Annotated in this window: 34 protein-coding genes, 1 pseudogene and 1 riboswitch (2 of these 36 cut by a window edge); of the genes and pseudogenes, 19 read left to right on the forward strand and 16 right to left on the reverse strand. The window is 65.2% G+C overall.

Annotated features, from left to right (window positions below; translation table 11 throughout):
* The 7 genes from Q5H92_RS15715 to Q5H92_RS15745 all read right to left on the reverse strand — a co-directional run.
* Window positions 1–1,167: the 5' portion of a glycoside hydrolase family 127 protein gene (locus Q5H92_RS15715; protein ID WP_305012495.1), read on the reverse strand. It extends 882 nt beyond the left edge of the window; the window shows 1,167 of its 2,049 coding nt (coding positions 1–1,167); it begins with the start codon at window positions 1,165–1,167; its stop codon lies beyond the left edge, outside the window.
* Window positions 1,168–1,271: 104 nt separating this feature from the next.
* Window positions 1,272–3,101: an NPCBM/NEW2 domain-containing protein gene (locus tag Q5H92_RS15720; RefSeq protein WP_305012496.1), complete on the reverse strand. Its 1,830-nt coding sequence runs from the start codon at window positions 3,099–3,101 to the stop codon at window positions 1,272–1,274.
* Window positions 3,102–3,244: 143 nt separating this feature from the next.
* Window positions 3,245–5,293, reverse strand: a complete 2,049-nt coding sequence (locus Q5H92_RS15725) for an alpha-L-arabinofuranosidase family protein (protein WP_305012497.1) — start codon at window positions 5,291–5,293, stop codon at window positions 3,245–3,247.
* A 152-nt stretch (window positions 5,294–5,445) separates the two neighbouring features.
* Window positions 5,446–6,933 (reverse strand): L-arabinose isomerase, encoded by a 1,488-nt coding sequence (araA, locus tag Q5H92_RS15730; protein WP_305012498.1) that lies wholly within the window; start codon window positions 6,931–6,933, stop codon window positions 5,446–5,448.
* Between the two features lie 94 nt (window positions 6,934–7,027).
* Window positions 7,028–7,729 (reverse strand): L-ribulose-5-phosphate 4-epimerase, encoded by a 702-nt coding sequence (locus Q5H92_RS15735; RefSeq protein ID WP_305012499.1) that lies wholly within the window; start codon window positions 7,727–7,729, stop codon window positions 7,028–7,030.
* Window positions 7,726–9,477, reverse strand: a complete 1,752-nt coding sequence (locus Q5H92_RS15740; RefSeq protein ID WP_305012500.1) for a ribulokinase — start codon at window positions 9,475–9,477, stop codon at window positions 7,726–7,728. The genes Q5H92_RS15735 and Q5H92_RS15740 overlap by 4 nt, the downstream gene beginning before the upstream one ends.
* Before the next feature lie 147 nt (window positions 9,478–9,624).
* Window positions 9,625–10,827: an aldose epimerase family protein gene (locus Q5H92_RS15745; RefSeq protein WP_305012501.1), complete on the reverse strand. Its 1,203-nt coding sequence runs from the start codon at window positions 10,825–10,827 to the stop codon at window positions 9,625–9,627.
* 318 nt (window positions 10,828–11,145) lie between these two features.
* Here Q5H92_RS15745 and Q5H92_RS15750 point away from each other — a divergent pair, with 318 nt between their 5' ends.
* Together Q5H92_RS15750 and Q5H92_RS15755 are read left to right on the forward strand one after the other, a co-directional pair.
* Window positions 11,146–12,336: an AAA family ATPase gene (locus tag Q5H92_RS15750; protein WP_305012502.1), complete on the forward strand. Its 1,191-nt coding sequence runs from the start codon at window positions 11,146–11,148 to the stop codon at window positions 12,334–12,336.
* Between the two features lie 3 nt (window positions 12,337–12,339).
* Window positions 12,340–12,906: a hypothetical protein gene (locus Q5H92_RS15755; RefSeq protein WP_305012503.1), complete on the forward strand. Its 567-nt coding sequence runs from the start codon at window positions 12,340–12,342 to the stop codon at window positions 12,904–12,906.
* A gap of 62 nt (window positions 12,907–12,968) precedes the next feature.
* Here the strand turns inward: Q5H92_RS15755 and dxs are convergent, their stop codons facing one another.
* Window positions 12,969–14,915: a 1-deoxy-D-xylulose-5-phosphate synthase gene (gene dxs / locus Q5H92_RS15760; RefSeq protein WP_305012504.1), complete on the reverse strand. Its 1,947-nt coding sequence runs from the start codon at window positions 14,913–14,915 to the stop codon at window positions 12,969–12,971.
* A gap of 497 nt (window positions 14,916–15,412) precedes the next feature.
* Here dxs and Q5H92_RS15765 point away from each other — a divergent pair, with 497 nt between their 5' ends.
* Together Q5H92_RS15765 and Q5H92_RS15770 are read left to right on the forward strand one after the other, a co-directional pair.
* Complete coding sequence (locus Q5H92_RS15765) at window positions 15,413–18,298, forward strand: TonB-dependent receptor domain-containing protein (RefSeq protein WP_305012505.1); 2,886 nt, start codon at window positions 15,413–15,415, stop codon at window positions 18,296–18,298.
* 198 nt (window positions 18,299–18,496) lie between these two features.
* The gene (locus Q5H92_RS15770; protein ID WP_305012506.1) at window positions 18,497–19,576 is read left to right on the forward strand and encodes a lysylphosphatidylglycerol synthase transmembrane domain-containing protein; all 1,080 of its coding nucleotides are present in this window, start codon (window positions 18,497–18,499) and stop codon (window positions 19,574–19,576) included.
* Window positions 19,577–19,731: 155 nt separating this feature from the next.
* On the opposite strand, the gene Q5H92_RS15775 is transcribed toward Q5H92_RS15770, so the two are convergent.
* The gene (locus Q5H92_RS15775) at window positions 19,732–20,154 is read right to left on the reverse strand and encodes a hypothetical protein (protein ID WP_305012507.1); all 423 of its coding nucleotides are present in this window, start codon (window positions 20,152–20,154) and stop codon (window positions 19,732–19,734) included.
* A 180-nt stretch (window positions 20,155–20,334) separates the two neighbouring features.
* On the opposite strand from Q5H92_RS15775, the gene Q5H92_RS15780 reads away from it, so the two are divergent.
* The 4 genes from Q5H92_RS15780 to Q5H92_RS15795 all read left to right on the forward strand — a co-directional run bounded on the left by Q5H92_RS15780 (window position 20,335) and on the right by Q5H92_RS15795 (window position 25,631).
* Window positions 20,335–20,625: a LysM peptidoglycan-binding domain-containing protein gene (locus tag Q5H92_RS15780; protein ID WP_305012508.1), complete on the forward strand. Its 291-nt coding sequence runs from the start codon at window positions 20,335–20,337 to the stop codon at window positions 20,623–20,625.
* Window positions 20,626–20,946: 321 nt separating this feature from the next.
* A riboswitch (SAM riboswitch) is annotated at window positions 20,947–21,062 on the forward strand.
* A gap of 388 nt (window positions 21,063–21,450) precedes the next feature.
* Window positions 21,451–22,830 (forward strand): O-acetylhomoserine aminocarboxypropyltransferase/cysteine synthase family protein, encoded by a 1,380-nt coding sequence (locus Q5H92_RS15785; RefSeq protein WP_305012509.1) that lies wholly within the window; start codon window positions 21,451–21,453, stop codon window positions 22,828–22,830.
* A gap of 298 nt (window positions 22,831–23,128) precedes the next feature.
* Window positions 23,129–24,157, forward strand: a complete 1,029-nt coding sequence (locus Q5H92_RS15790; RefSeq protein WP_305012510.1) for a homoserine O-acetyltransferase family protein — start codon at window positions 23,129–23,131, stop codon at window positions 24,155–24,157.
* A gap of 211 nt (window positions 24,158–24,368) precedes the next feature.
* Entirely contained in the window at window positions 24,369–25,631 is a 1,263-nt protein-coding gene (locus Q5H92_RS15795; RefSeq protein ID WP_305012511.1) for a homoserine dehydrogenase, read from the forward strand.
* Window positions 25,632–25,891: 260 nt separating this feature from the next.
* Here Q5H92_RS15795 and Q5H92_RS15800 read toward each other — a convergent pair whose 3' ends face one another.
* Entirely contained in the window at window positions 25,892–27,121 is a 1,230-nt protein-coding gene (locus Q5H92_RS15800; protein ID WP_305012512.1) for an alpha/beta hydrolase, read from the reverse strand.
* 170 nt (window positions 27,122–27,291) lie between these two features.
* On the reverse strand, window positions 27,292–30,240 hold the full coding sequence (locus tag Q5H92_RS15805) for a DUF8693 domain-containing protein (protein WP_305012513.1): 2,949 nt from the start codon (window positions 30,238–30,240) through the stop codon (window positions 27,292–27,294).
* Window positions 30,241–30,491: 251 nt separating this feature from the next.
* Between Q5H92_RS15805 and Q5H92_RS15810 the strand changes: the two genes are divergently transcribed.
* From Q5H92_RS15810 to Q5H92_RS15835, 7 genes and pseudogenes are all read left to right on the forward strand, one after another.
* Complete coding sequence (locus Q5H92_RS15810) at window positions 30,492–31,397, forward strand: S66 peptidase family protein (RefSeq protein WP_305012514.1); 906 nt, start codon at window positions 30,492–30,494, stop codon at window positions 31,395–31,397.
* Window positions 31,398–32,169: 772 nt separating this feature from the next.
* Window positions 32,170–32,796 carry a hypothetical protein gene (locus Q5H92_RS15815; RefSeq protein WP_305012515.1) on the forward strand — a complete coding sequence of 209 codons (627 nt, stop codon included), beginning with the start codon at window positions 32,170–32,172 and terminating at the stop codon, window positions 32,794–32,796.
* A pseudogene (locus Q5H92_RS26685) lies at window positions 32,697–32,963 on the forward strand (NHL repeat-containing protein); the annotation flags it as partial. The gene Q5H92_RS15815 and the pseudogene Q5H92_RS26685, both read left to right, overlap by 100 nt.
* A gap of 12 nt (window positions 32,964–32,975) precedes the next feature.
* Complete coding sequence (locus Q5H92_RS15820; protein WP_305012516.1) at window positions 32,976–34,883, forward strand: hypothetical protein; 1,908 nt, start codon at window positions 32,976–32,978, stop codon at window positions 34,881–34,883.
* 278 nt (window positions 34,884–35,161) lie between these two features.
* Entirely contained in the window at window positions 35,162–37,687 is a 2,526-nt protein-coding gene (locus Q5H92_RS15825) for a T9SS type A sorting domain-containing protein (protein WP_305012517.1), read from the forward strand.
* Between the two features lie 231 nt (window positions 37,688–37,918).
* Window positions 37,919–38,203 carry a hypothetical protein gene (locus Q5H92_RS15830; RefSeq protein WP_305012518.1) on the forward strand — a complete coding sequence of 95 codons (285 nt, stop codon included), beginning with the start codon at window positions 37,919–37,921 and terminating at the stop codon, window positions 38,201–38,203.
* A 477-nt stretch (window positions 38,204–38,680) separates the two neighbouring features.
* The gene (locus tag Q5H92_RS15835; protein ID WP_305012519.1) at window positions 38,681–42,259 is read left to right on the forward strand and encodes a CUB domain-containing protein; all 3,579 of its coding nucleotides are present in this window, start codon (window positions 38,681–38,683) and stop codon (window positions 42,257–42,259) included.
* 81 nt (window positions 42,260–42,340) lie between these two features.
* On the opposite strand, the gene Q5H92_RS15840 is transcribed toward Q5H92_RS15835, so the two are convergent.
* A complete protein-coding gene (locus Q5H92_RS15840; protein ID WP_305012520.1) occupies window positions 42,341–42,472 on the reverse strand; it encodes a hypothetical protein in 132 nt (43 codons plus the stop codon).
* A 112-nt stretch (window positions 42,473–42,584) separates the two neighbouring features.
* Here Q5H92_RS15840 and Q5H92_RS15845 point away from each other — a divergent pair, with 112 nt between their 5' ends.
* Window positions 42,585–43,955, forward strand: coding sequence for a peptide-N-glycosidase F-related protein (locus Q5H92_RS15845; RefSeq protein ID WP_305012521.1), 1,371 nt, complete (start codon window positions 42,585–42,587; stop codon window positions 43,953–43,955).
* 135 nt (window positions 43,956–44,090) lie between these two features.
* Here the strand turns inward: Q5H92_RS15845 and Q5H92_RS15850 are convergent, their stop codons facing one another.
* The 3 genes from Q5H92_RS15850 to cysS all read right to left on the reverse strand — a co-directional run bounded on the left by Q5H92_RS15850 (window position 44,091) and on the right by cysS (window position 48,338).
* Window positions 44,091–45,413 carry an alpha/beta fold hydrolase gene (locus tag Q5H92_RS15850; RefSeq protein WP_305012522.1) on the reverse strand — a complete coding sequence of 441 codons (1,323 nt, stop codon included), beginning with the start codon at window positions 45,411–45,413 and terminating at the stop codon, window positions 44,091–44,093.
* Between the two features lie 228 nt (window positions 45,414–45,641).
* Window positions 45,642–46,676, reverse strand: coding sequence for a M28 family peptidase (locus Q5H92_RS15855; RefSeq protein ID WP_305012523.1), 1,035 nt, complete (start codon window positions 46,674–46,676; stop codon window positions 45,642–45,644).
* A 120-nt stretch (window positions 46,677–46,796) separates the two neighbouring features.
* Entirely contained in the window at window positions 46,797–48,338 is a 1,542-nt protein-coding gene (gene cysS / locus Q5H92_RS15860; RefSeq protein ID WP_305012524.1) for a cysteine--tRNA ligase, read from the reverse strand.
* A gap of 212 nt (window positions 48,339–48,550) precedes the next feature.
* Here cysS and Q5H92_RS15865 point away from each other — a divergent pair, with 212 nt between their 5' ends.
* On the forward strand, window positions 48,551–49,180 hold the full coding sequence (locus Q5H92_RS15865) for a DUF6624 domain-containing protein (RefSeq protein WP_305012525.1): 630 nt from the start codon (window positions 48,551–48,553) through the stop codon (window positions 49,178–49,180).
* A 93-nt stretch (window positions 49,181–49,273) separates the two neighbouring features.
* Here the strand turns inward: Q5H92_RS15865 and Q5H92_RS15870 are convergent, their stop codons facing one another.
* A complete protein-coding gene (locus Q5H92_RS15870) occupies window positions 49,274–50,479 on the reverse strand; it encodes an endonuclease/exonuclease/phosphatase family protein (protein ID WP_305012526.1) in 1,206 nt (401 codons plus the stop codon).
* Window positions 50,480–50,846: 367 nt separating this feature from the next.
* On the opposite strand from Q5H92_RS15870, the gene Q5H92_RS15875 reads away from it, so the two are divergent.
* Window positions 50,847–54,353, forward strand: coding sequence for a DUF7948 domain-containing protein (locus Q5H92_RS15875; protein WP_305012527.1), 3,507 nt, complete (start codon window positions 50,847–50,849; stop codon window positions 54,351–54,353).
* Between the two features lie 267 nt (window positions 54,354–54,620).
* Window positions 54,621–57,671, forward strand: the 5' portion of a protein-coding gene (locus Q5H92_RS15880; protein ID WP_305012528.1) for a DUF7948 domain-containing protein. It continues 1,047 nt past the right edge of the window; 3,051 of the gene's 4,098 nt are visible here — the first part of the coding sequence; the start codon lies at window positions 54,621–54,623; its stop codon lies off the right edge, out of view.

A 57,671-nucleotide genomic window follows, 5' to 3' on the forward strand; every position in this document is an offset into this window, starting at 1 on the left:
CGACTTGCCATCGAGCCCCACGCCCGAAATCAGGCCGTTGTAGAGCACCTTCTCCATGATGTCGGCGTACTTGGCGTCGCCGTGCAGCTGGAACATGCGCTGGTTCCAGTAGATATCGGCCACTGAGGCGCAGGTTTCGTTGTAGGCCGTGGCGTTGGGCAGCTCGTAGTTGTCGCCAAACCGCTCGCCGCCGCCCACCGCGCCGGTGCCGCCGGTCACGTACATCTTCTTGGCCACCATATTGTTCCAGATGGTATCCACGGCTGCCAGCAGCGCCTTGTCGCCGGTGAGGGCGGCCACGTCGGCCATGGCCGAGTAGAGGTATTCGGCGCGCACGGCGTGGCCCACGGCCTCGGTTTGGGCCACCACGGGCTTGTCGTCCTGCCAGTACTGGCCGCTGCGCCACACGTCGGTGCTCTTGGCGTCGTAGCCCTTGTAGTGCCCGCGCTGCTCGATGAAAAACTTAGCGGTGCTCAGGTATTCCGGCTTGCCGGTGGCGCGGTAGAGCTTCACCAGGCCCATTTCCACGATTTCGTGGCCCGGCGCCACGGCCCGCTTGCCGGGCCCAAAGGTGGCGCACACCAAATCAGCATTTTTCAGGGCGATATTGAGCAGGTTTTTCTTACCCGTGGCCTGGTAGTAAGCCACGGCCGCCTCGTAGAGATGGCCGGAGTTATACAGCTCGTGGCTAAGCTCCCGCTCCTTTTCCCAGCGCTCCTTCCCCGCCCAGGCGTGTGGGTGGGCCGGGTCGATGGTGCGGGCGGTGTAGAGGTAGCCGTCGGGCTCCTGAGCCGCGCCCACCTTGGCAATCAGCTCATCCAGGTAAGCTTCCAGCTTCTTGTCCGGCTCCAGGCTGAGCGAGTACGAGGCGCCCTCCAGCGTCTTGTAAATATCGGTATCGTCGAAGGGGTAGGTGGTGGCAAACTTGCCCGAATGCGCTGCCGCCATCTCAAAATTCTTCACCCGGTTCGTGGCCTCGCAGCGCTGAAACGAAGCCGGAATGGTTACGCTGGTGTTGGTCTGGAGGCGCGGCTGCCAGAAGTTATCCGTCAGCTTCACCTTAGTGAATGGCACGGCCTGAATGGGGTAGTCGGCCCGCTGCTGGGCGGCGAGCGGCAGGGTGCCGGTCAGGCCGAGGAGAAAGAGGAATGATTTAGAAGTAAGCATGATTGATTCGATGTAGAGACGCAATATTTTGCGTCTCGTCGTTGAACGATGATGTGTGGATGCGTCCAAGCGGTGCGGACGACGAGACGCAAAATATTGCGTCTCTACTTCGGTTTTGAAATGCGGTACAGCCGCGCGCCGTGCCGCCGCACGTAAGGCGCAAACTCGCCCGTAACCGGCCCCAGCTGCCGGCCCGTCCACAGGTCCTGCACGCGGGCGCCGGCGGGCAGCCCCAGCTCCCGCAGCGCCACGGGCACGCGCACCGAATCGGCCGGGGCGGGCCGGTAGGGACTGGTGGTGAAGAGGAGGCCGCCGATGGTACCGCCGGTGTTCTGCCGGGCCGCGGCCTGGTCGAGCCCCAGCGTGGTGCGGAAGCGCGTGTAGCCGGCCGGCAGGTCGTACTCGATGATGGAATTGGCGTGGGTGCCGATGCCGGTTTCGGCCGTTTGGCCCACCACCAGCAGCGGCGCGCCCGACACGCTCTTGCCCACCGTGGCCTGGCCCCAGCCGGCCGTGGCACTACGCCAGGGCAGCGAGTTGAGGGGCAAGGTTTTGCCGTCGGCGTTGCTCAGGGTGGGATTCAGCCAGTCGGCGTGGTCCCAGGCGGTGCCGTCGCCGCCGTCGCGCACGTTGAGGTAAAGCTTGGTGGCGCCGGTGATGTCGATGTCGGCTGCCTGGCTGGGCGTCTGGCGGTTGAGGGGGCCGCTGGCCCAGGCGGCGGCGTTGGCAGGGGCCAGCTCTTGGTCCTGGGCGTTGAAGAGGGCCAGGAACTTGTCGCCGGTGGCGGGGTCGTCGGCCGTCCAGGCCACGAGGTCGCCGCGACGGAACAGCTGGCGGTTGTGGGTGCTGCTGCGGTTCACGGCCAGCACGCGCGGGTTGGTAAGCAGGCCGAGGGTGAAGGCGTCGTTGCTGGGCAGGTCACCGCCGAACATCAGGGGCGAGCGGAAGATGCTCCACAGCGTCATCAGCGTGGTTTGCTCGTCGCGGGTGAAGCGGGTCATGCGGTCGTTGCCCCGCTCGGCCCGGATGCCCAGGCGGCCCAGCGGCAGCATGTCGGCATCCGGAAAAGCACCGGGCTGAATGTGCGGCGCCCACCGTTCGCACACCTCAAAATGCTCCTTGAGCTGCTCCCAGCTGTCCCAGAAGTCACCCACGGTGCGCCACATGTTGGCATTCGCGGCCACATGCTTGGCCTCCGCAATCGGCGTTTCGCCGGGCGAGGTGCTGAACACGATTTTGCGCCCGGTCTTGTCAATGGCCCGCCGAATCATCGCCACTTCCGGCTTGTGGTAGGGCTCCGACAGGTCGTCAACTTTCACAAAATCCAGCCCCCACGAGGCGTAGAGCTTAAATAGCGAATCGTAGTATTCCTGCGCGCCCGGCCCCTCCTTCACGGTGTACATGTCGCGCAGCCAACGCGCCTGCCCCTCCTTGCTGTAGATGTCGGCCGCCGTGAGCTTGGTGCCGAGGATGGGCAGCCGGCGCTGCACCGCCACCACCGGCACGCCGCGCATGATGTGAATGCCGAATTTTAGCCCCTTGCCGTGCAGGTAGTCGGCCAGCGGCTTAAACCCTTTGCCGCCCGCGGCCGAAGGAAACCGGTTCGGGGCGGGCACGAAGCGGCCGTACTCGTCAATGTTCCAGTCCGGGTTTTTCTCGTTGTAGCCGTGGGCCGTGTCGTTGCCCACGTACCAGCGGATGTCCACCACCACGTATTCCCAGCCGCTGCTTTTGAGGTTTTTCGCCATGTAATCGGCGTTGGCTTTCACCTCGGCTTCGGTCACGGTGGGGCCGTAGCAGTCCCAGCTGTTCCAGCCCCTGGGCGGCGTGGGCGCCCACTGGTGGAAGTCGGTTTTGGGCGCTGCTTTTTGGGCGTGGCCGGGAAGGGTGGCCGCCAGCAAGCCGGCCGCCAACAGCGGTTTCAGGTTTTTCATGGGTGGGATTGGGGCGGCTTTTGGGGCGTGGCGCCCGGCTCAAACGGTTGCCGTTCTGGCGGACGCCTCACCCCCCGGCCCCCTCTCCCGAAGGAGAGGGGGAGCCAGACGGTTCGGACGATAGTCGGGGGCAGGCCCCGCCCCTACCGCCGGCCCGGCACACGCAGCACCGTGAGAGAGTTCGGAGCCAGGGTGTAGCTCACCGTGCTGCCTTTCACTACAAAGTTGGCCTCTTGGGGCACCAGCTTGCGGGGTTCTTTTAGGCTGTTTTGGGTGTTTAAATCGTCAGCCGCCATTACCAGGGCGCGGCCGGACTTGCCCAGCTTTTTGGCGCCGGCCAGGCTCACCTGCACGGCGCGCGGGGCGCTGGAATAATTCACCAGCTTCACCACGAGGTCGCCAGCCGCGTCGTCGGCCACGGCGCTGGCGAAGAGGTTGTCGGTGCCATTTTTGGCGCCGCCGGGCAGCTGCACGGGCAGCACGGTGGTGCCCTTGTTCTGGCTGAAAAGTTGCTGCACGTAGTAGTTCACCGTGCCGTAGGCATTCAGGTTGTCGAACCAAATCAGGTTGGGCGTCCACTGCCAGGCGTCGACGTGGGCCAGCATGGGGGCGTAGGAGGCCATGGCCACCACGTCGGCATTGCGCTCCAGGCCGGTCATGAAGGCAGCTTCGGAGAGGGCACAATCCCAGTTGTTCTTGTTTTCCTGGCTGGCGATGCCCGCGCTCTGGGCCGCGTACTCGCCGGCAAAGATTTTGGAGCCGGTGCGCGGGTAGTTGTCGTAGCGCCCCACGTTCTGGCGAAACCACTCGGGCTTGGCGTAGTAGTGCTCGTCGATGTATTCGGCGTTCAGCTCGCGCATGCGCTTGGTGGCCAGGTCGAAGTTGGCGCCGTCGGGGCTGGGCCCCGCGCTGCTCACCAGCTGGATGTTTGGGTACTTGGCCTTCAACGCCCTGGCAAACGGCTCGTAGCGTTCCAGGTACTGCGGCCCCCATTGCTCGTTGCCGATACCAATCATCTTCAGGTTGAAGGGCGTGGGGTGGCCCATGGCCACACGCTTGGCGCCCCAGGTGGAAGTGGCTGGGCCGTTGGCGAATTCCACCAAATCCAGCGCGTCCTGAATGAAGGTATCCAGCGTCGGCTCGTCGGCCAGAGCGGGCGCGTTCGGGCCCTTGGAGGCGCTGCTCACCGGGGCCAGCTCGGCCGAGTTATACTGGCAGGCCATGCCCACGTTCAGAATGGGCAGCGGCTCGGCCCCAATATCTTCGGAAAGCTGGAAATACTCGAAAAAGCCCAGCCCGAACGACTGGTAATAATCCGGCGTGTAGCGGTGCTTGAACTCTTTGTTCCACCGGTTTATCATCGGCTGGCGCGAGGCCACGTCGCCGATGGTTTCCTTCCATTGGTAGCGGTTATCCAGCGTCATGCCCTCTACGATGCAGCCGCCGGGGAAGCGTAGGAAACCCGGCTTCATGTCCTTGAGCAGCTGTACGATGTCAGGCCGCAGACCATTCTCCCGCTTCAGCCAGGTGTCTTTCGGGAAGAGCGACACTACGTCGAGGTCCACCGCGCCGGCGCCATCCATCGTCAGCTTGAGGCGTGCTTTCGCCGCCGTGGCCGAGGGTTTCATCACCACCGTGTACTTCTTCCACTCGCCGGTAAGGCCCATGATTTGGCCCTGCGCCAGGGCGCGGCCGCCGTCTTCCAGCGTCACGGTCAGGCCGCTCACGCCGCCCCCGCCCTTGCGGGCGTAAATCGAAAATATGTATTCGGCGCCTTCCTTCACGCCCATGCCCCGGAAGCCCTCGTTCACGAAGCCGGCATCCGAGCCGGCGGTTTTGGCACTCAGGCGCAGGAAGTGGCTGTTGGCGTTGCTGATGGGCCGGTCGTTCGACACGAGGTAGCTTTCCAGCCCCGCCGCGCCTTTAATTGCCTTCCAGCCGATGAGGTGGTCGTCGTATTCAAACGACTTGTTCTTCACCAGCTCGGGGTACAGCCCGCCATCAGCCGCAAAGTTGATGTCCTCGAAAAACAGACCGTACATTTTTTTGGGCACGGCCGCACCGGGTTTGTTCACCTGCACCATGATGGTGGCCGGGGCCGGGCTTTGGGCGCGGGCGACGGGGCTGGTCAGGATGCTGGTCAGGGCCAAGGCGGCCGCTCCCAGTAGGCGCTGGGCTGGGGAGAAGGTCATGGGTGGTGGGATTTTGTGCAAGGCGATTGGCTGGGAACGATGTAGAGACGCGACACTTCGCGTCTCGGCGTTGGACGGACGCGCCCGAACGAATCGAACCGCGAACGAGCAGACGCCGAGACGCGAAGTGTCGCGTCTCTACATCGTTCTGTCTAGGCTCGGAATGCTACTTCGTTATACCGCAGTTCGTTTTTGAACGTCCGCAGCTTGGTATCGGCGTCAATTACCACGAACTCGATGCCAGCCATTTCGGCGAAATCTTCCAGGTATTCAGCCGTCAGGTTCTGGCTGTAGCCGGTGTGGTGGGCGCCGCCGGCCAGAATCCAGGCGGCGGCCCCGACGGCCAGGCTGGGCTGCACTTTCCAGAGCACGCGGGCCACGGGCAGCTTGGGCAGGTCGGCGGCGGGCAGCACGGCTTCTACTTCGTTCACAATCAGGCGGAAGCGGTTGCCGAGGTCCACGATGGTGGCGTTCAGGGCGGGGCCGGCGGGGCAGTTGAACACCAGGCGAGCCGGGTCGGCCTTGCCGCCGATGCCCAGCGGATGCACTTCCACTTTCACCTTGCCTTCGGCAATGCTCGGGCAGATTTCCAGCATGTGCGAGCCGAGCACCTGCTCGTTGCCGGGCTCGAAGTGGTAGGTGTAGTCCTCCATGAAGGAGTTGCCGCCGGGCAGGCCGGCGCCCATCACCTTCATGGCGCGCACCAGCGCCGAGGTTTTCCAGTCGCCCTCGCCGCCGAAGCCGTATCCCTCGGCCATAAGCCGCTGCGTGGCGATGCCGGGCAGCTGGGCCATGCCGTGCAGGTCCTCGAAGGTATCGGTGAAGCCCTTGGCGCCCTTGTCCTGCAGGAACTTGCGCATCCCGGCCTCGATGCGGGCGGCTTCGCGCAGGCTCTCGCGCTGGGCGCCGCCAGCTTTCAGGTCGGCGGCCAGCTCGTATTCTTTTTCATACGTGGCCAGTAGCTCGTCAATCTGGCTGTCGCTCACCTCGTTCACCACGGCCACCAGGTCGCCGATGCCGTAGGTGTTCACCTCGTAGCCGAACTTGATTTCGGCTTCCACCTTGTCGCCCTCGGTCACGGCCACGTAGCGCATGTTGTCGCCGAAACGGATGAACTTGGCCGATTGCCAGTCGGCCCAGGCGCAGGCCACGCGGCTCCAGATGCTCAGGCTCTCGTGTACCGCCGCGCTCTGCCAGTGGCCCACAATCACCTTGCGCTTCAGCCGCATGCGGGCGCCGATGAAGCCAAACTCCCGGTCGCCGTGCGCCGATTGGTTGGTGTTCATGAAGTCCATGTCGATGTCGGCCCACGGAATGTCGCGGTTGAACTGGGTGTGCAGGTGCGCCAGCGGCTTTTGCAGGATTTTCAACCCGTTTATCCACATTTTGGCGGGAGAAAACGTGTGCATCCAGGCAATCAGACCCACGCAGTTTTCGGCCTGGTTGGCTTCCTGCATGAGCTGGTAAATCTCCTGCGGCGTTTTCAGTATGGGCTTGTAAACGATTTTAACGGGCAGCTTACTGCCCAGCGCCGCTGCAATTTCCTGCGAGTGGCGGGCCACTTCTTCCAGGGTTTCGGGGCCGTAGAGGTGCTGGGTGCCGGTGATGAACCAGGCTTCGTAATGCGAAATGTCAATCATGAATTTTTGCTTGTAGCGTGGACTCTGCGAGTCCGCGCATGAATGTTAATTAAGTAGGCCAGGTGATGCGCGGACTCGCAGAGTCCACGCTACATCACGACTGTCCGTAGTAGGAATTCGCGCCGTGCTTGCGCTCGTAGTGCTTGCGAATGAGGGCATCCTTGAGGCGCGGCACCTCCGGACGCAGGGTGCAGCTGAGGTAGGCCATGCGGGCCACTTCTTCCAGCACGGCGCTGTTGTACACGGCCTTATCTACCGTCTTGCCCCAGGTGAAAGGGGCGTGGTTGGCCAGCAGCACCATTTCTACCTCGCTAGGCGAGAGGCCGCGCCGCTGGAACTCATTGAGAATCTGCCAGCCGGTCTGGTGCTCGTAGTCGCCCGCAATCATGGCATCCTCCATGGGCGGGGCGCAAGGAATGTCCACGGTGAGGTGGTCGGCGTGGGTGGTGCCGAGGATGGGGATGTCGCGCTGCGCCTGGGCCCAGGCCGTGGCGTAAGTACTGTGCGTGTGCACGATGCCGCCGATGTGCTCCCAATGCGTGTAGAGCACGGCGTGGGTTTTGGTATCGGAACTCGGTCGCTTCTCCCCTTCCAGCACGTTGTTGGCAAAATCGAGGATAACAATGTCCTCCGGTTTCAGCAGTTCGTAGGGCACGCCGCTGGGCTTGATGGCAAACACACGCTTCTCCCGGTCAACCATGCTGGCATTGCCGAAGGTGAAGAGCACCAGCCCGAGCTTGGGCAGCTGCATGTTGGCGTTGTAGCACGCCTGTTTTAGGTCCTGGTATTGGCTCATGCGGTGGGTTGTAGCGTGGACTCTGCGAGTCCGCGCGTGGCGGAAGTTATTTGTCCGTCGTTCGGGCGCGGACTCGCAGAGTCCACGCTACTTTCCACAAACCGGCCGAATGCCTGGTACTGCGCGTAGCGGGCCGCGTAGTCGGCCACGCGGGCGGGGTTAGGCGTGTAGGTTTCGGCAAAGCCGCTGCCCATGGCCTGCTGGGCCGTGAGCACGTCGGCGTGGATGCCGGCGGCCACGGCCGCGTACATGGCCGCGCCCAGCGCCGGTGCCTGCTCCGACACGGCAATCTTGATGGGCCGGTCGAGCACGTCAGCCAGCGTCTGCATCACGAACTGCGACTTTTTCGCCACGCCGCCGATGCCGATGACCTGCTTAATGGCAATGCCTTCGGCTTCAAACCGCTCCACAATCTGCTTCGAGCCGTAGCAGATGGCCTCCACCAGCGCCCGGAACACCTGGGGCGCACTCGTGCCCATCGTCAGATTCATCAGGGCGCCTTTCAGGGCCTGGTTGGCGTCGGGGGTGCGGCGGCCGTTCACCCAGTCCAGGGCCAATACCTGCGACTCGGCCGGGTCCACCTTCGCGGCGGCTTCGCTGAGCTGCCGGAGCAGTTGCTCGCTCATTTCCTCGCGCAGGGCGGCTTGCAGCTCGGGCGTCAGGACTTTGGAAGTACTTAGCACGTTTTGCAGCGGCCACTCCAGCATCTGGCGGAACCAGGCCAGCAGGTCACCAAAGGCCGACTGGCCGGCTTCGAGTCCGAGCATGCCGGGAATCACCGAGCCATCCACCTGCCCGCAGATGCCGGCCACGAGGTGGGCGCCCACTTCGGAGGTCGGCGCCACCACAATATCGCAGGTGCTGGTGCCCATCACCTTCACCATCGAATAGGCTTCGATTTCACCCGCCACGGCGCCCGCGTGAGCATCGAAGGAGCCGACGGCTACTACAGTGTCGGTGCTCAGCCCAAGGCGCTCGGCCCACTCTTCGGAGAGGTGGCCGGCCACTTCATCGGCAGTGTAAGTTTCGGTGAATAATCGATTGCGTAAACCGGCCAGTTTAGGTTCGAGGTGCACCAGAAACTCCTCCGACGGCAGGCCGCCCCAGCTCTCGTGCCACATGGCCTTGTGTCCGGCGGCGCAGCGGCTGCGCTTGAAGCTGGCCAGCTCGCCGCCGGTGAGCAGCAGCGTTATCCAGTCGCAGTGCTCCATCCAGGAGTGGGCGGCCTGGGCTACGGACGCGTCTTCGCGCACTACGTGGGCGATTTTGGCCCAAAACCACTCCGACGAATAGATGCCGCCTTCGTACTTGGTGAAATCTTCGCCGCCCCAGGTGCGGGCTTTGTGGTTGATTTCGGCGGCTTCGGCCAGGGCCGTGTGGTCTTTCCAGAGCACGAACTGGGCGTTGGGGTTGTCGGCAAACTCGGGCAGCAAGCCCAGCGCCACGCCGTTGGCATTTACCGGGCCGGGCGTGCTACCGGTGGTGTCCACGGCCAGGCCCTTTATCTGGTCGGTGGGTACTTGCTGAGCTACGCGGCGCACCACGCTTTCCAGCCCTTCGATGTAGTCGAGCGGGTGCTGGCGGAACTGGTTTTTGGCCGGGTTGCAGTATTGCAGGGTTTTCCAGCGCGTATAATTATGCACGGCCTGGGCCTTTTCGGCCCCGGTGCGGGCATCGACGAGTACGGCGCGCACGGAGTCGGTGCCGTAGTCGACGCCGATGACGTAGGCGGGAGGGGTTTGGTCCACGGGTGTTTTTTGGGGTTAATTGCAGCACGTCATGCAGAGCGCAGCGAAGCATCTTGCCCGCCACCACTAATCCTGTCGATTGAGTTGCGTTGCGCGGGCAAGATGCTTCGCTGCGCTCTGCATGACGTTCAGGTTTCGTTATCGATACTACTTCCGCACCCCGAACTTGTAGGTGCTCACGGTGTGGTACGTCTCGCCCGGCTTCAGCTCGGTGCTGGGGAACTTGGGCTGGTTGGGCGAGTCGGGGAAGTGCTGGGTTTCGAGGCAGAAGCCAGCGTGCTTGCCGTACACGGTGCCGCCCTTGCCCTTGAGGGTGCCGTCGAGGAAGTTGCCGGTGTAGAACTGGATGCCGGGCTGGTCGGTGGTCACCTCCAGGGTGCGGCCGGTGGCGGGGTCGTACACGGTGGCGGCGGCATGCTCGCCGGTGGCGGTGTTCAGCACCCAGTTGTGGTCGTAGCCGCCGGGCACCTGGCCGATACGCTCGCCGATGGCGTGGGGCGTGGTGAAGTCGAAGGCCGTGCCCTTCACCGGGCGCAGCTCGCCGGTCGGAATCAGGGTGGCGTCCACCACGGTGTAGCGGTCGGCGGGCAGCGTCACTTCGTGGTTCAGCACGTCCTTGCCGGCGCCGTGGTTCAGGTTGAAGTAGGCGTGGTTGGTCAGGTTCAGCACCGTGGCCTTATCGGTGGTAGCGGTGTAGTCGATTTTGAGGGCGTTGTCGTTGGTGAGGGTGTACACCACGGCCACGGTTAGGGTGCCGGGGTAGCCTTCCTCGCCGTCCTTGCTCACGTAGGTGAGCTTCAGGCTCTGGCCGTCGGCGCCGGTGCCGGGCTCGGCCTGCCACACCACTTTGTCGAAGCCTTTGAGGCCACCGTGCAAGCTATTCGGGCCGTTGTTTTTGGCGAGGGTATATTCCTTGCCTTCGAGGGTGAATTTACCGCCCTTGATGCGGTTGCCGTAGCGGCCAATGAGCGCGCCGAAGTAGGGGCCAGCTTTCACAAACTCGGGGCTTTGGTAGCCGCTCACGTTGTCGAAGCCGAGGATGACGTCGCCCATCTTACCGTCTTTGTCCGGCACGAGCAGGCTGGTGAGCGTGCCACCGTAGTTGGTGATGGTGGCCTTCACGCCGTTGGCGTTGGCGAGGGTGAAAAGCTGCACTTCGGTGCCGTCGGTGGTTTTGCCAAAGGAGGCGGAGGTGGGCATAGCTGCTGATTTCGTTGAGGCGGAATCGGCCGGGGCCGACGCCGTGGGGGTGGAAGTTTGCTCAGCGGTTTGGTTGGACCCGCAGGCGGCCAGCAACAGCAGGCCGGGCAGTGTTACGGCCAGCAGCCGGGAACGGCGAAAGGAAATCATGAGGAAATGGGTGGGGAAAAGCAGTTGCGAAGAGTCAAGTGACACAAATCTACACAATCGATTGTGCGATACAAGCGAGATTGACTGCAAAACTCCTGAATTGCCGGAATTTTACGCTGGCCCTCACGGCCTGCGACATCTCTGCAACACAGTTGCGCACTGCTGACTTCCAGCGCAGGAAATGCTGCTAAGGGAGCTGTGGGCTGCCGGCTTCGTTGCATGGCCTCCCCGTGGCCAGCCCAGCAAACGCCACACAGCGCCCCGGCAACGGGGGCCGCCGCGTGTTACTTTTGGCCCCGTCCCTTTGTTGAGAATGTTATGAACGAGCAGCTAGTTGTCAAGAATTTCGGCCCCATCAAAGGCGCCACGGTGGACTTCAAGCGCGTCACCGTTTTCATCGGGCCGACGGGCGGCGGGAAGAGCACGCTGGCGAAGCTGGCGGCGGTGTTTCGGGATGATGACGGATGGATGAGTGAACACAATCCAGAAAACGAAAAAGATGATTTTGAAGAGCTACTTAATAAATATCTCATTCTTGATTATCGAAAGGCAGACGGTAACGCATTGTGGCAGGCAGATAGAGACATAGTCATTTATGGCATCAACGGCTTAGAACACGATGATAGTAAGCATAAAGAAATTTTTAAAGCTGGCAGTGATGCGTTCGAGCGAATTGCGGCAAGGGGAGGTATTGTAGATGAGTTCAGCATTTTTAGCCACGCAACTGAGAAGGAGCGACGGGCAATGACTGGCATGTACAGACGGCCCTTATCTGTCTATTATATCCCTGCTGACCGGGCTTTTGCTTCCGCATTGGATAGTGGTTTGGCAGGACTTGCTCTAGCAGGCATTGCATTACCCAAAGCTCTGTTAAGCTTCTTAAATGAGTTCAAACTAGCTCAGAACAACTTGCAGATGTTTCCGCTTGATGTTCCTTTTTTGAAACTTCGCTACAGAATGGTTGACAAGCAACCTCGGGTAGAGTTATTGGGTCCTAATGAAGTTATCGAACTAGAAAAAGGAGCGAGCGGAATACAGTCCATAATACCGATGATGCTCATCATCAATAATGCTATTAAGAGACGTTCAAAACAGGTCGTTCCCTATAGTTTTATCATTGAAGAGCCAGAATTGAACCTCTACCCCACCGCTCAGCAGGGTCTGCTGAACTGGCTGGTGGAGAAATGCACCAAGGGCGAAAACGACCTGACGATAACCACGCACAGCCCCTACATTTTATCCCACTTGAACTTGCTGCTTTATGCTTACCAAGTGGGCAATAAAGACGAGGAAAAGCGGGCCAAAGTGAAAGCCATTATTCCCGAAGAATACTGGATAAATCCCGATGAGTTTGCCGCTTATTATGTAAATGGCCCGGAAGGAGAAAACGGCGTTCGCTCGCTGGTTGATGCCGAAACCAAGCTGATATCACGCAATGGGCTGGACACGATTTCCGGCATTCAAGCCGACCAGTTCGACCAGTTGTTAGACATCAACAGCGGGTTTTAGGCCATGATAAAAGGCATACGTGAAGCCTTCCGCGACCTGATGCGCGGCAATGCTTGCCAGGAGGCATTAACTCATCCCGAATTCTTTATTCAGGACCCGCCCAGTCCCAGCGAGGAGCCTTGTTTTCCCTACCTGCCGCCGGTTCGTTCCCGATTCGATTTGCAGGTAATCAATCAAGCCGGGCGTTTGATTCATTTGGTCAAGATAGACAAGTGCCTTTTCAAAGCCGGTGACGCGGCCCGTTGCGATTGTGCCCTTGTCACCGGCGACCAAGCCTATTTCGTTGAATTTAAGATGACGGACACCAGTGCTACCTCGGCGGGCAATGAGCGTTATGCCCGCGCCAGCGACTGCATGCGCCAGTTGGAAGCCAGCATCAAAGCCTTTGTGGCGCAAGGCGCTATTCCACCGGGCTCGCTCGTTATCGCCTACGCCTGCGTTGGCCGCACCCAACAAACCCCTTATCCCGGAGCCGATTTTTTGAAGCTCAGCGCCTCATTCCGCGAACGGTTTGAGGGCATCCCCATCCGCCCCCGATTGGTCGTTAGCAACACCTTGAACCTATCATAAAAGAAGCCTCCGCAGCACTAGCTACGGAGGCTTCTTTCGTTTCTAAAGCTGCGTTGCGCAGCCTACCGCAGCACCGTCACCAGCGCGTCCGTGGCTACTTTGGCGCTCAGCTCGCGCACGGCGGCGGCGATGCCGGCGGCATCGAAGCCGCACTCTTTGTAGAGTTCGTCCTGGGTGCCATGCTCCACCACGCGGTCGGGGATGCCGAGGCGGCGCACGGGCAGGTGGAAGCCGTGGTCGGTGAGGAACTCGAGCACGGCCGAGCCGAAGCCGCCGGGCAGGCAGCCGTCTTCCACGGTCACGATGGCGCGGTAGCGGCGGGCGATGTCACGCAGCATTTCCTCGTCCAGCGGCTTGCAGAAGCGCATGTCGTAGTGGCCCGCGTCGAGGCCCTCGGCGGCCAGCGTTTCGGTGGCCTTCACGGCGTAGTTGCCGATGTGGCCGATGCTGAGGATGGCCACGCCGCCCTCTTCGCCCTCGCGCACCACGCGGCCCGTGCCGATGGCCACGCGCTGCAGCGGCGTGCGCCACGCGGGCATCACGCCCTCGCCGCGCGGGTATCGGATGCTGAAGGGACCGGCGTTTTCGGGCAGGGTGGCGGTGTACATCAGGTTGCGCAGCTCCTGCTCGTTCATCGGGGCCGACACCACGATGTTGGGGATGCAGCGCATGTAGGCCAGGTCGTAGCAGCCGTGGTGGGTGGGGCCGTCGGCGCCCGCAAAGCCGGCGCGGTCGAGGCAGAACACGACGTGCAGGTTCTGCAAAGCCACGTCGTGCACCACCTGGTCGTACCCGCGTTGCATAAACGAGGAGTAGATGTTACAGAACGGCACCAACCCCTGCGTGGCCAGGCCAGCCGAGAACGTAACGGCGTGCTGCTCGGCAATGCCCACGTCGAAGGCGCGGTCGGGCATGGCTTCCATCATCAGGTTCAGCGACGAGCCCGAGGGCATGGCCGGCGTCACGCCCATGATTTTGGCGTTGGCCTCGGCCAGCTCCACCAGCGTGTGGCCGAACACGTCCTGGTACTTGGGCGGCTGCGGCTTCTCGGGCGTCTTCTTGTAAATCTCGCCCGTTATTTTGTCGAACAAGCCCGGCGCGTGCCACAGCGTCTGGTCCTTCTCGGCCAGCGCGTAGCCCTTGCCCTTCACCGTCACACAGTGCAGGATTTTGGGGCCGGGAATGGTTTTCAGGTCGTTGAGAATGGTGACGAGATGCTGCACGTCGTGGCCATCCACGGGGCCGAAGTAGCGGAATTTCAGCGCCTCGAATAGGTTGCTTTGCTTGAGCAGGGTAGCCTTCATGGCGGCCTCCACTTTGCGGGCAATCTGCTGGGGGTTGGGGCCGAATTTGGAGAGCTTACCCAGCACGTTCCACAGCTCGTCGCGCACCTTGTTGTAGGTGCGGGAGGTGGTGATGTCGGTGAGGTATTCCTTGAGCGCGCCCACGTTGGGGTCGATGCTCATGCAGTTGTCGTTCAGGATAACCAGCAGGTTGGAATTGGCCACGCCAGCATGATTGAGGGCCTCGAAGGCCATGCCGGCCGTCATGGCGCCGTCGCCAATCACGGCAATGTGCTGCCGGTCCTTTTCGCCCTTATAATCCGAAGCTACGGCCATGCCCAGCGCCGCGCCGATGCTGGTGCTGCTGTGGCCCACGCCAAAAGCGTCATATTCGCTCTCGCTGCGCTTGGGAAAGCCCGACATGCCGTGGTAGCGCCGGTTGGTGGGGAACCGGTCGCGGCGACCAGTCAGGATTTTGTGGCCGTAGGCTTGGTGGCCTACGTCCCACACCAGCTGGTCGTAGGGCGTATTGAATACGTAGTGCAGGGCCACGCTCAGCTCGACCACGCCCAGCGAGGCGCCGAAGTGCCCGCCGTAAATGCTCACCGAATCGATGATAAACTCGCGCAGCTCAGTGCTCAGCTGGACTAATTGCTCGGGAGCAAGCTTTTTGAGGTCGTCGGGCGAGTCAATCGCCGCGAGCAGCGGGCCGGGTTCAACTATCATCGGGGCAGGCGTGGTGGGAGTAGTGACGGGGTTGTAACCGCCTGACCCGCTAAAAGATTGTGGGGCCGGCACAAAGGTACGACGCCGAACGAAGTGCGGTTGTTGGGGAGCGGTAGAATCGGGCCCCTGGTCGGGATTTGAGCGTTGATAATCTAGTTTTTGGCGAAGCGCCCGGCCTTCGTCCGGACCTTTGCGTATCGACTCCGCCCTGTCATTAGGCCGTTGAGCAGAAGAACGTCATGCAGAGCGCAGTGAAGCATCTCGCGCGCTTCAACTAATTACTGACTACACGCGAGATGCTTCGCTGCGCTCTGCATGACGTTCTTCTCGTATCAGTCGACTATCAGTCGACTGATAACAAAAACCCAAAAATAAAGCTGCTGGATGCAACCTCCGGCTACCTCGACGGCACTTTGGCCGTTATGCATTGTATGAAACGAAATGTACCGGCTACGGCCGTTCTGCTTACCGCCCTGTTGGGCGCTTCTCACGCGGCTTTGGCCCAACAAACCCCGGGCGCTGGCGGCCGGCCAGCCATCGCGCCGGCGGCCGCGCCGCGCACTGCTGCCGGCCGTGTCTCGGGCACGGTGACCGATGCTGCCACAGGCAAGCCAGTTTCCTATGCCACGGTGTCGGTGCTGGACGCCACCACCCGCAACCCCATCAACGGGGGCGTTTGCGGCGACGACGGCAAATTTGTGCTGGCCGGCATTCCGGCCGGCACCTACACAGTGGAAGTGAGTTTTCTGGGTTATAAAAACCAGGAGCGCACGGGCGTGGTGGTGCCCAGCGGCGGCGTGGTAAACTTAGGCACGGTGGCGTTGGCCACCTCGGCCCAGAAGCTGGACGAAGTGGTGGTGACCGGCCAAAAGGCCCTGATTGAGGAGCGCGTGGACCGCACGGTGTACAACGCCGAAAACGACCAGACCACCCGCGGCGGCGACGCCACCGATGTGCTCAAGCGCGTGCCCATGCTCAGCGTAGACCTGGACGGCAATGTGAGCCTGCGGGGCAGCTCCAGCATCCGGGTACTTATTAATAACAAGCCCTCCACCATTGCGGCCAGCAGCATTGCCGACGCCTTGAAGCAGATTCCGGCTGAGCAGATTAAGACGGTGGAGGTTATCACCTCGCCCTCGGCCAAGTACGATGCCGAAGGCTCGGGCGGCATCATCAACATCGTCACGAAAACCAACGACCTGCGCGGCGCCACCTTGGGCGTGAACCTGAGCGCCGGCCTGCGCAGCACCAACCTGGGCCTGCAGGGCAGCCTGCGCACCGGCAAAATGGGCTTCTCGCTGGGCGGCTTCGGCCGCTCGCAGTACAATACGCCGGGCGAGTTCACCAACACGCAGGTGACGCGCAGCCTGGCTACCGGCGCGGCCACCACCACGGTGCAAAGCGCCGATACGCGCAACCAGGGCATCTTTGGGCGCTACCAGTTGGGCTGGGATTACGACATTAATAAATTCAACTCGTTGCAGGCCAGCATATCGTACGGCACGCGCAGCGGCAGCAACTACCAGGACCGCCTGCTGCGCACCACCTACGCCGGGGCGTTTGCCAGCGGCACGCCCATCGGCACCGACCTGCGCGACACATACTCGAAAGACAATTCGGGCACCGTGGACGCCAGCCTGACCTACACGCACAGCTTCGAGAAGCCGCAGCACGAGTTCAGCATTCTTACCCTGTTTAGTCGCAACGACCGCACCAACAATTTCACCAACAGCATTTTGCAATCGACGCAGCCGGGGCCGGCGCGCATCGAGAACGAGAACCCCAGCTACAACGAAGAGTACACCATTCAGTTTGATTACCAGAATCCTGTCAGCAAAACTCAGATTCTGGAGATGGGCGCCAAGAACATTCTGCGCCGCGTGAACTCGGATTACTCCACCACTTCCTACGGGGCCGGCGGCGAGGTGCTGCCCTCGGTGGGTCTGCTGGCGTCCAACAACGTGTTTACCTACCGCCAGAACGTGACGGCGGGGTACGCCGCCTACACTATCGGCCTGCCCAAGGGCTTCACGCTGAAGCCTGGTGTGCGCTACGAGTACACCACCATTCAGGCCAATTTTGCCCGCTCCGAAGCGGCCGACATCCCCAACTATGGCGTGCTGGTGCCCAGCGTGAACCTCTCGCGCAAGCTATCGAATGGCAACGTGCTCAAGCTGGCCTACAACCGCCGCATTCAGCGCCCTTCGCTGCAGTTCCTGAACCCGAACGTGAACGCGCAGAACCCCAAGAACGTGAGCCAGGGCAACCCCTACCTCGCCCCCGAATACACCAATAACTACGAGCTGGGCTACAGCACCTTCTACAAACGCCTGAACCTGAATTTCAGCACGTTTGTGCGCAACACCACCGGCTCCATTGAGGCCCTGCGCTCGGTGCGCGGCGCCGATACGGTGTCGACCACCTACGCCAACATTGGGCAGCAGAATGCTTACGGCGGCAGCGTGTTCGCCAACATCAACAGCGGCAAACTGACCTTGAACGGCGGCGCCGACTTCTACTACACCACCCTCACCAACAACGTGCCCGACCGCAACTTCGCGGCTTCTAACGAAGGCTTTGTTATTGGCGGCCGGGTGGGTGGCTCCTACAATTTCACGCCGGTGTGGGGCATCCAGGCTTTCGGCGGTTTCCGCGGCCGCCAGGTGCAGCTGCAGGGCGACCAATCGGGCCAGGGCTTCTACACGGTGGGCGTGAAGCGCGACTTTGCCGAGAAGCGCGGCAGCATCGGCTTTGGGGTCGACAACGTGTTCACGCCCACCATCACGGTGCGCAACACGGTGGTGTCGCCGCTCATCGACCAGGCCAGCGCCAACACCTCGCACATTCTGGGCTTCCGCGTCAACTTCAGCTACCGCATCGGCAAGCTCACAGCCGGCGCCCCCACGCGCCGCGGCAAGAGCATCAACAATGATGACCTGAAAGACGGCGGCGATGGCGGCGGCGGCGGCATGGATGCCGGTGGCACGGGTGGCGGCGGTGGCGGTGGGGCTCCTGCCGGCGGTGGCGGGCGTCCGGCTGGTGGCCAGCGTCCTGCCGGTGCCGGTGCCGCGCCCGGTGCTACCGGCGCCCCGGCCGGTGCCCGCCCCGGCGGCTACCCGGGTGGCATGGCCCCTGGCCAGCGCCTGGCGCCTGCCGACAGCACCACCACGGACTCGACCAAAACCCAACCAGGCATGCTGCCGGCCACCATGCCAAGCACGCCTGTTCCCACGGCGCAGCCCGCCGACTCGACCCAACAGCGGCGCCCGGCCTTGCCAACTGCTCCGGTCAACCCCGTCAACGCGCCGGCCAATGCGCCCTCGCCCGGCACCAGCACGCCCAACGGCACCGTGCCCGCCGGCAGCCCCGGCGGCCGGCCCTAGCGGCCGCCCCGGCCTCTCAGCCGATAAATAGAACGTCATGCTGAGCGCAGCCGAAGCATCTCTACCGCAACACTAAAAATGATTAGTCGCGCGATATAGATGCTTCGACTGCGCTCAGCATGACGTTTTTTATTAATCGTTCTTTAATCGACCTGCTGCCCGGTCGCGCCCTACTTTTGTCGGGCGCACCGCCCTCTGATGACCGACAAGCTCCCCGACGCTCTTCCTGAAAACGATGCACACTTCCTGCAGCGCCTGCGGCCCTCGCGCCTCATTCTGCCGGTAGCGCTGGGGCTGCTGGTGGTGGGCTACCTGTTCTGGCGCAGCTACAAGCCCGGCGAGCTGGCCCCCCTGGCCAATGCCGACTGGCGCTGGCTGGCCGTGGCCGTGCTGGTGCTGGCCGCCCGCGACCTGGGCTACATCTACCGCATCCGCCACATCGCCGAAACCGAGCTCAGCTACCGGCAGGCGCTGGATGTGATTATGATTTGGGAATTTGCCTCCTGCGTGCTGCCTTCGGGGCAGGGCGGCACGGGCGCGGCCCCGTTTATTCTTGAAAAAGAAGGCATCCCGCTGGGCAAAGGCTTGGCCTACATCATGGTCACGGCCCTGCTCGACAACCTCTACTACGTGGTGATGGTGCCGCTGGTGGTAGGTATTGCGGGCGCTGGCCTCTACCCCCACGAGGCGATGCAGACCGGTTTCGTGGCTACGCTACGGGTGGCGTTTGGGGTGAGCTACCTGTTCGTGACGCTCTACGCGGGGCTGATGCTGTACGCCATTTTCGTCAATCCGAAGTCGGTGCGGCGGCTGCTGGTGCGGCTGTTTTCTTTCCGGCTGCTGCGGCGCTGGCGGCGCACGGCCTACCGCCACGGCCAGGAAATGGTGCGCGCCTCGGGGCAGCTGCGCGGCGCCGGTGCGGCCTACTGGCTGCGGGCCAGCATCAGCACGGCCTTCGTCTGGACGGCCCGCTACGCCATTATTGGCTGCCTCATCGCCGCCTTCGTGCCCATGGATACGGGCACGTTCCTGTTCATTTTCGCCCGCAATATCACCTACAAGGTCATCCTGCTGGTGGCCATCACGCCGGGCGGCGCGGGCATTGCCGAGGGCGCGTTCCCTACGTTCTTCGGCAAGTTCATCGGCACGGCCACCATGACGAGCTTCCTGGTGTTTCTCTACCGCATCGTCACCTATTATCTCTACTTAGTACTGGGCCTCATATTCCTGCCGCGCTGGGTGACGCGCGTGTTTGGCAAGCGCCCGGCAGCGCAGTAGCGCGGACTTTGTAGTCCGCGTCCCCGCGCCGCTAAAGTAGCTTAAGTGTCGTTCGGGTTTCCGCTGTGGACGCGGACTACAAAGTCCGCGCTACATGAAAAAAGCCCCGAACCGCATTGGTTCGGGGCTTTTTGCGTGTCTGATAATTGCTGAATTTATTCCTTCTCCAGCATCAGCGTGGCGCCGGCGGCCGACTTCAGCGTGAGCTTGTCGTCGGTCAGGGTTTCCACCGCAAACTGGTTGGAAGTAGCGCTGCCTTCGGGCGTGAAGGTGATGGTTTTGGCGGCTTGGTCGAAGGTATATTTGCCCGAAACGGCGCCGGCGGCCCCATCCGTCATGGTGTAGTTGCCGTTGGCAAAAACATGAAGCTCCTGGTCTTTTTGCGCATCGGTTTGCTTAACTTTGTCGCCAGTGGCATCGGTTTCTTTGGCGGTTTTCCACACCTTGCTATCGGTGCCGTATAGCATATTCACGCCTTCTACCTTTCCTTTGTCGCTGCCGCAGGCGGTAACAAATAAGGATACAAGCAGCAGCAGGCTGGCAACATAACGGAGCGAAAACAGAGACTGAGGTTTCATGAGCACAAGAAGTATGGTGAAAGAATGAGAATGTCTGCGGTTGCAAACTCGTCGGCTTACGGTACACAGGTAAAAGAGTTTACCACGAAACCTGGCTTGAGCTTGCCCGTATATGGGCCCTGTTAGCTGGCTCGCGGGTCAGCTACTCTTCTTTTTTTCTTCATCTAACTGAACTAATCCATGGGACTCTTTGATTTTCTCAGCGACAAAGGCGAGCAAAAACCCGCAGAGCCCGCCGCAAAACCGGCTGCTGGCGGCACTGATTTTTTCGGAAATGCCGCCGACGCCAAACCAGCCGCTACCGGCGACTCGTATACCGTGGTGAGCGGTGACTCACTGTCTAAAATTGCTAAAAACCACTACGGCGACGCCGCCAAGTGGCATCAGATATATGAGGCCAACAAGGCCACAATCGGCGAAAACCCTGACCACATCGAAGTGGGCCAGGTGTTGACGATACCTAGTCTCTAGGTACTTTTTTGCAGAAAAAAGGTGAGAAAAGCCACTCTGTTTCAGGGTGGCTTTTTTGCGTCTGGCGGGGTGGTTTTGGTTGACAGTAGAACACCAAGAAAGCCCGTCATGCAGAGCGCAGCGGAGCATTTTTACCTCAATATCAACTTCTGTCGACTGGATTACTTCCGCGATAAAGATGCTTCGCTGCGCTCTGCATGACGGGCTTGATTTCCGACAAGGGAAATTATTTTTCGCCCCGCCGCTTGCCCATCCCAAAAATTCTCCCGTACATTTGCCCTACCAACCCGGTACTCCCTGCTAACGGCGGGCAGTTTTTAAGTTTTATACAGAAGCGGCGAGAGACTAGGCTCCCTGACCCGCTGGCAACCTTCCACTACGCGAAAGGTGCCAATTCCTACCCACTGCGGCTTCGGCCACATTGGGGCATATGACTCGAGTGCCATGGAAAACCCTGCTGAATCTGCTTTTTTCAACCCGACTGTTCCGGCTGCTTTGCGCGCCGCGGTTTCGGGTTTTTCTGTTTTGGCCCCGTGCGGCCAGAGCCAGGCGTTGCCTTCGCTGCGAATGCGAATGTGTTGTTGGCGCCCGTGTTGCGGCTAAGCTGATTTCGGCTTAGACACCCCTCCCTTCCTTTCTGGAAATTTCTGGCGGCTTGCCGCGTCCGTTGCGCGCCCTTTCGGGGCCGGGCGGCCGGGTTCAGGCCGCCGCTGCAACACGGGCTCGTCCGGGAATTATTACGCTACAAAGCGCTCAAATAAAGGCTTTTGGCGAATTCAAACAAACAGTCATTACGGGTTTTCAACCTCCAAATACAACTGCATCATGTCCGCTCCATCCCTGCACTTCGAAACCCTGCAACTCCACGCCGGCCAGCAGCCCGACCCCACCACCGGTTCGCGCGCCGTGCCCATTCACCAAACCACCAGCTACGTGTTCAAGAGCGCCGAGCACGGCGCCAACCTGTTTGCCCTGAAGGAGTTCGGCAACATTTATACCCGCCTGATGAACCCCACCACCGACGTGTTTGAGCAGCGCGTGGCGGCCCTGGAAGGCGGCGTGGCGGCGCTGGCCACCGGCTCGGGCCAGGCCGCCCAGTTCATTGCTCTCAACAACATTCTGCAGGCCGGCGACAACTTCGTGAGCACGGCCTACCTCTACGGCGGCACCTACAACCAGTTCAAGGTGGCCTTCAAGCGGTTGGGCATCGAGGTACGCTTCGCGGATGGCGACAACCCGGCTTCGTTTGAGGAGCTGATTGACGAGAACACCAAGGCCATTTACCTCGAAACCATTGGTAACCCCAGCTTCAGCATTCCGGATTTTGAGGCCATCGCGGCCATTGCCAACAAGCACGACCTGCCCTTGGTGGTCGACAACACGTTTGGCGCGGGCGGCTACCTGTTCCGGCCCCTGGAGCACGGCGCGCACATTGTGGTGGAGTCGGCCACGAAGTGGATTGGCGGGCACGGCACCAGCGTGGGCGGCGTAATTGTGGACGGCGGCGCCTATGACTTCGGCAACGGCAAGTTTCCGCAGTTCACCGAGCCCAGCGAGGGCTACCACGGCCTGATTTTCAACGACGTATTTGGCAAAGGCGGGCCGTTTGGCAACATCGCCTTCATCATTCGGGCGCGGGTGGAAGGGCTACGCGACTTCGGCCCCGCCATTAGCCCGTTCAACTCGTTCCAGCTGCTCATCGGCCTCGAAACCCTAAGCCTTCGCGTGGAGCGCACCGTGGAAAATGCCCTCAAAATCGCCAACTGGCTGGAGCAGCACCCACAGGTAGAAAGCGTGAACTACCCTGGCCTGGCCAGCAGCCCCTACCACGGCCTGGCCCAGAAGTACCTCAAGCGCGGCTTCGGCGGCGTGCTGAGCTTCCGCATCAAAGGCAGCAAGGAAACGGCTACGCAATTCATTGACAACCTGAAGCTCATCAGCCACCTGGCCAACGTGGGCGACGCCAAGACGCTCATCATTCAGCCCTCGGCCACCACGCACCAGCAGCTGAGCGAGGCCGAGCAGCTGGCCGCCGGCGTCACGCCCACCTCGCTGCGCCTCTCCGTCGGCATCGAGCATTTTGAGGACATCAAGGCCGATTTGCAGGCCGCCTTCGACGCCGTGGGCAATACCGCCAGCCTGCCCACGGAGGGCGAGGAAGTGACCGAGCCCGAGCTGGAGCACGCCCAGCCGCTGGAAGTGTAAGGCAGTAGAGAGTAGAAAGTATTGAATAGTGAGATTTCAGGAAACTACACATCCGATGGCCTGCCATTCATCTCACTACTCAATACTTTCTACTCTCTACTAAATCAAAAAACCCCACCAGTGGGCCACCTCTGGTGGGCCGGCGCCAGCCTCGCTGGTGGCATTATTATTTGGCAGTGGTAGAATCGGCCCACGGGCGCGCCTGCTTTCCTGATTTTAGTTGGAGAAAGATGGGGGTGAGATACCATTGGCGCGTGCCGTGCGCCGATTCTACCGCTGCTTTTAGTTATTAGAACCCATGTCAGACCAGTTTTTTCACATCCCCAGCCTGCGCCTCGAAAGCGGCGAAACCCTGGCCGACGCCCGCGTGGCGTACCAAACCTGGGGCCAGCTGAACGAGGACCGCGACAACGTGGTGTGGGTGTGCCACGCCCTCACGGCCAACGCCGACGTGCTGGCCTGGTGGCCGGGCCTGGTAGGCCCGGGCTGCTACTACGACCCCGCCGACTGGTTCATCATCTGCGCCAACGTGCAGGGCTCGTGCTACGGCAGCACCAGCCCGCGCGACCTCGACCCGGCCACCTGCCAGCCCCGCTACCAGCATTTCCCGCTCCTGACCATCCGGGACTTGGTGACGGCCCACGACCTGCTGCGCCAGGATTTGGAACTGACCGACATCCATACGCTCATCGGGGGTTCTCTAGGCGGACAGCAGGCGCTGGAATGGGCCGTGCAGCGGCCCGATTTGTTCGACCATCTGGTCGTTATTGCCACCAACGCCCGGCATTCGGCCTGGGGCATTGCCTTCAACGAGGCCCAGCGGCTGGCCATTGAGGCCGACCCGACCTACGCCGCCGGCCAGCCCGGCGGGGGCGACGAAGGCCTGCGCGCCGCCCGGGCCATGGCCCTGCTCAGCTACCGCAGCTACGCCGCCTACGCCGAAACCCAAACCGACCCCGACGACGACCAGCTGTTGCCCGAGCACCGCGCCAGCCGCTACCAGCGCTACCAGGGCGACAAGCTGGTGGCCCGCTTCGATGCCTACAGCTACGTGGCCCTGAGCCGCAGCATGGATTCGCACCACGTGGGCCGCAACCGGGGCGGGGTGCCGGCGGCCCTGCGCCGCATTGGGGCGCGCACGCTGGTGCTGGGCATCACGTCCGACGTGCTGTTTCCGCTCAGCGAGCAGCGGGAGCTGGCGGCCCACATTCCCGGGGCGATGTATGCTGAGTTGGACTCGCGCTACGGCCACGATGGGTTTTTGCTGGAAACGGCGGCCATCACGCACTTCTTGGAGCGGTTCTACGCGCCCACGTTCGTGCATTAGGCTGCTGCTCTGGTTAGAGCAGCGCATCTTAAGCGGCGATATGCCCCCAGACGCTGGAATCGAATGTTATAAGGCACAAACCAACCGGCTCGGGTACAAAGCCTGACTTTGGGGCACAAAAGCAAACGCTACGGCACAAATACAAGCGTGCGAGTACAAGCGCGCGCTTGCTACTACGGCTACTGGGCCTGGCAAATTTAATGATACTGTGATGAATGAAAACAACCCGTTGCGCATCGGCCTGATTGGGTTTGGCTGCGTGGGACAGGGATTTTACGACATTGTGGCGCAGCAGCCCGGCCTGAACCTGACCATCACGTGCATCGCCGTGAAGACGCCCGGCAAGGCCCGCTCACTGCCAGCCCACCGCTTCACCTACCACGCTGACGAGCTACTGGCCGACCCCGAGCTGGACCTGCTGGTGGAAGTCATCGACGACGCAGCCGAGGCCTTCCGGCTGGTGAGCGCGGCCCTGCGCCGGGGCCGCCGCGTGGCCACAGCCAACAAGGCCATGCTGGCCCGCCACTTGCCCGAACTGGTGCAGTTGCAGGCCGAGTTCGGCGGCACGCTGCTGTATGAGGCAGCCGTGTGCGGCAGCATTCCGGTGGTTCGGACGTTGGACCAGTACTTCAGCCACGAGCCGCTGCGGGCGGTAAGCGGCATTTTCAACGGCTCCTCCAACTACGTGCTGACGCGCATGAGCGAGGAAGGCTCCGACTATGGCCCGGCACTGGCTGAAGCCCAGGCGCTGGGCTTCGCCGAAACCGACCCGACGCTGGACATGGGCGCCTTCGACCCGCGCTCGAAAGCGGTAATTCTGGCGGCCCATGCCTACGGCGTTTTCCTCGAAGCCGACGAGATACTAAACCTGGGCATTGAGGGCGTAAGCGCGGCCGACATTGCCCACGCGGCGGCGCAGGGCCAGAAGATTAAGGTGGTGGCCGGCCTCTACCGCCTGCCCGACGGCCGCCTCACGGCTCTGGTGACGCCGCAGCTGCTGGGGCCGGAGTCGTCGCTCTACACGGTGGAACGGGAATTCAACGGCGTGGTGATTGACGCCGCGTTTGCCGGTCCGCAGTTCTTGCAGGGACGCGGAGCCGGCGGCCACCCCACCGGCTCGGCCGTGCTGGCCGATGTGCTGGCCCTGCGGCGCGGCCTGCGCTACCAGTACGCCAAGCAGGCCACCGCGCCCGCCGTGCAGCTTACCCACGGCCTGGAAATTGACGCCTACGTGCGCCACCCCGATGCCGGGGTGCTGCGCGAGGTGCTGACGTGGCTGGAGCTGCCCGCCGAGGCCGTGCAAACCGACGTCCACGGCAGCTTTGCCACCGGTGCGGTGCCGGTGCAGCAGCTGTGGGCCTGGCGCAAGGAGCTGCGCAGCCTTGGCGTGTTTGTGGCGCGGCAGGGCGAAGTACGGCCGGTAGCGGCAACGGCGACCTTCCAGACGAATGAGGCAGTGGCGGCGCTGGCCTAAGCAGGCCCAGCGACTAAGCCGTAGCGTAGCAGCAACCAGTTGGTGGCCGCAAAAGCAGTCGTCATTCGCCGGCCGCACTGCGGCGGCAGCGCCATGGCCGCAACTGTTGTTGGGCTGCGGCTGCTGAGTGGCTGGAAGGGTGCTTACCTACAAGCCAATTGCCCCGTTGCAGCGGGAGCGGCCGGATTGGAAGCGTAGGCAATAGAAAGGGGCGCCGCTCAGCTGAGCGGCGCCCCTTTCTTGTTTAAGGCATTTGGGCGTTACTTAAACTCGATGCGGACGGGCGGCTGACCGGCGAACCTGAGCAGGTAAACGCCGGGCGCCAGCGAGCCGCGCGGCACCGTGAGCTCCGGCGTGGCGGGGTGCAGGGTTTGCACCACGCGGCCGGTGGCGTCGAGCATCTGGGCGTCGAGGGGCAGGCGCCAGGAGGCGGGTAGCTGCAGGCGCACGGCTTCGGTAGCGGGGTTGGGGTAGGCGGGCAGGGCCGGAGCAGCGGCTTTGGCGGTGGCGAGGGTGGTGCCGGCCCGGGCTAGCAAGGGGCGCAGGAAGTCGCGAATGGCGCGGAAGGTGGTGTCGGCGTAGAGCGAGCTGCTTTCGAAAGGAATGTGGCCGGCGCGCGAGAGGCGCACCAACGTATTGGTGATGCCCACTTGCGTGGCGCGCGGGTTCAGGCGGCCGCTGCCGTAGACGTACTTGGGCGGCAAGCTGCTGCCCACCCGCCCTTGCAGGTAAGGCACGGTGGCGTCGGCGGTGCCGTGCACGCTGAGCAGCGGGGCGTTGCCGGCCTCAATAAGGCTGGGGTTTTCGGTGGCGCCGCTCAGGTTGAGCACGGCCAGGGGGGCGCTGCTGTAGCCGGGGTTGCCGCTCACGCCCTCGATGCCGCCCAGGGTGGCCAGGCCCACGTAGGCGGGCACTTCGCTGGCTTTGTCGAGGTAGCCCACTTCCAGCGCCGCGAAAGCGCCGGCCGACGAGCCGCCCACGGCAATGTAGGCGGGGTTCACCTTGTAGGTTTTGGTGGTGGCGGCGTCTTTGCGGAAGAAGCGCACGGCGGCGCGCAAATCCTGCATGCCCCGAATGGCCGACTTAGCAATGTTCACCGTGTCGAACCCACCCCCGAGGATGGTGCCGAAGTCCAGCAACCGGTAGTCGATGCTGGCCGTGACGTAGCCCAGCTTGGCGAAGCGGGTGCACACGTCAATCATGTAGACATCGGTTTTGGAACCCGTGATGAAGCCGCCCTGGTGGGCAAAAATGATGACCGGCCGCCGGCTCACGGTGTCGCCCGTGGGCTGGTAAATGTCCATCAGCAGCTGCTGGGTGGCGCCGGCCGAGTTCACGGCCGCGCCATACACGACGCCCGACGTGGTGGTCACGTTGGCGAACCTGGGCTGGTAGTACCGCCCGCGGGTAGTATCGATGCGAGCCTGGGCCGAAGCCAGTTGGGTGCCGGCCAGCACGAAGGCAGCCAGCAGCAGGAGTAAAGATTTCATCTGCATAAGGGATGTGGTGAGTGAAGAAGCCGCCGCTGCCCGGGCCGTAGCTTCATGCCAATGATACAACGGATTCGGCCTGTTGGTTGCCTGGGCACCGGGCTTTAGGACAATGCACGACCTGACCAACGTAGAAGCGGGGTACGACCCTATCCCTACGTCGGTCGAACCTACTGCACCACCACGCGGCGCACCAGCGGCACGCCCGCCACGCGCAGGTGCAGCTGGTACACGCCCGGGGCCAGGCCGCGCACGTTCACCTCGCCGGTGAGGGACTGGCCGGCCGCCGACAGGGGCTGACGGCGCACCGTCTGGCCCAGCGCGTTAGTCAGCTCGGCCACCGCCGGGGCGGCCGTACCGGCCGGCAGCGGCAGCCGCACCTGGAAGCTGCCCGACGCCGGGTTCGGAAACACCTGCAGCTGGGCGGCCAAGGCCTTGGCCGGGCTGGTGGCCAGCACGCCGGCGGCGCTCAGCTCCAGGGCGAAGCGGCCCGGCGCGGTGGTGCCGGCCACGCTGAAGGCGTAGCGCGTGCCGGCGGCCAGGGCCGTGCGGGTGCCCGTCAAGGCATCGGTCAGGGTGAGGGCGCCGGGGGCGTAGTTAGCCAGCTGCGCGGCGGTGAGGACGTAGCTGCCGGGCGCGGGCACCCCCAGGGCCAACGGCACGGTGGCGGGCGCGCCCACCACGGGCAGACCGTTGATGGCCAGCGCCTCGCCCTGGGCCACGGTGGCCAGGTTCAGGCCGCTGGGGTTGGGCAGCTTCACGGCGTCGAAGGCGGCATCAGCGGCGGCGGTGGCGCCGGCTTCCTGGTAGAGGTAGGCTTCATCGGCTTGGGCGGGGGTGGCGGCGGCAGCCAGCGTGAGGCGCAGCTGCGGCCGGGCGTCGGCGGTGCTGCGCTGCACGGTTTGCGCATTGGCGGCGGCGAAGTCGGTGATGCGGGCGGCCAGCGGGAAGGTGAGCGTGACGGGCGAAGCCGCCAGGGAGCGCACGAAGAAGCCCTGCCCCAGCGGAATGGTGGCGCCCGCGCCACCTACGCCGTTCACGTAGGTGCGGTAATTACCGGCATACTGGCTGGTGCTCACGAAAATGTACATGGCGCTGCTCATACCGGCCGGAATGGCCACGCCGTCCCAGTTCAGGGCCGAGGCAAAGGGATTGCCCACCAGGTGCCAGCCGGCGGTGGGGGTGGCGGCAGCGGGCAGGGTGGTGCTGTAGGGGGCGCCGTTGCCGTAGAGGGCGCCCGTAAAGCTCATCGTCTGGCCGGCGCCTACGTTCACCGTGAAGCCTTTGCCCAGGGTGTAGTTGTTGCTGGGCCCGCCGGCCGTGGCGGACGGCTGCGGCACGAACCAGCCCTTGTCGAACTCGGCGTAGCTGGTGGCCGGCGAGGTGAGGGCCCGCTGCTGGTCGTAGGCAAATACCGTGGGGAAGGGCGTCACCAGGTCGGGCCGGGCGCTGGTGTTGTAGGCGAAGTTGAGCGTGGGCGTGAAGCTGGCCGTGGCGAAGCTGTTGACGGTGGTGTTCAGCAGCGGAATGGTGAGGTGGCGGTAGCCCGGGCCGGGGTTCGCACTGGGGTCGAGGTAGCGTTGGATGGTGAGCGGCAACTGCACCGTGCCAGTGCCGGGCGTAACCAGGGCCGTGCCGCTGGCATCGGAAAGCAACGTCAGGCCCGAGGGGAAGAACGAGCCGTTGGTGAGAACCAGCCGTTGCCGGATGCTCAGCGTGCGGTTGTGCGTCAGGGAGCGGCCGCCGGTCAGGGCCACCTCCAGCTCGCGCACCGTGGCGGGCAGGCCCGTGCCAATGGTCTGGTTCGTGGTGCCATCGTACACATACACGGCGTCGGTGCTAAACGTGCGAGTGCCCGTGTTCTGAATGGCCCCCGTGGCGCCGCTCGCGCTGATGCCCGCCGCGTCGCAAATGCGCAGGGCGGCGCCGGATTGCAAATCAAAGCTGCCCGGGCCGTCCACCACGAAGCAGTTGGTATTGAGCGCGCCGGCCGTTTGGCCCGTCAGGTTTTTCACCACGAGCGTGCCATACACCGTCACGTTGCCGCCAAGAGTGGCCGTGCCGCTGTTGACGGTAATGTCCTGGTAGTTGCCTGCGGCCACGGTCGTATTCATATTGATGACCAGGCTGGGCAGGGCCACCACCGGCACCAGCAGCGGGCGCAGGAAGTCGCGGATGTCGCGGAACGTGGTGTCGGCGTAGGCGGCCGGATTGGTGCTGCCGCTGGTGGGGTACTGCGGAATGTGGGGCGCCTTGCTGAAGCGGCGCAGCACGTTGGGCACCCCCACGCTGCTGGCGTAGGGGTTCAGCAGGCCGCTGCCGAACACGTACTTGGGCGGCAGGCCGGCGCCCACCCGGCCTTTGAGGTAGGGCACCACGTTGTCGGAAGTGCCGTGGGCGCTGTAGAGGGGCACATTGCCGGCCTCGATGATGCTAGGCGGGTTGGTGGCGCCGCTCAGATTGAGCACGGCCAGCACGGTGCTGGGGTAGTTGGGGTTGCCGCTGTTGCCCTCGATGCCGCCCAGGGCGCTCAGGCCCACGTCGGCGGTTACTTCGCTGGCTTTGTCGAGGTAGCCCACCTGCAACGCCATGAATCCGCCGGCCGAAGCGCCGCCCACCGCAATGCGGTTGGGGCTGGCGCGGTAGGTGTTGGTGGTGGCGGCGTCGCGACGGAAGAAGCGCACGGCCGCCCGCATGTCCTGCATACCCCGAATAGCGGCCTTGCTCACGGCCGTAGTGTCGAAGGTGGTGAACAGCAGGCGGTAGTCGATGCTGGCCGTGACGTAGCCCAGCCGGGCGAAGCGCGTGCACACGTCCGTCATGTACGCATCGGTGCGCGTGCCCCGCACGAAGCCGCCTTCGTGGGCGAAGATGATGACCGGCCGCTCGGGGGCCACGTCGCCGGTGGGCTGATAGATGTCCATCAGCAGCGTCTGGGTGGTGCCGAAGGCCGTCACGGCCGAGCCGTACACCACGCCCGACGTCACGGTCACGTTTGGGAAGATGGGCCGGTAGTAGCGAAAGGCAGTGGTGTCGATGGGGTTGGTTTGGGCGGCGGCCGGGGCGGCGGCCGCCAAGCCAAGCACCAGTAGTAAGTAGTACAGTACAGAGTCTTTCATAGACAAGCGGGTTGAAAGGAAGAAAGAAAGGTTGCCAATGGGCTATGGGCTGACGTAGAACCGGGCCGCAGGGTTGGGCTGGCGGCGGGGTCATCGTTCCGAAGGTACGACTCCCGTTATTTGCAGCCGCTTTGCCCGAACAATATAGGGGCGGGGCCTGCCCCCGCCCAGGCGCTCGCGCCGCTTTTACGCTGACGTTCAACGACGGGCGGGGGCAGGCCCCGCCCCTACCGCTCAAACCGTCCTTGCCCATGTCCATCCACTTCCCCCCCGCCCTTCAGCCCGGCCAGCGCGTAGCCATCGTGAGCCCCGCCCGCAAAATCCCGGCCGCCGAGCTGGCGCCCGCCATCGCCACCCTCAAAAGCTGGGGGCTGGAAGTGGTACTGGGTGAGAGCATTGCCGGCGACTACCACCAGTTTGCCGGCCCCGACGAGCTGCGCCGTGCCGACTTCCAGCGCCAGCTCGACGACCCCAGCATCCGCGCCATCCTTTGCGCCCGGGGCGGCTACGGCACGGCCCGCATCGTGGACGGGCTCGACTTTGCTGGCTTCCGGGCCGCGCCCAAGTGGGTGGCCGGCTTCTCCGACATCACTGTGCTCAACGCCCACCTGCTGGCGCTGGGCTACGCCAGCATCCACGGCGTGATGCCGGTGCTGTTCCACCAGGCCGGCGGCGAGTTGGCCCTCGAAACCCTGCGCCGGGCCTTGTTTGGCGAAGCGTTTCAGCCCATCGCGGCCCCGCCCCACGCCCTCAACCGGCCGGGTACTGCCACCGGCGCGCTGGTGGGCGGCAACCTGAGCTTGCTCCAGACGGTGACCGGCACGGCCTCGCAGGCGGGCTTCGCGGGCCGCATCCTGTTTCTGGAAGACCTGGACGAGTACCTCTACCACGTTGACCGGATGATGCTGCACCTCGACCGCAGCGGGCAGCTGGCGGGCCTCGCTGGCCTGGTGGTGGGCCACTTCTCGCAGATGCGCGACAACGCCATTCCCTTCGGCACCACAGCCTGGGAAATCATCGACCGCTACGCGCAGCAGTACGACTTCCCGGTGGCCTACGGCTTCCCGGTGGGCCACGAGGCGGATAATTTGGCCCTGACCGTGGGGCAGGTGGTGACGCTGACGGTGGACGAGGCAGGGGGCGCGCTGACGGCGTAGGCGGCGGGGCCGCGGGCCTCACCCCCTGACCCGCTCTCCGAAAAGGAGAAGAGGCATTGGCCTTGCACCCACGAAATTGGCTGGCTCTCTCTCCTCTTCGGAAAGGGGGCCGGGGTGAGGCGCCCACTCGCGCCGTCAGAAAGCGGAAGCCGGCAAGCGTGGCGCCTACCCGCCCCGCCCAAAAAACGTCCCTAATCGTTTGCGGATTACTGAAGCTCGACTAAATTCGGTTTACGGCTCCGGCGAGCCCGGCCAACGACCTAGTGCAGAGGCCCACAGCTGGCCGATTGTCCTGCCTTGCTCTACCCGCGCTGTGTTGTTTACCCCGCTCCGTTGTGATGAAGTCGAAGCCCTGGTTAGGCAGGTGCCCGGCCCGGGCGGGCGCGGCCAGCGGCAGCCCCTCCCGTTCCTTGTCCGGGGTTTTCCAGGTTTCGGCTGGCACGGCCGAAGCATTGGCCGCGTCTTCCTGCGGGTAGGCAGGGCCGTCCTACGTGTGGGTGAGCCCTGCCTACGTTTAGGTAGGTCCGCCCTCGGTTTAGGTGAGCCCTGCCTACGTTCAGGAAGCAGCGGCCGACGTTTAGGACACGCCTTCCGACTTTTAGGAAGCGGCTGCCTAAACATCGGAAGGCGCCAGCTACGCGGCGGCTACCGCGTGGGCCGCCTCGGGCGGGCCAGGGCCGGGCGGCGGCGGGCGTGTGGTGGCGAAGAAACCGGGTGCCTCGCGGCCTGCGGGCCAACTGTTTCCTGGTTTTTCGTCTACACCATTCTTCTTGTGAGCTCCCGAAAATTACTCACCAATTTTGACAATGTCCCCAAGATGGAAATCGGGCCGCTGGCCCAGAACTACCTCACCAACACCGTAGGCAACACGCGCTACCCCAAGGCCAAGCCCCAGACCGACGCGCTGACGGCCGTCCTCACCCCCTACCTGGCGGCGGCTAGCATTCTGCACCCCGCTCCCACCCAAACCGCCGAACTGAACCAGCTGCGCACCGCCTTGAACCAGGCCCTGAGCGCCCTGGCCCAGATGGTCAACCTGCTGTACCCCGACGACGAGGCCGCCCTGCTCTCTACCGGCCTCAACCTGAGCAAGGAGCGCGAGCGCCACACCACCCTGGAGGCCCCGCTCCGCTTCCAACTCGTGGACGGCCCCACGCCCGGCATGCTCTGCGCTAAGGCCAAGCGCCCGCCCCACGCCGTGGCCCTGAAATATCTCTGCACCCTCGACCCTACCGAGGCCGAAATTGAGTGGCACGTGGTGGTGGTGGTGGTGCGCGACGGCGATACCCTCCTGACGCAGTGCAAGTCCGGCGACAAGCTGTACTGCAAAGTAGCCGCCGTGGGCGGCGACACCGACCAGCAGCCCTTCACCGACGTGCTGAGCCGCATTGCGCAGTAGGCCGGGGCGCGGCCGGGCCCGGAAACGGCCGGCCCAAGCGGCCCCGGCCCGGCAGGGGCCGCCCGGGGGTAGCTATCTTTGGTGGCCCGGCCCGGGGCCCCGCCCGCCTGCTGCGTCTCAACGCCGACGGCTCGCGTGACAGCGGTTTTAACCCCGGCGGCGCCGGGACCGACGGCCCGGTGCGGGCGCTGGCCCTACAGCCCGACGGCCGGGTGCTGGTGGGGGGCGACTTCGCTAGCTACAACGGCGCCGCGGCCCCCGCTCGCCTGCTGCGCCTCACCGCCGACGGCGCCCTTAACAACGCCGCCACGCCGCCGACGGGCCTGACCTATACCTGGAGCACCGGCGCTACCGGCGCCAGCATCGCGGTAAGCCAGCCGGGCGACTACGTGGCCACGGCCAGCGTGCCCGGCGGGGGCAGCTACAGCACCCTGGTCCGCGTGAGCGCCCCGTCGGCCGTGAGCGTGGCGCTGGCCCCGGCCGGACCGCTGGCCCTGCCCGCCGGGGGCAGCGCCACGCTCACGGCCACGGCCACGCGGCTGGCCTTCAACGCGGGCGGCAGCGGCTTCAACGGCATCGTGTATGCGCTGGCCGTGCAGCCCGATGGCAAGGTGCTGGTGGGCGGCGACTTTACCGCCTACAACGGCAACGCGGCGGCCCCCGACTACGTGCTGCGCCTCCACCCCGACGGCGCGCTCGATACGGGCTTCAACCCCAGCGGCGGCGGGGCCAACGGCATTGTGCGGGCGCTGGCGCTGCTGCCCGATGGCAAAGTGGCCGTGGGGGGCAACTTCACGGCCTACAACGGCAACGCCGCCGCCCCCGACCGGGTGCTGCGCCTCAACGCCGACGGCACCCTCGATGCCGGCTTCAACCCCGGCGCAGCGGCCGGGGCCAACGACTACGTGTACGCGCTGGCCGCGCAGCCCGACAGCAAGGTGCTGGTGGGCGGCACCTTCTCGGCCTTCAACGGCAGCAGCACAGCCCCGCGGCGGGTGCTGCGTCTCGGCACCGACGGCTCGCTTGACACGGGCTTCAACCCCGGCGGCACCGGGGCCGACGGCGTGGTGTGGGCGCTGGCCGTGCAGCCCGACGGCAAGGTGCTGGTGGGCGGCACCTTGGCCACTTACAACGGCGACCCCGCCGCGCCCAACTGCGTGCTGCGCCTCACCGCCGACGGCGCGCTCGACGCCGACTTCAACCGCGGCGGCGCGGGCACCAACAGCGTGGTGTACGCGCTGGCCGTGCAGCCCGACGGCAAGGTGCTGGCCGGGGGCACCTTCTCGGCCTACAACGGCGACCTCGCCGCCCCCGACCGGGTGCTGCGCCTCAACGCCAACGGCTCGCTCGACGCGGGCTTTAACGCCGGCGGCACCGGGGCCGACAGCTACCTGCTGGCCCTGGCCGTACAGCCCGACGGCAAGGTGCTGGCCGGGGGCAATTTCGCGTCTTACAACGGCGACGCGGCAGCGCCCGATGCCGTGCTGCGCCTCAACGCCAACGGCACCCTCGATACCGGCTTCAACTACGGGGGCGCCGGGTCGGTGCTCGTGCAGACGGTGGCCCTGCAAGCCGACGGCCGGGTGCTGGCGGGCGGCGGCGCCGTCGTGTACAACGGCAACTACGCGGCGCCGGACGGCCTGGTGCGCGTCAACGCCGACGGCCTCCTCAACGACGCGGCCACGGCCGTGCCCGGCGCCACGTTTGTCATCGGCCCCGGCACCACGGCCGGCCCCGCCCGCCTCGTGAGCACGGCCGGTACCTACACGGCCACTGCCACCGACCCGGCCACCGGCTGCGCCTACGCCTCCAACGCCGTGGTGGTGACCATCACGCTGGTCGTGGCGCCGGGGGCGGCGGCCCCGGCCTTGCGGCTGTACCCCAACCCGGTTCCCGGCGGCGCGGCCACGCTCACAGGCGCGCCGCCCGGCAGCACGGTGACGGTGCTGGACGCGCTGGGCCGGACCGTGACGACGGCCACGCCCGACGCGGCGGGCATGGCGCCGCTGGTGCTGCCGGCTGGTACTCCGGCGGGCGTGTACGTGGTGCGCGCCGGTGGCAAAGCGGTGAAGCTGACGGTGGAATAGGCATTCCTTATTATGTAGGTGTCGGCCGCCGCCGTCCCGTCGGGGCGGCGGCGGTCTGTCGCTTGGGGGCGGGCAGAACCGGGGCGGGTGTCCCGTTCGGGGACATATTTTGGTTACTCAGGGCACCAGAGCTACCACTCGCGACATTCCTGGACGCGCCGGGGAAGAGCGGCGGCAACTTTGCCGGCTGCTTGGGCGCCAAAAGAAAGGGCGTGGCCCGGCAGGTGTCTTTAGCGGCCATTGCGGCCCTGGTGTGTTTCTTACCAACCCTTTTTTATATGCCCCTGCGTTACCCCGTTGCCCCCCCGGCGTTGCCGGCCACTCCTCTCCGGTCCCGTGGCCGTTCCTTTTACCCCCTGGCCCGCCTGGGCGGGCTGCTGGCGCTGCTGCTGCTGCTGGCGGGGCCGCTGGCCCACGCCCGGGTGTTCTTCGTGAGCGCGGCCCGACCTGATAACAGCGGCGACGGCCTGAGCTGGGCCACGGCCAAGAAGGACGTGCAGATGGCCCTGAACCTGGCCGCCACCGGCGACGAGGTGTGGGTGCAGGCCGGCACTTACGTGCCCACGCTGGTGCCGCCCACCACGTCGGCCACCATCACCGCCCGCGACCGGACGTTCTACCTCATCGACGCCGACGTGAAGCTCTACGGCGGCTTTGCCGGCACCGAAAGCAGCGCCGACCAGCGCAACCCGGCGGCCAACGCCACCGTGCTGAGCGGCGACGTGGACCCAGCGGGCCCGGCCGATGCCTTCCACGTGCTGCTCACGCTCTACCGCAGCAGCGCCTGCGTGGTGGACGGCTTCACGGTGCAGGGCGGCCAGGCCGCCACCACCGGCACCCTCACCGTGGCACCCAGCGGCCGGGCCAGCCTGACGCTGCAACGCAACAACGGCGGCGGAATGCTCAACAACACCAGTAACCCCTCGGTGAGCAACTGCGTCTTCGCCAACAACGCAGCCACCAACATCGGGGGCGGCATGATTAACACCGGCGGGAGCGCGCTCGTGACCGGCTGTGCCTTCCTCAACAACAACAGCGGCAGCGGCGGCGGCGGCCTGTACAACAACAACGCGACGCTCACGCTCAGCGGCTGCCTGTTTGCGGGCAACGTGTCGGGGAACAACGGCGGGGGCGTGCTCAGCAACGGCAACAGCAGCAGCACGCTCACCAACTGCGTGTTCAGCGCCAACACCTGCGTGGTGAGCGGCGGGGGCCTGTTCAGCGGCAACGGCACCAGCCTCACGGCCACGGCCTGCACCTTTGCCAACAACCAGGCCAACGGCGGGAGCTCCAGCTACGGGGGGGGAATTTTTGTGGGGAGCACGGCCGGCGGCACCCTCACCGACTGCATCCTGTACAACAACACCACGCCCAACAACAACACCGTCCCGGGCCGGGAGGAGCTATTCAAAGGAGCGGCCACCACTTCGCTCACCGTGGCTTCCAGCATCATACGGGACTACAGCGCCGCCAACCCCAACAACTTCTACACAGTGGCGCCGGCCGGCAGCGTGTACACCACCGACCCCGCCTTCGTCAACAGCATCGCCCCCCTCGGCCCTGACGGCCGCTTCGGCACCGCCGACGACGGCCTGCGCCTGGGCTGCGGCAGCCCGGCCGTGAACCTGGGCACGGCGGCGGCCCCCGCGCCCGACGCGGTGGGCAACGCCCGCCGCGCCGCGCCCGACCTGGGCGCCTACGAGGCCACGGGCGGCCCCGGCCCGGCCAACGCCATCCCGGCCGCCACCACCACGGTGAGCGCCGTGCAAAGCGCCGCCGCCGTGCCCTACACCGACTGCCAGAGCGAGCTGCTGCAGCTCAACGCCGCCCCGCCCTATACGCTGGCTGGCAGCACCATTGCCACGGTGCGGGTGCTGGCCGCCACGCCCGTCTACAACCGGCAGCCCTACGTGCGCCGCTTCTACGACATCAGCCCCGCCGCCAACGCGGCCACGGCCACGGCCGAGGCCACGCTCTACTTCACCCAGGCCGACTTCGACGACTACAACGCCGCCCGCGGCGCCCGTCCGTCGCTGCCCACTTCCCCCGCCGATGCCGACGGCTACGCTGCCAACCTGCGCATCAACCAGCAGCACGGCACTAGTGCCAGCGGCGCCCCGGGCACCTACGGCGGCTGGGCCGGCCCGGGGCCGGCGTCGGTGCTGCTGGTGCCGGCGGCCGTGACGTATAACGCCGCCGCCGCCCGCTGGGAGGTGCGCCTGGCGGTGTCGGGCTTCTCGGGCTTCTTCGCCCTCACCGGCGCGGCCCCGCTGCCGGTGGCGCTCACTGCCTTCACGGCCGTGGCCCAAAGCCCCGCCGCCGTGCGCCTGGCTTGGGCCACGGCATCGGAAACGCACAGCCGGGCCTTCGAGGTGGAGCGCAGCATCGACGGGCGCACGTTTGCCGCCCGGGGCACGGTGGCCGCCGCTGGTAGCAGCAGCAGCGCCCGCGCCTATGAGCTGCTCGACAGCAAGCTGCCCACGGGCGCGGCCCAGCTCTACTATCGCCTCAAGCAGATGGATGCCGACGGCAGCTTCAGCTACTCGCCCGTGCGGACGGTGGCCCTGACCGGCGCGGCCGTCGGCCTGAGCCTCTACCCCAACCCCGCTTCCGGCGGCGCGGCCACGCTCACGGGCGCCGCGCCCGGCACAGCGGTGACAGTGGTTGACGCCCTGGGCCGCCCCGTGACTTCGGCCACTGCCGACGCCTCGGGCACGGCGGCGCTGCAGTTGCCGGCCGGGCGGCCGGCGGGCGTGTACGTGGTGCGCGCCGGCAGCGCGGCCCTGCGCCTCACGGTGGAGTAGGCCGTCAGGCCCCGCCCGAACACCAAAACAGCCGTCGACCCACCCGGGTTGGCGGCTGTTTTGGTGTTCGGGCGGGGCGGCGGCATGACCGGCGGTATGACACTTTTGTGTCATACCGCTGCTTGCAGTAACGCGGTAGCTTTGTGTAATTATTGGATGCAATTGCACTTGTCAGCCGCCGCTTCGGGTGAAGCCGTGGAATATTCATCGCTTTCATTCTCTCCCCGCGCCATGCGCTTACGCAACTCCCGGGCCCACCTGTCCAGCGCGGCCCGCCACCAGCTCTGGCATCTCACCAGTCCCTTGCAACGTTCGTTGCGACTGTTGGCCGGCCTGCCGCCCCTGGCGGCATGGGCCCAAAGCGCCCTGCCGGCCCGGGCCCTGCCGCTGGCCGGCGTGGGCGGTGCAGCTCCGACCGGGCCGGCAGCGCCGGCCAGCGGCTTCTTTGGCGGACCGGCCGCCGCAGACACCCCGCGCTTGAGCGGCGCGGGCGGCGGCGGAGTGGGAACCCGTTAGGCCGCGCCGGCCGACGCCTGGGCCGTGCCGGCCGGCGGCGTTGGGTCCCGGGCCCTGGTGTTGAGGGTGGCTGACAGGCCGGCGGGTAGCGGCCTGACTGCTGGTGGTAGTAGCTCCTCCGGTGCCGGCGGCCCGGGCACGAGTGTCGGCCCACCGAAGATATTGTTCTGTTTATTATGCAAAGAGGCAGGCCTGGGGCCTGCCTCTTTTGGTTACGTAGAGAGGTTAGACGAGGGCATTAGTACAATTTTCAACAGGCTTTTCATGGCTTTCAACCGGTATTTTTCAGTGTTGGCCGAGGGCTATATTTTGAGAAAACAGAGGTATAGCAGTGATTTTGGGCTAATTGGCTGGTAACTTTGCCCTGAATGTGCCAGCGCTGCTTTTTAGCGCCCGGAAAAGAACAGCTCCTGCGGGAGCATTTCCCGGGCGGCGGCAGTTGCCCCCTGTCTGTCTTACCATCCTCTTTTTTTCTTCATGAAAGCATTCTTTACCATTTCCAAACCGGCATCGTGGCCCGGCCTGCTGTTGGGCCTGCTGCTGCTGCTAAGCGGCGCCTCCCGTGCCCAGGCCCAGGCCTATCTCATGAACAACACGGCCGTGACGACGTGCAACGGCACGTTCTACGACTCGGGCGGGGCCGGCGCCAGCTACGGCAACAACGAAAACTTCACTAAGACTTTCTCGCCCGGCACGGCGGGGGGCAAGGTGCGGCTGAGCTTCACCGCGTTTGCCACGCAGGGCCCCACCGGCGGCGGCACCTCGCGCGATTACCTGGAAATCTACGACGGGGCCACCACCGGCGCCGCGCTCATTGGCCGCTTCGAGGGCACCGACGACCCGGGCGTGATTACGGCCACCACGGCGGGCGGGCAACTCACGGCGCTGTTCGTATCCAACAATAGCACCACCGGCAGCGGCTGGGCGGCCACGGTGTCGTGCGTGAACACCACTTTCTACCCCATGAGCAACGCGGCTGTGACCACCTGCGCGGGCACCTTCACCGACTCGAACGTGAACGGCAACTACGCCAACAACCAGGACTTCACCAAGGTGTTCAGCCCGGCCACGGCAGGCGCGGCGGTCCGGCTGGCCTTCTCGGCCTTCGACCTGGAGGTGGGCAGCACCTTTGGCGGCACGCCCTACGACTACCTGACCATCTACGACGGCCCCACGACCGGCTCCCCGCAGATTGGCCGCTTCTCGGGTACCACCTCGCCGGGCACCGTCACGGCCACCAACGCCGCGGGCCAGCTCACGGTGGTGTTCCACTCCGACAACAGCACCACCGGCGCCGGCTGGGAGGCCGACATCTCCTGCGTGCCCGGCCCCATTTATTCCATGAGCAACACGGCCGTGACCACCTGCGCGGGCACTTTCTTCGACTCGAACGTGAACGGCAACTACGGCAACAACCAGAGCTTTACGAAGGTGTTTACGCCGGCCACGGCGGGCGCGGCGGTGCAGCTGGCCTTCACCTCGTTTGCCACCGAAGACACTTACGACTTTCTCTACATCTACGACGGCCCCAGCACCAGCGCCCCGCTGATAGGCCAGTACTCGGGCAGCACCTCGCCGGGCACCGTTACGGCCAGCAACGCCACGGGCCAGCTCACCGTCCGGTTTACTTCCGACGTCAACACCACCGACACGGGCTGGGAGGCCACCATTGCCTGCGTCGAGCCGTTCACGTTTGCGCCCACTTCGGGCTCGCCGGGAGCCAGCATCTTCATCACGGGCGGGCAGCTGAGCACCGTCACCGACGTGAAATTCAACGGCACGTCGGCCTTCTTCAACTACAACAGCGCCACCGGCCAGATTCGGGCCAGCGTGCCCACCGGCGCCACCAGCGGCACGGTGCAGCTGGTGCGCGCCACGGCGGCCACCTCGCCCACGTCCACGGCCAGCTTCACGGTGTGCCGCACCACGGCCGCGGCCCAGAACTACGCCGCCGCCCTGCCCCTGACCGGCCCGGCCACCGCCACCGCCGCCAGCGTGAACAACGGCAGCACCTCGGCCTGCGGCGCGGCCAGCGTGTACTTCCTGAGCGCCACCGAGCTGCTGCTAAACGGCGGCTTCGACACCGACCTCTCGGCCGCCGACTGGACGGCCACCCAGATTGACTTTGCCGGCGGCTACCGCGCCGCCGATGGCAACCCCGGCGGCACCTTCGTGCTGAACGACAACGGCGCCGCCGGCACCGACCCGGCCATAAGCCAGCTGGTGACGGGCCTGACCGTGGGGGTGCCCTATTTGCTGCAGGGCGACTACAAGAACTACGACGGCCTGAACCCCGGCGAAACCCAGCCCGGCTTCGCGGTGGAATTTGGCGGCGTGGTGCAGCTCACCCGCACCAACCCCGGCCCCATCTGGACGCACTTCAGCGTGGTGGTGACGCCCACGGCCGCCGCGCAGGTGGTGCGCTTCCGCAGCGAAATCAACGGCACCGACGTGAACGCGGCCATCGACAACATCAGCCTGCGCCGCCTCGACACCAGCCTGAGCTACGCCTGCGCCACCATCGGGGCCAACGCCGTGACCCTGGTGGCCCTGAACCCCAACGGCGACGTGAGCACCGCCGCCGCCACCGTGACCGTGGCCCCGCCCGCCGCGGCCGCCACCGCTACCACCTGGAACGGCAGCGTGAGCGCCGACCCGCAGGACTGCGCCAACTGGAGCTACGGCAAAGTGCCCAACGCCACCACCAGTGCCACCATCCCCAGCGGCACGCCCGCCCTGAACCTGACCACCGGCACCCTCACTGCCGCCAGCATCACCATTGCCAGCGGCAGCAGCCTCACGGTGGCCGCCGGCGCCACTCTGCAGGTGAACGGCGACTTCACCAATAACGGCACGGCCACTCTGCCGGGCACCGTGTCCTTCGCCGGCAGCGCCGCCACTCAAACCGTGAGCGGCACGGCCGCCACCTCGTTTGCGACTCTCGCCGTGAATAAGGCCAGCGGCACCGTGCAGCTCGCCCGCGACATCACCGTGAACACCGCCCTCAACCTGAACAGCGGCACCCTCACCACGGGCGCCACCGTGGCCGCCACCGGCTTTAAGGTAACGCTAGGGGCCACGGCCACCATTGCCGAAACCGACGCGAGCTACGTCATCGGGGCGGTGGAAACCATCCGCAACCTGAACGTGGCCGGCGCCACCACCACCTTCGGCGGCTTGGGCTTGGGCCTCACGCCCAGCGGAAGCGCCTTGCCGGGCAGCACCCTGGTGCGCCGCGTCACGGGCAGCCCCGTCACGGGCGTGCAGAGCCGCCAGGGCATTGGCCGCTTCTTCACCATCGCCCCCACCCTGAACGCGGGCCTGAACGTGAACCTGGCTTTCGACTACTTCAACCACGAGCGCAACGGCATCGCGGCCGCTGATATGACGCTGTTCCGGGCTGCCACGCCCGGCACCACTTCGGGCTGGCTGGCGCAGCTGCCCAGCACCCGCAGCGGCAGCACCGTGAGCCGCACCGCCCTGAGCACGCTGGCTGGCACCTTCACGCTGGGCAGCCAAGCCGCCCCGCTGCCCGTGGAGCTGCGCGCCTTCACGGCCACGGCCGAGGGCTCCGCCGCCGTGCGCCTGGCCTGGGCCACGGCCACGGAAAAGAACAGCGCCTTCTTTGACGTAGAGCGCAGCCTGAATGGCGAGGCATTCGCCGCCATCGGCACGGTAGCCGCAGCCGGCAACAGCAGCGCCTTGAGCTCCTACACTTTGCTTGACCGCAAGCTGCCGGCCGGCGCCTTACTGCTCTACTACCGCCTGCGCCAGGTAGATGCGGACGGCACCGCCAGCTACTCGCCCGTGCGTACCGTGGCCCTGGCCGCCGAGGTTCGCCTGAGCCTCTACCCCAACCCTGCTCACACCGCGGCCACCCTCACGGGCACGGCCCCCGGCACCGTGGCCACGGTGTACGATGCGCTGGGCCGGACCGTAACAATGGCCACGGCCGATGCCGCCGGCACCGCCCAGCTGCTGCTGCCCACTGGGCTGGCCAGCGGTGTGTACGTGGTGCGCGCCGGCAGCCAGGCTGTGCGCCTCACGGTGGAGTAAGCAACGCCCTGTTTTAGTACCAAAGCAGCCGCCGCCCCGCCCGGGGCAGCGGCTGCTTTGGTTTGGGAGGAAAGGAGCGCGCTACCGGGCGCGGGCATTGCTGGCGGCCGCGCGGGCCCGGCGGGTGCGGCGGGAGGTGGGCTTCCCGAACAGGGCGCGGCCGGGCGTGGCGCGGACCTTCTGGCTGCTGCTTTCTTCCTCGCTAGGTTTCACGCTTTTAATTTCGCCTTACGGCCGAGGCGCAACAGTTGGCGCGCGTATCTTCGCTACAGGTTGCGCGGGCCGACCTCCCGGCTTGTCGTTAGCTCCCTCCACCACCCCCCGCATGAAAAAACACTTACTCCTCTTCTGGGTCGTGCTGCTCGCGCTGGCCCGCCAGCCGCTGGCCGCCCAAACCGCCATCCGAATCTTCAGCGGCCTGCTGTACTACGACGGCTACGCCACGACTGTCACCACCCCGCCGGCGCCCACGGGCGTTACCCGGCTCCGCAACGACCTGTATGCGCGCCCGCTCTCCACGACGGAGCTGCAGACCATCGGCACCCAGCTGAGCATGCGGGTGACCGTGGCGGCCGCCTGCGACAACTACGACCGCATCGGCAACGTGAACCTGGCGCTCGTGCCCAAAGGGGCCACCACCTACGTGCCGGCCAACGTGCCGCACATCGAGCTGGGCCGCTACATCACGCCGTTCATGGACAAGAACCTGTCCCCGAGCTCGGTGTCGTACGACTACGACATCAGCAACGTGGCGGCGCTGCTGAAAGAAACCAGCCTGAACACTCAGTACGACTTCTGGGTAGAGCTGCAACTGTTCGGCGTGCCCTACGCCGCCAACACGCAGATTTCCGGCTGCGCGGGCCGCAACGACGTGTTCTACGGCTCGCTGGTGTTTACCACCGATGGGGTGGCCGCCGCCCAAAGCAACAACGTGCTGCTGCCGCTGCTGTTTCAGGCCAGCCTGAACAACTACCAGACCACCGCCACCGACACCCTAGGCCGCACCACCCGCACCGTCACCGTGAACGTGCCGGCCAACCTCACCGACGCGGCCCTCTTTCTCATCACCTCCAACCACGGCGCCAACTCCGGCGGCGAGGAATACAACCGCCGGGTGCACTACGCCTATTTCGACAACGTGCTGCGCCTGAGCTACACGCCGGGCCGCGTATCGTGCGAGCCCTTCCGCCAGTACAATACCCAGGGCAACGGCATCTACGGCCCCAGCCCCCGCACCAACGCCCAGTGGCAGTCCTTCAGCAATTGGTGCCCAGGCGACGTAATCGACATCCGGCGCATCAACCTGGGGGCCGTATCGGCCGGCACCCACAGCTTCCGCATCCGCGTACCCACGGCCGTCTTCGCCGCCGGCCAGGGCGACATTCCCACTTCGGTATACCTGCAAGGCAAAACGAGCGGCACACTGAGCACGCTGGCCGGCGGCCGTGGAGCCGCCGAGACGTTTTTCCTCTTCCCCAATCCGTCGGCCGGGCTGGTGACGCTGGCCAACCCGACGGGCGCATTGGTACGGGAGGTGGTGGTGCGCAACGCGCTGGGGCAGGTGGTGCATCGGGCCGCTGGCAGCGGCGCGCCGCAACTGGTGCTCTCGCTCGGCAGCCTGGCCGCCGGCACCTACGTGGCAGAGATTCACACTGCCGACGGCGTGGCTACCCGCCCGTTCCAGGTGGCCCGGTAGGCGCAGCCGCGCACGGACTGCGCCGCCCAAGCAGCCGCTTACCGGCGGCGTTCACGTTAATTTCTGTACACTAAAAAGGGCGAGCCGCTGGGCTCGCCCTTTTTAGTTGGCTGTTTTACATAGCACGCCCCGCCCCTACGGTTGCCCCAGAAACCCAAGCACCACCGCGTTGAAGGCGGCCGGGTCTTCGCGGGGGGCGTAGTGCGACAGGCCGGGAAAGATATGGACCTGCCCGTGCGGCAGGCTGCCGGCAATGAGGCGCGTGTGGGCGTCCTGAATCATGTCGTGCTGGCCGGCCAGCACCAGCGTGGGCGCCGTGATGCCGGCCAGGTCGGTGGCCTTCATGCGCGGGTAGTCGAGCAGCAGCACCATGAGCGGGCGCGCCTGCCGGGCCTGCTTGTTGATGGGGTAGAGCAGCGTGGTCATCGTCTTGCCTTTGTGCACTTCTTTGAGGGTGGCGGGCGTCACGGCCAGGGTGTCAGCCCAGAGGTTGGCGCCCATGGTCACGAGGCGCTTTACCTGCTGCGGGTGGTGGAGGGCCAAGCTCAGGCCGGTATTGCCGCCGTCGCTCCAGCCCACCACGTGGGCGGCCGGAATGTGCAAGGCCGTGAGCAGCGCGCTCATGTCGTCGGCAAACAGGTCGTAGGTCAGCGTCTGCTTGCCGTTAGTGGATTGGCCCTGGGCGCGGGTGTCCACGGCAATGACCTGGTAATGTTTGGCCAGCTCGGGAATCTGGCCGGCGAAGGCCGAGATGGACTGGCCGTTGCCGTGCAGCAACAGCAGGGGCTCACCCTGCCCGTAGGTTTCGTAGTAGAGCTTGATGCCGTTAACGGCCACCGTGTGGCCAGCGGCGGGGTTGTGGCCGTAGTTCACCACGCCCTGGCCGGTGATTTCGAGGTAGTGGTTGCCGCTGGCTTCGACGGCCGTGCCGTAGCGGTAGGCGTCGTTGTAGTACAGCGGGCGCCAGCCGTTGGGGAAGCCGTTGGTGCTGTCGGCGCGGGCCGTTTCGAAGTCGCCGTTGAGCAGCGGCACGGCCTGCCACTGGCCTTTGCTGACCTCAGCTTCGAGCTTAAAGTCGTCGTAGCCGAAGGTGCCGTTGAGGTACACATAGGCGTTGATGGTGAGCCGGGCAGCCGTCTTGGGCAGCGTGCCGGTGAAGGCGAAGCTGCGCCACTGGCCGTCGCGCCGCTTGGCCCGCATCTGGCCGAGCTTGCTGCTGCCCAGGTACTTCTTGTTTTTGTCGAACAGCACCACGAAGGCGTTGGCATCGGCGCTGTCGCCGGCCGGGGCCTCCACCTTCATGCGGACCGAGAGGCGGTAGGGCTTGCCGGCATAGGGCTGCACCTCGGCCCAGTGCCGAAAGAAGAAGGTGGTGCTAACCTGGGTTTTTAGCTTGGACTGGGCGGCAGCGGGCAGGCAGAGCGTTAGCAGCGCGAGGAGGAGCCAGAGGTGTTTCAAAAGCAGCGAGGGAAAAGAAGGTTGCGCCCTGGTGATACCAAAAACGGCCAGCTGGTTGCCCGGCTGGCCGTTTTTAAATGGTTGCTTTCTGAGAATAAATGTCATGCAGAGCGCAGCGAAGCATCTCGCGTGCAACAATAATCAAGGACGTATTTGTTTGAGTTGGTGACGGCACGCGAGATGCTTCGCTGCGCTCTGCATGACGTTCAGAGCACCTGTTGCCAAACCCTAGTCGATGTACAGCACCTGCGTCATGGTCTGGCCCACGGCTTTGAGCGTCTTGCGGTCGATGATGCTCATGTTGTCGGTGGTGGCGTGGTGGTAGGCCGGGAAGTAGTCGTTGCCGTAGCTGGGGTGGTCGTAGATGTCCAGCGTGGGGATGCCGGCCCGGTTGGTGTACACGTGGTCGTCGGTGATGCCGCCGGTGTCCTGGAACAGGAAGAAGTCGGAGTAGCCCAGCGTGGCGGCCGTGTTCCAGATTTTGTCGAGCGGGCCGCGGGCGTTGGTGCGCGAGGTTTCTTCGCGGGTGAAGGTGCCGCCCTTGGCGCCCACCATGTCGAGCAGTACGCCGTATTCGGCCTTGTAGCCAGCGGGCAGCAAGTTTTTGGTCCAGTACTGCGAGCCCAGGCACCACGAGTCGGTGCCGCTGCCGTCGAGTTGGTTCTTGAGCCCTTGCTGGGTGGTGTCGTCGTGGCCCCAGTCCTCGGCATCGAAGAAGATGAAGTCGACGCCCACGTTAGGAGCCAGCGAATCGGGCTGTTGGCTGAGCACGCGGGCCATTTCCATGGCCACGGCCACGGCGCTGGCGCCATCGGAGGCACCGTCCATGGGGGCGTTTTTCTTGGTCTTGTCGGCGTCGGCAAAGGGCCGGGTGTCCCAGTGGCCGAAGATGGCCACGCGCCGCGCCGCCGTAGGCTGGTACTGCGCGATGATATTGCGGCAGCGGATGTTGGTGCCGTCAAACGTCATCGCATTGAAGGGCTGCTCCATCACCTTTAGCCCGAAGCCCTTCATCTTGCGCACTATCCAGTCGCCGCAGGCCACGTGGGCCTTGGAGTTGGGCACGCGCGGCCCAAAGGCCACCTGCTTGGCCGTGAAGGCATAGGCCGAGTCGGCGTTGAACACCGGCGCCTTGGGCAGCTTGGGCGCGGCCGGGGCGCTGGTGTCGGCGGTTTCGGTTGTCTTGGTTTTGTCCGGGCAGCCGGTGAGGACGAGCAGGCCGGCCAGCGCGGCGAGGGGAAGGCGAAGGGAACGAATGGTCATGCTGTAGGGGTGGGGCTTGCCCCCGCCCGGACGGTTGAACGATGAAATTGAACGAACATAGGCCGTCGTTCTATTAGCCGGGCGGGGGCAAGCCCCGCCCCTACTCCGTTAAGAAAGCCTTTACTCTTCGCTATACGCCCACTCCACGCCGGCCTTGGTGTCTTTTATCACGATGCCCTGGCTTTTGAGCGCGCCGCGAATCTGGTCTACCTTGTCGTAGGCCTTCTCGGCTTTGGCTTCGGTGTAAAACTCCAACGTGAGCTTGAGCAACTCCTCGGCATTGGCGCGGGGCTCGTCCTGCAGGCCCAGGATGTCGCTTACCACGGCGCGGTAGGCGTCCACGGCTTCGGTGAGGGCGGCGGAGGAAACGGTGGCCATCGCGGCCGTGGTAGCGGCCAGGGTGTTGAACTTGCGCAGCAGATTGAATAAGCTGGCAATGGCGCGGGCGGTGTTCAGGTCGTCGTTCAGGCCCACGAACACGTCGGCCACCAGCTTGCGCAGCTCGGCGTCGCCGGCGGCAGTGTCTGGCTGCTTGCCTTCGGCCAGGGGCGCCACCGTACGGTCGCGAATAACGTCCGACGAAAGGCTGTCGGCCGTGAGGCGGTCGAGCAGGCGCAAGCCGTTCATCAGCTTGCGGTAGCCTTTGCGGGCGGCCTGCAGGGCGTCGTCGCTCACGTCCACGGGCGAGCGGTAGTGGGCCTGCAGCAGGAAGAAGCGCACCACCATGGGCGAGTAGCCGAAGGCCAGCGGCCCGGTCGGCCCCTTGAACATGTCGCCTAGCAGCACGAAGTTGCCCAGGCTCTTGCTCATCTTGGTGCCGTTCACGGTTATCATGTTGTTGTGCATCCACACGCGGGCCTCGTCGGTGTGCGAGTGGCTGCCCTGGCTCTGCGCGATTTCGCATTCGTGGTGCGGAAACATGAGGTCGAGGCCGCCACCGTGGATGTCGCTCAGGTCGCCGAGGTACTTGCGGCTCATGGCCGAGCACTCCAGGTGCCAGCCGGGGAAGCCTTCGCCCCAGGGCGAGGGCCAGCGCATGATGTGCTCGGGCGAGGCCTTTTTCCACAGCGCAAAGTCCAGCGGGCTGCGCTTCTCGCTCTGGCCCTCCAGGCCGGCGCGGGTGCCGGCCAGCTGGTCCTCAATGCTGCGGTTGGAGAGCTTGCCGTAGCGCTTGCCTTCCTCGTTGTACTTGGGCACGTCGAAATACACCGAGCCGTTCACCTCATAAGCCAGGCCATTGTTGATAATTTCCTCAATCACCTGAATCTGCTCGATGATGTGGCCGCTGGCCTGGGGCTCGATGTCGGGCGGCAGGCAGCCGAGGCCCAGCATGTGCTGGCGGTAGCGGTTGGTGAAGTGCTGGGCTACCTGCATGGGCTCGATGCGGGCGGCGCGGGCGGCCTTTTCCATCTTGTCCTCGCCGGTGTCGGCGTCGCTTTCGAGGTGGCCCACGTCGGTGATGTTGCGCACGTAGCGCACCTGGTATTGCAGGTGGCGCAGGTAGCGCGTCAGCACATCGAACACCACCGGGCCGCGGGCGTTGCCCAGGTGGGCTTCGCTATACACCGTGGGGCCGCACAGATACACGCCCACCTGGGGCGCGTGCAGGGGCTGGAATTCTTCTTTCTTGCGGGTAAGCGTGTTGTAGAGCGTGAGCGACATGGTGCAAAGGTAGCGGGCCGCGCGGCGTGCGGCGGCGGGGAGGCATCAACAAAACATCAGGGCCTTTTGTGCAACCCAACCGGTTGAATTGAGCAACCGTCCGTTTACAGAATCGCCCGCAACCGCTGCTACTCAGGCAACAAAGCCGCCACTCCTGGGTGCCATCCCAACGCGCCGGACACGAACCAGCCTGCGGCTGACGTTATTGCGCCATGAAGTATTTCTTCCTTTTGCCATTCGTCATTGGGAGCGTGGGGGAGGCTGTCGCCCAAAGCACGCCGGCCGTGCAGTACCCGCAGCTGAGCAAAACGCTCGACAGCCTGGCCTACGTTGACCAGTGGCCCATGCAGCGTATGTTCAAGCAGGAGCCGGACAGCGCCGGCCGCGACCTGGTGCAGGTTGAAAAGGAGAATTTCGCTCGGCATCAGCCCTTGCTGGAAAAAATAGTGCGTCGGTACGGCTACCCCGGCATCAGGCAGGTGGGCAAGACAAGCGCCAACAACTTTTGGCTCCTGGTGCAGCACGCCGATGCTTACCCCACTTTTCAGCAGCAGGTACTTAAGCTGATGCTGCCCGAAGTGAAGCGCAAAAACGCCGACTCCTCCAACTACGCCTACCTCACCGACCGGGTCGCCATCAACACGGGCCAACCCGAAGAGTACGGCACGCAGGTCGAATACAAAGGCCCGGGCCTGGGCCAGGCCGTGCCCAAGTCCTTGCGCGACCCGGCCCGGGTCAATCAGCGCCGCGCCGCCATCGGGATGGAACCGCTGGAAAACTACCTGCGCATGATGACCCAAATGCACGTGGAGATGAACACGCCCAAGGCCCCCAACCAGTAAATCAATCAGAGCTGGAAGCATGCTGCCAGCTAATCAAGCCCCCCGGACGGAAGCAGGGCCGAAGCCATATCCGGCCGGGCTCGACCTTGTTCCTTATTTCAGCCGGTACAGCCGGTACAGCCCTTCCACCGGAAAATGGTCGCTCCATTTCATTTCGCGGTGCACCTGGCAGCCCAGCACCCGCCACTGCTTGCCGGCAAACTGCTGGTCGATGCGCAGGCCGGGCAGGCGGCCATTGTATGTGGCCCCAATACCGAGGCCCACGGTGGCCCAGGCGTTCTGCAGGTGGTCGGCCAGCTGGTCGTAGGGGTAGGAATAGGGCAGGTCGTTGAGGTCGCCGGCCAGCAGCACGGGGTAGGGCGAGCGGGCCACGCGGGCCAGTACGGTGTCGACCTGGGTGCCGCGGGCCACGGCGCCGTTGCGGAAGCGACGCAGCAGGTTGGGAGCCTTCTGGCGGAGGCCGGCGCGGCTTTGGGTGGCGGCGGCGATGTCGGCATCGGCCATACTCATGCTTTGCAGGTGCAGGTTGAAAACGCGAATGGTGTCGGGGCGGCCGCGACCTGTGCGGGCGGCGGGGCGCACCACGTCGGCCCACATGGCGTGGTTTTGCGAAATTTTGCCGAAGGTGATGGTACCGCGCCGCACAATGGGAAAGCGCGAAAAAATGGCCAGCCCGAACTCGGCCCCGATGCCGTTGGTGAGCGTGACCGACACGAACGAGTGCCGCCCGCTGCTGCGCCCCAGGTATTCTTCGGACCGGAAAACGTCCTTGTCCTGCCCCGAGCCGTGGGGCTCGTTGTAGAACTCCTGCAGGCAAAGCACGTCGGCCGGGCTGGTGGCCAGCCAGCGAATCAGGCCGGTGGAGGAAGCATTATTGGGCTCGCGCAGCTGGGCATACACGTTGAAAATGCGCACGTTGGCCGACAGCATCGACACCTCGTTGGGGTGCACCGCGAAAAACCGTGAGCGCGGCATGTCCACCTTCGGCAACGGCACGGGGCGGCCCCCGCCGGGCGGGGTTTCGCCCTGCATTTCGGGCGCGGTGAGGTGCAAAGCCAGCCCGCGCTGCACGTGGGGCCAGGTGAGGGCCAGCGCCGCAATGGGCAGCACGGCCACCCGCCAGTTGCGCCGCAGCCAGTACAGGGCCAATAGTGCCGTGCACACCAGCGCCACCGGCGTGGTGAGGGCCCCGAACACCACCGGCCAGAAAGCCGCCGCGGGCACCTGCTCGCAGGCAATGGCCAGCAGCAGCCAGCCCAAGGTGAACAAGGTTATTTTGAAAGCGAAAGAGCGGCGCACGGCACTGAGCAAACGGAGCCGCAAAGGTAGCGCCGGCCCCGCAAGCGCCGCTTCGGCTTGAGAAGTGCCGCTTCAAAACAGCACGTCATGTCGAGCGCAGCCGAGACATCTCGCGTGTGGTAGTAAACACTGACGATTGGATTACTTCGGCACGCGAGATGTCTCGGCTGCGCTCGACATGACGGCCTATTTTTCGACATGAAGGCCCATTTTAAAGAGGCCTCAAATACCCTCGGCCTGACGGCTGGCCCGGAATTCGCCGCAACCTTGCACGAATTTTGCGTCTTCGCCGTTTCGGCAAAAACCCAGACCCCGCGCCACGTGGCGGGCGGGTCCCAACTTGTCCTTTTCTGCCTCTGGCGCTCGTATGCCTCTACTTCTCCGCGTTGATTGCCAGCCCTTGCGGGCGGCGCTGTTGTTGATTTTGCTGCTGGCCGGAAGCCGGCCGGCCCGGGCCACGGCCCCCGGCGAGCCCGGCAACCCCAGCCTCGAATTTATTCAGAACCAGGGCCAGTGGGCCAGCCCGGTGCGCTACGAAGCCGCCCTGCCCTCGGGCCGCCTGTTTGTGCTGCGCGACGGCCTCACCTATAGTTTCGTCGACCCCGCCCTGCTGAGCCACCACCACGGCGCGGCCAAGCCCAGCGCGGGCGCGGCGGCCCACGCCTACACCGTGCATTTTGAAAAAGCCAACGCCCGCCCCCGCCTCACGGCCGAAACCCGCACCGCGGGCGAGCGCAACTACTTCGTGGGCGCCGACGCCAAGCACTGGGCCAGCCACGTGGCCGCCTACCGTCGCCTGCGCTACGAGGAGCTATGGCCCGGTATCGGCCTGACGCTGTATGAGAACGCCCGGCAGCGCCTGGAGTACGACGTGCTGCTGGCGCCGCGCGCCAACCCCGCCCGCGTGGCCCTGCGCTACGACGGTGCCAGCAGCCTGAGCCTCGACGCGGCCGGCAACCTCGTCATCAAAACCACCGTGGCCACCACCACCGAAAGCGCCCCGCAAGCCTGGCAAACCGACGCCGCCGGCCAGCGCCAGGCCGTGCCCTGCCGCTTCGTGCTCACCGGCAACACCGTCAGCTTTGCGCTGGGCCAATATGACCGCAGCCGCGCCCTTACCATCGACCCCACGGTGCAGTTTTCGACGCTCACTGGCTCGGCGGCCGACAACTGGGGCTTCACGGCTACCTACGATGCGGCCGGCAACCTCTACTCCGGCGGCATTGCCTTCGGGGTGGGCTACCCGACTACGAATGGGGCTTACCAGGCCAATTTCAGCAGCCTGGAGGACATGGCGTTCATTAAGTATAACACCAGCACCACGGGCAGCGCGGCCCGGGTGTGGGCCACTTACCTAGGCGGCAACAGCGCCGAATTTCCCTCCAGCCTGGTGGTGAATGCGCAGGACGAGTTGGTGATTCTCGGTAGCACGTCGTCGACCGACTTCCCCACCACCACCGGGGCGGCCCAACGCAGCTTCGGCGGCGGTACGCCTCTGAACCCCTTCAACTCCCCCTCCACGTCGGCGCAGTACCAGATGCCCAACGGCGCCGACCTGGTGATTGCGCGCCTCAGCGCCACCGGCAGCGCGCTGCAGGCCAGCACCTACCTGGGCGGCTCCGGCAACGACGGCGTGCAGCGCGGGGGCTCGCTGCTGGCCGTGAACTACGGCGACGTGTTTCGGGGCGACGTGCTGCTCGACGGGGCCGGCAACGTGTACATCGCCTCCAACACCACGGCGCGTATTCCGCTCCTGAACACGGGCTTCAACGTAGGGGCCACGGGCGGCGCCAGCGACGCGCTGGTGGCCAAGCTCAACCCGAGTCTGAACCTGGTGGTATGGGCCGGCTACCTGGGCGGCACCGGCGAAGACGCGGCCTATTCGCTGCAGCGCGACGCGCAGGGCCGGGTTTATGTGGCCGGCGGCACGGCCTCGCCCACACTGCCAGCCACGGCCGGGGCCTACCGCGCCACTCGGCCGGGCGGCACCGACGGCTTCGCGGCCCGCATCAGCGCCGACGGACTGACGCTGGAACGGGTGACTTACATCGGCACGGGCGGCTACGACCAGGCGCATTTTCTGCAGCTCGATGCGGCGGGCAACGCCTATTTGTTCGGCCAGACGCTGGGGGCGTTTCCGACCACGCCGGGCCTCTACGGCACGGCCAACGGCTCGCTCTTCATTCAGAAGCTGAACCCCGACCTAACGGCCAGCATCTTCAGCACCACTTTCGGCCACCGCAGCGGCCCCCTGGGCGGCCCCAACATCGTGCCCACGGCCTTTCTGGTCGATGACTGCGAGCGGGTGTACGTGAGCGGCTGGGGCGGCGAGGACAACGACTTGGGCCAGTGGCTGGGCGGCACCACCACCGGCCTGCCCGTGACGGCCAACGCCCTGCAGCGCACCACCGACGGCTCCGATTTCTACCTGGCCCAGTTCTCGGCCGGCATGACGGGGGTGGAATACGCCACCTTTTTCGGGCAAACCGGGGGCGCGGCCGACCACGTGGACGGCGGCACCTCGCGCTTCGACAAGCGCGGCGTGGTGTACCAGGCCATGTGCGCCAGCTGCGGCGGCAACCAAGGCTTCCCGGCGCCGCCCAACGCGGGCACCTTCACCACCCGCAACGGCAGCCAAAACTGCAACAACGGCGCCTTCAAAATGACCTTCGACATCATTCAGGCCGACCCCGGCCCGCGCCGCTTCGTGTGCCTGGACAATGGGCCGGTGACGTTGGGCGGCACGCCCACCGGCGGCACCTGGACCGGGCCGGGCGTGCAGGCTGTGCCGGGCGGCGGCTACCGGTTTGTGCCCGCCGCAGTGGGCCCGGGCCAGTACGGCATCACCTATTCGGTGGCCTCCACGGGCACCTGCATCAGCACGCGCGGGGTGCGTTACGTGGTGGCGCCGCCCGTGGTGCCGGCCATTGCCGCGGTGCCGCCGCAATGCACCACCGGCGGCGCCGTGCCGCTGGCGGCCACTCCGGCGGGCGGCAGCTGGAGCGGGCCGGGCGTGAGTGGCGGCAGCTTCAGCCCGGCCGCGGCGGGGGTGGGCACGCACACCATCACCTACAGCGTGAGCGACTCGCTGGGCTGCGGCACCAGCACCCGGCAAGTGGTGGTGACGCGCCCGCCCACCGCCACGCCCGGCCGCGACACCACCCTGTGCGCCGACCAGCGCCAGCCGTTCCAGCTGCGCGGCTTTGCGCCGGCGGGTGGCGTGTGGAGCGGCCCGGGCGTGTCGGCCAGCGGCTTTTTCACGCCGCCCAATACCAACAACCGCGGCGGCGTGTTTACCCTCAGCTATACCGTGACCGAAGGCCCCTGCCAGACCACCGTGCAGCGCACCGTGGTGCTGGCCCCCACCTCCAACCAGAACGTGGGCCTGAACCTGCCCGTGTGCACGGCCCTGCCGCAATACGCCGGCCTGGCGCCCTTCAAATGCCTGCTCACGCCCGTGCTGCTGGCCCCCGGCGCCAGCTACCTCTGGGACTTTGGCGACGGCAGCCCCACCAGCATCGAGGCCACGCCCACCCATCTTTACGACAAACCGGGCTCCTACCGCGTGCAGCTCACGGCCCGCTACGCCAACTGCGAGGTGCTCACCGGCTTTGCGCCCGTGGAAGTGGGCGAAGTGCTGGTGCCCAACATCATCACGCCCAACGGCGACAACCTGAACCAGACCTTCAAGCCGCGCATCGGCTGCCTGCCCACTTCGCTGGAAGTGTATTCGCGCTGGGGCCAGCGCGTGTATCAGTCCAATGACTATCAGTACGACTGGGACGCTAAAAACCTGCCCGACGGCATCTATTACTACCTGCTGCGCGACACCGACAACCGCCAGATAAAAGGCTGGGTGGAGGTGCGCCGCTAAGGTGCCAAGGGCGAGTTGAAAAATGCCGACACGGTCATGCTGAGCTTGTCGAAGCATCTCTACCGCTTCGTTCGAACCGTTCAGAGAAGCGGTAGAGATGCTTCGACAAGCTCAGCATGACCGGTTATTCTGTTTCTCGTTCGATTCTTCAAACAGGTCTTCGGTGCCCGAAATTGCTCTTTGGGCAATGCCCGGTTTTCCTTGCTGAAGTTCCTCTTTCAACGCTTTATCTTTACCAATCCACGGATTTCTTTCCATTAGCTATTGATGACAGCACGTCTACCTTTTGCCGCCGCCGCGTTATTTCTTCTAAATACCGCTCAGGCTTTTGGGCAGGCCGGTGAGCACGCCGGGCCAGCCAGCCACACCCTTGAATTTATTGAGAATAAGGGCCAGTGGGATGGCCGGAGCCGCTACGAGGCCCAGCTGCCCGGCGGCCGGCTTTTTGCCGAAACCGATGGCCTCACGTTTTCGCTGCTGGCCGATGGCGGGCCCGCCCGCCACGCCCACGGCGCACCCGCCAAGGCCGCCGCGGCGCCGGCCGACAGCACCGTGCGCGGCCACGCCCTGAAGCTGCGCTTCGCGGGTGCCGCGCCGGCCACCATCACGGCCGCCACGCCCACCACCGAGCACCGCAACTACTTCCTCGGCGGCGATTCCCGGCGCTGGGCCCACGACGTGCGCAGCTTCCGCGAGCTGCGCTACGCCGGGCTGTGGCCGGGCGTGAGCGCCCGCGTATACGAGAGCGCCGACCAGCGCCTGGAGTACGACTTTGTGCTGGCGCCCGGCGCCCAGGCCGGCGCCATTGCCCTGCGCCACGACGGCGCCGATGGCCTGGGCCTGGACGCCGCCGGCAACCTGTTGGTGAAGACAAGCGTGGGCACCCTCACGGAGCGCGCGCCGCAGGCCTGGCAGGCCGATGCCGCCGGCCGGCGCCAGCCAGTAGCTTGCCGCTACGTGCTGACGGGCAGCACCGTGCATTTTGCCTTGGGCAAATACGACGCCACACGCCCGCTCACCATCGACCCGGTAGTAGTATTCTCCACCTACACGGGGGCTACGGCCGACAACTGGGGCTTCACGGCCACCTACGACGCGCAGGGCAACCTCTACTCCGGCGGCATTGTGTTTGGGCAGGGCTACCCCACCAGCCTGGGCGCGTACCGCACCTTGTTTTCGGGGCTTTTTGACATTGGGATTATCAAGTACAACACCAACGTGACCGGGGCGGCGGCGCGGGTGTGGGCCACCTACCTGGGCGGCACCGGTGCCGATTTTCCGCACAGCTTGGTGGTGAACAGCCTGGGCGAGTTGCTGATTTTGGGCACCACGGGCTCGACGGGCGCGGCGGGGTCGGCCACGGCTTTCCCCACCACCACCGGGGCCCTACAGCGCACGTTTGCCGGAGGCAGCAGCACGGCCCCGTTCGGCTTCAGCTACGCGCCCTATAACGTGCCCACCGGCTCGGACCTGATTATTACCCGGCTCAATGCCACCGGCACGGCACTGCTGGGCAGCACCTACCTCGGCGGCAGCGGCAACGACGGCCTGCTGCCGCTCGACCCCAACATCTCGCCATTTGACCCTTCGCCGCAGTTGGCTCACAACTATGGCGACCCGTTTCGGAGTGATATTCAAGTGGATGCGGCCGACAACGTGTACATCGCCACGCACACCACCTCCACCAACTTTCCCATGGCCCGGGGCTTCAACAGCACCTACCGCGGCGGCACCTCCGACGGCGTGGTGTGCAAGCTCAACCCCGGCCTCACGGCCCTCACCTGGGGCAGCTACCTGGGCGGCACCGGCTCCGACGGGGCATTTTCCATTCAGATTGAGCCCACCAGCGGCGACGTGTACGTGGCCGGCGGCACGCTGAGCCCCAACTTTCCGACCACGGCGGGCGCCTACCGCACCACCCGCCCCGGCGACGTGGACGGCTTCGTGACGCGCATCGCGGCCAACGGCACGAGCATTCTGCGGTCGTCTTTTGTGGGCACGGACGAATACGACCAGGCCTTTTTCCTGCAGCTCGGCACCGATGGCGGGGTGTATCTGCTGGGCCAGACCGGGGGCGCCTTTCCGGTCACGCCCGGCCTCTACAACACCCGCTTCGGCACGCAGTTCATTCAGAAGCTTGATGCCAACCTGGGGCAAAGCTTGCTCTCGACGGTGTTCGGGAGTACCAACGCGGCAAACATCGGCTTTATCAACATCGACCCCACGGCCTTTCTGGTAGACCAGTGCGACCGGGTGTACGTGTGCGGCTGGGGCGGGAATGAAAATGCCCAGGGCTACCCGTACATGGCTTACAACGGCACTACCGTGGGCATGCCCACCACCCCCGGCGCGGCCCAAACCACCACCGACGGCTCGGACTTTTACCTGGCGCAGTTTTCGGCCGGCCTCACCAGCCTGGCCTACGCCACCTACTACGGCGATACCACCCCCAACAGCGCCGGCGAGCACGTGGACGGCGGCACTTCGCGCTTCGACCCGCGCGGCATTGTGTACCAGGCCGTTTGCTCGTGCTTCACCGCCAATGGCTTTCCCATTCCGCCCGGCGCCAACTACTATTCGACCACCAATAACAGCGTTTCTAATACCACCTTCAATGTGTCGTGCAACAACGCTTCGTTTGTGCTCAATTTCCAGCCCGCCATCGCAAATGCCGGCTCTGACCAGGGCGTATGCGCCACGGCCGGGCCGCTGGCGCTGGTGGGCTCGCCGGCCGGTGGCGTGTGGAGCGGGCCGGGCGTGACGGGCTCGGTGACGGCCGGCTTCGTCTTCACGCCTTCGGTGGCGCTAGTGGGCGTGCAAACCCTCACCTACACCGTGGCCAGCACGGGCGCGTGCACCACCACCGGCGTCCGCCGCGTCACGGTCACGACTCCGCCTGCGGTCACCTTCAGCCCCTTGCCGCAGGCCACGTACTGCCTGCCGGCACCGGGCGCCCCCCCTTATGCGCTGGTGCCCCTGACGGGCAGCCCGGCGGGCGGCACCTTCAGCGGCACGGGCGTGACGGGCAGCGTGGCGGCGGGCTTCTCCTTCTCGCCCAACATCAACCCCGGCACTTACCCGCTGACCTACAGCGTGAACGTGAACGGCTGCGTGGCCACGGCCACCCAAACGGTGAGCATCGTGAGCGCCTCCAATGCCGGCGTGGCCCAAACGGTGTGCGCCTCGGCGGCGCCCCTCACGCTGGTGGGGCAGCCCGGCGGCGGCACCTGGAGCGGGCCGGGCGTGACGGGCAGCGCGGCGGCGGGCTTTGTGTTCACGCCCTCGGCGGCCCTGGTGGGCGTCAATACCCTGACCTAC

It is taken from the genome of Hymenobacter mellowenesis (assembly GCF_030581005.1).
Classification (GTDB): domain Bacteria; phylum Bacteroidota; class Bacteroidia; order Cytophagales; family Hymenobacteraceae; genus Hymenobacter; species Hymenobacter mellowenesis.

What these genes read in the sequence shown, in the direction of transcription:
- Q5H92_RS15720 (WP_305012496.1), bottom strand. Translation starts at nt 3,101, where the DNA reads ATGAAAAACCTGAAACCGCTGTTGGCGGCCGGCTTGCTGGCGGCCACC.
- Q5H92_RS15725 (WP_305012497.1), bottom strand. Translation starts at nt 5,293, where the DNA reads ATGACCTTCTCCCCAGCCCAGCGCCTACTGGGAGCGGCCGCCTTGGCC.
- araA (WP_305012498.1), bottom strand. Translation starts at nt 6,933, where the DNA reads ATGATTGACATTTCGCATTACGAAGCCTGGTTCATCACCGGCACCCAG.
- Q5H92_RS15735 (WP_305012499.1), bottom strand. Translation starts at nt 7,729, where the DNA reads ATGAGCCAATACCAGGACCTAAAACAGGCGTGCTACAACGCCAACATG.
- Q5H92_RS15745 (WP_305012501.1), bottom strand. Translation starts at nt 10,827, where the DNA reads ATGATTTCCTTTCGCCGTTCCCGGCTGCTGGCCGTAACACTGCCCGGC.
- Q5H92_RS15750 (WP_305012502.1), top strand. Translation starts at nt 11,146, where the DNA reads ATGAACGAGCAGCTAGTTGTCAAGAATTTCGGCCCCATCAAAGGCGCC.
- Q5H92_RS15755 (WP_305012503.1), top strand. Translation starts at nt 12,340, where the DNA reads ATGATAAAAGGCATACGTGAAGCCTTCCGCGACCTGATGCGCGGCAAT.
- dxs (WP_305012504.1), bottom strand. Translation starts at nt 14,915, where the DNA reads ATGATAGTTGAACCCGGCCCGCTGCTCGCGGCGATTGACTCGCCCGAC.
- Q5H92_RS15770 (WP_305012506.1), top strand. Translation starts at nt 18,497, where the DNA reads ATGACCGACAAGCTCCCCGACGCTCTTCCTGAAAACGATGCACACTTC.
- Q5H92_RS15775 (WP_305012507.1), bottom strand. Translation starts at nt 20,154, where the DNA reads ATGAAACCTCAGTCTCTGTTTTCGCTCCGTTATGTTGCCAGCCTGCTG.
- Q5H92_RS15780 (WP_305012508.1), top strand. Translation starts at nt 20,335, where the DNA reads ATGGGACTCTTTGATTTTCTCAGCGACAAAGGCGAGCAAAAACCCGCA.
- Q5H92_RS15785 (WP_305012509.1), top strand. Translation starts at nt 21,451, where the DNA reads ATGTCCGCTCCATCCCTGCACTTCGAAACCCTGCAACTCCACGCCGGC.
- Q5H92_RS15790 (WP_305012510.1), top strand. Translation starts at nt 23,129, where the DNA reads ATGTCAGACCAGTTTTTTCACATCCCCAGCCTGCGCCTCGAAAGCGGC.
- Q5H92_RS15795 (WP_305012511.1), top strand. Translation starts at nt 24,369, where the DNA reads ATGAATGAAAACAACCCGTTGCGCATCGGCCTGATTGGGTTTGGCTGC.
- Q5H92_RS15800 (WP_305012512.1), bottom strand. Translation starts at nt 27,121, where the DNA reads ATGAAATCTTTACTCCTGCTGCTGGCTGCCTTCGTGCTGGCCGGCACC.
- Q5H92_RS15805 (WP_305012513.1), bottom strand. Translation starts at nt 30,240, where the DNA reads ATGAAAGACTCTGTACTGTACTACTTACTACTGGTGCTTGGCTTGGCG.
- Q5H92_RS15810 (WP_305012514.1), top strand. Translation starts at nt 30,492, where the DNA reads ATGTCCATCCACTTCCCCCCCGCCCTTCAGCCCGGCCAGCGCGTAGCC.
- Q5H92_RS15825 (WP_305012517.1), top strand. Translation starts at nt 35,162, where the DNA reads ATGCCCCTGCGTTACCCCGTTGCCCCCCCGGCGTTGCCGGCCACTCCT.
- Q5H92_RS15830 (WP_305012518.1), top strand. Translation starts at nt 37,919, where the DNA reads ATGCGCTTACGCAACTCCCGGGCCCACCTGTCCAGCGCGGCCCGCCAC.
- Q5H92_RS15835 (WP_305012519.1), top strand. Translation starts at nt 38,681, where the DNA reads ATGAAAGCATTCTTTACCATTTCCAAACCGGCATCGTGGCCCGGCCTG.
- Q5H92_RS15845 (WP_305012521.1), top strand. Translation starts at nt 42,585, where the DNA reads ATGAAAAAACACTTACTCCTCTTCTGGGTCGTGCTGCTCGCGCTGGCC.
- Q5H92_RS15855 (WP_305012523.1), bottom strand. Translation starts at nt 46,676, where the DNA reads ATGACCATTCGTTCCCTTCGCCTTCCCCTCGCCGCGCTGGCCGGCCTG.
- cysS (WP_305012524.1), bottom strand. Translation starts at nt 48,338, where the DNA reads ATGTCGCTCACGCTCTACAACACGCTTACCCGCAAGAAAGAAGAATTC.
- Q5H92_RS15865 (WP_305012525.1), top strand. Translation starts at nt 48,551, where the DNA reads ATGAAGTATTTCTTCCTTTTGCCATTCGTCATTGGGAGCGTGGGGGAG.
- Q5H92_RS15875 (WP_305012527.1), top strand. Translation starts at nt 50,847, where the DNA reads ATGCCTCTACTTCTCCGCGTTGATTGCCAGCCCTTGCGGGCGGCGCTG.